This window comes from Duganella sp. P38, assembly GCF_050859475.1.
Lineage (GTDB): Bacteria > Pseudomonadota > Gammaproteobacteria > Burkholderiales > Burkholderiaceae_D > Rugamonas.
Genome location: NZ_CP193936.1, coordinates 5,268,751 through 5,319,021 on the forward strand (window position 1 = coordinate 5,268,751; position 50,271 = coordinate 5,319,021).

Annotated in this window: 49 protein-coding genes and 3 pseudogenes (1 of these 52 only partly in view); 33 read left to right on the forward strand and 19 right to left on the reverse strand. The window is 63.5% G+C overall.

The window, feature by feature from the left end; all coding sequences use genetic code 11:
• The 6 genes from ACRQ5J_RS24470 to ACRQ5J_RS24495 form a co-directional block, all read left to right on the forward strand.
• Window positions 1-253, forward strand: partial view of a Z1 domain-containing protein gene (locus ACRQ5J_RS24470; RefSeq protein ID WP_432380535.1) — the end only. 2,642 nt of this gene lie to the left of the window's left edge; the window shows 253 of its 2,895 coding nt (coding positions 2,643-2,895); its start codon lies beyond the left edge, outside the window; its stop codon occupies window positions 251-253.
• On the forward strand, window positions 237-1,247 hold the full coding sequence (locus ACRQ5J_RS24475) for a PD-(D/E)XK motif protein (RefSeq protein WP_432380536.1): 1,011 nt from the start codon (window positions 237-239) through the stop codon (window positions 1,245-1,247). The genes ACRQ5J_RS24470 and ACRQ5J_RS24475 overlap by 17 nt, the downstream gene beginning before the upstream one ends.
• Before the next feature lie 2 nt (window positions 1,248-1,249).
• On the forward strand, window positions 1,250-3,022 hold the full coding sequence (locus tag ACRQ5J_RS24480; RefSeq protein WP_432380537.1) for an AIPR family protein: 1,773 nt from the start codon (window positions 1,250-1,252) through the stop codon (window positions 3,020-3,022).
• Window positions 3,023-3,072: 50 nt separating this feature from the next.
• Window positions 3,073-3,531 carry a very short patch repair endonuclease gene (locus tag ACRQ5J_RS24485; RefSeq protein ID WP_432380538.1) on the forward strand — a complete coding sequence of 153 codons (459 nt, stop codon included), beginning with the start codon at window positions 3,073-3,075 and terminating at the stop codon, window positions 3,529-3,531.
• 308 nt (window positions 3,532-3,839) lie between these two features.
• Complete coding sequence (locus ACRQ5J_RS24490) at window positions 3,840-4,727, forward strand: DNA cytosine methyltransferase (protein ID WP_432380539.1); 888 nt, start codon at window positions 3,840-3,842, stop codon at window positions 4,725-4,727.
• A gap of 29 nt (window positions 4,728-4,756) precedes the next feature.
• The gene (locus ACRQ5J_RS24495; protein ID WP_432380540.1) at window positions 4,757-5,881 is read left to right on the forward strand and encodes a restriction endonuclease; all 1,125 of its coding nucleotides are present in this window, start codon (window positions 4,757-4,759) and stop codon (window positions 5,879-5,881) included.
• A 36-nt stretch (window positions 5,882-5,917) separates the two neighbouring features.
• Here ACRQ5J_RS24495 and ACRQ5J_RS24500 read toward each other — a convergent pair whose 3' ends face one another.
• From ACRQ5J_RS24500 to ACRQ5J_RS24520, 5 genes are all read right to left on the reverse strand, one after another.
• On the reverse strand, window positions 5,918-6,895 hold the full coding sequence (locus ACRQ5J_RS24500) for a site-specific integrase (protein ID WP_432380541.1): 978 nt from the start codon (window positions 6,893-6,895) through the stop codon (window positions 5,918-5,920).
• Between the two features lie 84 nt (window positions 6,896-6,979).
• Window positions 6,980-7,378: a hypothetical protein gene (locus ACRQ5J_RS24505; RefSeq protein ID WP_432380542.1), complete on the reverse strand. Its 399-nt coding sequence runs from the start codon at window positions 7,376-7,378 to the stop codon at window positions 6,980-6,982.
• A 2-nt stretch (window positions 7,379-7,380) separates the two neighbouring features.
• Window positions 7,381-7,704 carry a hypothetical protein gene (locus ACRQ5J_RS24510; protein WP_432380543.1) on the reverse strand — a complete coding sequence of 108 codons (324 nt, stop codon included), beginning with the start codon at window positions 7,702-7,704 and terminating at the stop codon, window positions 7,381-7,383.
• Between the two features lie 215 nt (window positions 7,705-7,919).
• Window positions 7,920-8,552, reverse strand: a complete 633-nt coding sequence (locus ACRQ5J_RS24515; RefSeq protein ID WP_432380544.1) for a hypothetical protein — start codon at window positions 8,550-8,552, stop codon at window positions 7,920-7,922.
• Window positions 8,553-8,823: 271 nt separating this feature from the next.
• Window positions 8,824-9,921: a hypothetical protein gene (locus tag ACRQ5J_RS24520; protein WP_432380545.1), complete on the reverse strand. Its 1,098-nt coding sequence runs from the start codon at window positions 9,919-9,921 to the stop codon at window positions 8,824-8,826.
• A 157-nt stretch (window positions 9,922-10,078) separates the two neighbouring features.
• Here ACRQ5J_RS24520 and ACRQ5J_RS24525 point away from each other — a divergent pair, with 157 nt between their 5' ends.
• Window positions 10,079-10,411 (forward strand): helix-turn-helix domain-containing protein, encoded by a 333-nt coding sequence (locus tag ACRQ5J_RS24525; protein WP_432380546.1) that lies wholly within the window; start codon window positions 10,079-10,081, stop codon window positions 10,409-10,411.
• Between the two features lie 86 nt (window positions 10,412-10,497).
• Here the strand turns inward: ACRQ5J_RS24525 and ACRQ5J_RS24530 are convergent, their stop codons facing one another.
• The 5 genes and pseudogenes from ACRQ5J_RS24530 to ACRQ5J_RS24550 form a co-directional block, all read right to left on the reverse strand.
• Window positions 10,498-11,010, reverse strand: a complete 513-nt coding sequence (locus tag ACRQ5J_RS24530) for a hypothetical protein (protein WP_432380547.1) — start codon at window positions 11,008-11,010, stop codon at window positions 10,498-10,500.
• Between the two features lie 420 nt (window positions 11,011-11,430).
• Window positions 11,431-12,735 (reverse strand): tyrosine-type recombinase/integrase, encoded by a 1,305-nt coding sequence (locus ACRQ5J_RS24535; RefSeq protein ID WP_432380548.1) that lies wholly within the window; start codon window positions 12,733-12,735, stop codon window positions 11,431-11,433.
• A gap of 173 nt (window positions 12,736-12,908) precedes the next feature.
• A complete protein-coding gene (locus ACRQ5J_RS24540) occupies window positions 12,909-13,313 on the reverse strand; it encodes a DUF2809 domain-containing protein (RefSeq protein ID WP_432380549.1) in 405 nt (134 codons plus the stop codon).
• Window positions 13,314-13,441: 128 nt separating this feature from the next.
• Window positions 13,442-15,028 carry an isocitrate lyase gene (locus ACRQ5J_RS24545; RefSeq protein WP_432380550.1) on the reverse strand — a complete coding sequence of 529 codons (1,587 nt, stop codon included), beginning with the start codon at window positions 15,026-15,028 and terminating at the stop codon, window positions 13,442-13,444.
• 209 nt (window positions 15,029-15,237) lie between these two features.
• Window positions 15,238-16,109: pseudogene (locus ACRQ5J_RS24550) on the reverse strand (aldo/keto reductase family oxidoreductase).
• Between the two features lie 101 nt (window positions 16,110-16,210).
• Between ACRQ5J_RS24550 and ACRQ5J_RS24555 the strand changes: the two are divergent.
• The 3 genes from ACRQ5J_RS24555 to ACRQ5J_RS24565 all read left to right on the forward strand — a co-directional run bounded on the left by ACRQ5J_RS24555 (window position 16,211) and on the right by ACRQ5J_RS24565 (window position 19,145).
• Window positions 16,211-17,110, forward strand: coding sequence for a LysR family transcriptional regulator (locus tag ACRQ5J_RS24555; protein WP_432380551.1), 900 nt, complete (start codon window positions 16,211-16,213; stop codon window positions 17,108-17,110).
• Window positions 17,111-17,187: 77 nt separating this feature from the next.
• On the forward strand, window positions 17,188-17,865 hold the full coding sequence (locus tag ACRQ5J_RS24560) for a hypothetical protein (protein ID WP_432380552.1): 678 nt from the start codon (window positions 17,188-17,190) through the stop codon (window positions 17,863-17,865).
• 269 nt (window positions 17,866-18,134) lie between these two features.
• A complete protein-coding gene (locus ACRQ5J_RS24565; protein WP_432380553.1) occupies window positions 18,135-19,145 on the forward strand; it encodes an IS110 family transposase in 1,011 nt (336 codons plus the stop codon).
• 8 nt (window positions 19,146-19,153) lie between these two features.
• On the opposite strand, the gene ACRQ5J_RS24570 is transcribed toward ACRQ5J_RS24565, so the two are convergent.
• The 3 genes from ACRQ5J_RS24570 to ACRQ5J_RS24580 are packed head-to-tail and all read right to left on the reverse strand — an operon-like array spanning window position 19,154 to window position 21,592.
• Window positions 19,154-20,506, reverse strand: coding sequence for a vWA domain-containing protein (locus ACRQ5J_RS24570; protein WP_432380554.1), 1,353 nt, complete (start codon window positions 20,504-20,506; stop codon window positions 19,154-19,156).
• Window position 20,507: 1 nt separating this feature from the next.
• A complete protein-coding gene (locus ACRQ5J_RS24575) occupies window positions 20,508-21,134 on the reverse strand; it encodes a TadE/TadG family type IV pilus assembly protein (protein ID WP_432380555.1) in 627 nt (208 codons plus the stop codon).
• Window positions 21,131-21,592 (reverse strand): TadE/TadG family type IV pilus assembly protein, encoded by a 462-nt coding sequence (locus tag ACRQ5J_RS24580; protein ID WP_432380556.1) that lies wholly within the window; start codon window positions 21,590-21,592, stop codon window positions 21,131-21,133. The genes ACRQ5J_RS24575 and ACRQ5J_RS24580 overlap by 4 nt, the downstream gene beginning before the upstream one ends.
• A 334-nt stretch (window positions 21,593-21,926) precedes the next feature.
• Between ACRQ5J_RS24580 and ACRQ5J_RS24585 the strand changes: the two genes are divergently transcribed.
• The 19 genes from ACRQ5J_RS24585 to ACRQ5J_RS24675 all read left to right on the forward strand — a co-directional run bounded on the left by ACRQ5J_RS24585 (window position 21,927) and on the right by ACRQ5J_RS24675 (window position 38,731).
• Window positions 21,927-23,186, forward strand: coding sequence for a hypothetical protein (locus ACRQ5J_RS24585; RefSeq protein WP_432380557.1), 1,260 nt, complete (start codon window positions 21,927-21,929; stop codon window positions 23,184-23,186).
• Window positions 23,114-23,620: a sensor histidine kinase gene (locus ACRQ5J_RS24590; RefSeq protein ID WP_432383722.1), complete on the forward strand. Its 507-nt coding sequence runs from the start codon at window positions 23,114-23,116 to the stop codon at window positions 23,618-23,620. The genes ACRQ5J_RS24585 and ACRQ5J_RS24590 overlap by 73 nt, the downstream gene beginning before the upstream one ends.
• 17 nt (window positions 23,621-23,637) lie before the next feature.
• Complete coding sequence (locus ACRQ5J_RS24595) at window positions 23,638-24,306, forward strand: response regulator (protein WP_432380558.1); 669 nt, start codon at window positions 23,638-23,640, stop codon at window positions 24,304-24,306.
• A gap of 106 nt (window positions 24,307-24,412) precedes the next feature.
• Window positions 24,413-24,580 carry a Flp family type IVb pilin gene (locus ACRQ5J_RS24600; protein WP_432380559.1) on the forward strand — a complete coding sequence of 56 codons (168 nt, stop codon included), beginning with the start codon at window positions 24,413-24,415 and terminating at the stop codon, window positions 24,578-24,580.
• A gap of 139 nt (window positions 24,581-24,719) precedes the next feature.
• Window positions 24,720-25,283 (forward strand): nucleotidyltransferase family protein, encoded by a 564-nt coding sequence (locus ACRQ5J_RS24605; protein WP_432380560.1) that lies wholly within the window; start codon window positions 24,720-24,722, stop codon window positions 25,281-25,283.
• Between the two features lie 334 nt (window positions 25,284-25,617).
• Window positions 25,618-25,785, forward strand: a complete 168-nt coding sequence (locus tag ACRQ5J_RS24610) for a Flp family type IVb pilin (RefSeq protein WP_432380561.1) — start codon at window positions 25,618-25,620, stop codon at window positions 25,783-25,785.
• A 253-nt stretch (window positions 25,786-26,038) separates the two neighbouring features.
• Window positions 26,039-26,206 (forward strand): Flp family type IVb pilin, encoded by a 168-nt coding sequence (locus ACRQ5J_RS24615; protein WP_432380562.1) that lies wholly within the window; start codon window positions 26,039-26,041, stop codon window positions 26,204-26,206.
• Between the two features lie 181 nt (window positions 26,207-26,387).
• Window positions 26,388-26,534: a Flp family type IVb pilin gene (locus ACRQ5J_RS24620; RefSeq protein WP_432380563.1), complete on the forward strand. Its 147-nt coding sequence runs from the start codon at window positions 26,388-26,390 to the stop codon at window positions 26,532-26,534.
• Between the two features lie 107 nt (window positions 26,535-26,641).
• Window positions 26,642-27,217, forward strand: coding sequence for an A24 family peptidase (locus ACRQ5J_RS24625; RefSeq protein WP_432380564.1), 576 nt, complete (start codon window positions 26,642-26,644; stop codon window positions 27,215-27,217).
• 112 nt (window positions 27,218-27,329) lie between these two features.
• Entirely contained in the window at window positions 27,330-28,595 is a 1,266-nt protein-coding gene (locus ACRQ5J_RS24630) for an ATP-binding protein (protein ID WP_432383723.1), read from the forward strand.
• 15 nt (window positions 28,596-28,610) lie between these two features.
• On the forward strand, window positions 28,611-29,498 hold the full coding sequence (gene cpaB / locus ACRQ5J_RS24635; RefSeq protein ID WP_432380565.1) for a Flp pilus assembly protein CpaB: 888 nt from the start codon (window positions 28,611-28,613) through the stop codon (window positions 29,496-29,498).
• Between the two features lie 16 nt (window positions 29,499-29,514).
• Entirely contained in the window at window positions 29,515-31,224 is a 1,710-nt protein-coding gene (locus tag ACRQ5J_RS24640) for a type II and III secretion system protein family protein (protein WP_432380566.1), read from the forward strand.
• Between the two features lie 8 nt (window positions 31,225-31,232).
• Window positions 31,233-31,505, forward strand: coding sequence for a hypothetical protein (locus ACRQ5J_RS24645; protein WP_432380567.1), 273 nt, complete (start codon window positions 31,233-31,235; stop codon window positions 31,503-31,505).
• Between the two features lie 19 nt (window positions 31,506-31,524).
• Complete coding sequence (locus ACRQ5J_RS24650) at window positions 31,525-32,694, forward strand: AAA family ATPase (RefSeq protein ID WP_432380568.1); 1,170 nt, start codon at window positions 31,525-31,527, stop codon at window positions 32,692-32,694.
• A 163-nt stretch (window positions 32,695-32,857) separates the two neighbouring features.
• Window positions 32,858-34,057: a CpaF family protein gene (locus ACRQ5J_RS24655; protein WP_432380569.1), complete on the forward strand. Its 1,200-nt coding sequence runs from the start codon at window positions 32,858-32,860 to the stop codon at window positions 34,055-34,057.
• Between the two features lies 1 nt (window position 34,058).
• Window positions 34,059-35,033 carry a type II secretion system F family protein gene (locus ACRQ5J_RS24660; RefSeq protein WP_432380570.1) on the forward strand — a complete coding sequence of 325 codons (975 nt, stop codon included), beginning with the start codon at window positions 34,059-34,061 and terminating at the stop codon, window positions 35,031-35,033.
• A gap of 9 nt (window positions 35,034-35,042) precedes the next feature.
• Window positions 35,043-35,981 carry a type II secretion system F family protein gene (locus tag ACRQ5J_RS24665; RefSeq protein WP_432380571.1) on the forward strand — a complete coding sequence of 313 codons (939 nt, stop codon included), beginning with the start codon at window positions 35,043-35,045 and terminating at the stop codon, window positions 35,979-35,981.
• 16 nt (window positions 35,982-35,997) lie between these two features.
• Window positions 35,998-37,941, forward strand: a complete 1,944-nt coding sequence (locus ACRQ5J_RS24670; RefSeq protein WP_432380572.1) for an Ig-like domain-containing protein — start codon at window positions 35,998-36,000, stop codon at window positions 37,939-37,941.
• Between the two features lie 7 nt (window positions 37,942-37,948).
• On the forward strand, window positions 37,949-38,731 hold the full coding sequence (locus tag ACRQ5J_RS24675; RefSeq protein WP_432380573.1) for an alpha/beta hydrolase: 783 nt from the start codon (window positions 37,949-37,951) through the stop codon (window positions 38,729-38,731).
• Window positions 38,732-38,741: 10 nt separating this feature from the next.
• Here ACRQ5J_RS24675 and ACRQ5J_RS24680 read toward each other — a convergent pair.
• The 3 genes and pseudogenes from ACRQ5J_RS24680 to ACRQ5J_RS24690 all read right to left on the reverse strand — a co-directional run bounded on the left by ACRQ5J_RS24680 (window position 38,742) and on the right by ACRQ5J_RS24690 (window position 42,587).
• Window positions 38,742-40,264, reverse strand: a pseudogene (locus tag ACRQ5J_RS24680) (sensor domain-containing diguanylate cyclase).
• 59 nt (window positions 40,265-40,323) lie between these two features.
• Window positions 40,324-41,364 carry a lipopolysaccharide heptosyltransferase II gene (gene waaF / locus ACRQ5J_RS24685; protein ID WP_432380574.1) on the reverse strand — a complete coding sequence of 347 codons (1,041 nt, stop codon included), beginning with the start codon at window positions 41,362-41,364 and terminating at the stop codon, window positions 40,324-40,326.
• Window positions 41,361-42,587, reverse strand: a complete 1,227-nt coding sequence (locus ACRQ5J_RS24690; protein ID WP_432380575.1) for an O-antigen ligase family protein — start codon at window positions 42,585-42,587, stop codon at window positions 41,361-41,363. The genes waaF and ACRQ5J_RS24690 overlap by 4 nt, the downstream gene beginning before the upstream one ends.
• A gap of 49 nt (window positions 42,588-42,636) precedes the next feature.
• On the opposite strand from ACRQ5J_RS24690, the gene ACRQ5J_RS24695 reads away from it, so the two are divergent.
• Window positions 42,637-43,521, forward strand: a complete 885-nt coding sequence (locus tag ACRQ5J_RS24695; protein WP_432380576.1) for a glycosyltransferase family 2 protein — start codon at window positions 42,637-42,639, stop codon at window positions 43,519-43,521.
• Between the two features lie 7 nt (window positions 43,522-43,528).
• Window positions 43,529-45,793, forward strand: a complete 2,265-nt coding sequence (locus ACRQ5J_RS24700) for a glycosyltransferase family 9 protein (protein WP_432380577.1) — start codon at window positions 43,529-43,531, stop codon at window positions 45,791-45,793.
• On the opposite strand, the gene ACRQ5J_RS24705 is transcribed toward ACRQ5J_RS24700, so the two are convergent.
• On the reverse strand, window positions 45,790-46,395 hold the full coding sequence (locus ACRQ5J_RS24705; protein WP_432380578.1) for a response regulator transcription factor: 606 nt from the start codon (window positions 46,393-46,395) through the stop codon (window positions 45,790-45,792). The two genes, ACRQ5J_RS24700 and ACRQ5J_RS24705, sit on opposite strands and share 4 nt — an antisense overlap.
• Window positions 46,382-47,986, reverse strand: coding sequence for an ATP-binding protein (locus tag ACRQ5J_RS24710; RefSeq protein ID WP_432380579.1), 1,605 nt, complete (start codon window positions 47,984-47,986; stop codon window positions 46,382-46,384). Before ACRQ5J_RS24710 ends, ACRQ5J_RS24705 begins: the two co-directional genes overlap by 14 nt.
• Window positions 47,987-48,218: 232 nt before the next feature.
• Here ACRQ5J_RS24710 and ACRQ5J_RS24715 point away from each other — a divergent pair.
• Together ACRQ5J_RS24715 and ACRQ5J_RS24720 are read left to right on the forward strand one after the other, a co-directional pair.
• Window positions 48,219-49,180: pseudogene (locus ACRQ5J_RS24715) on the forward strand (DUF535 family protein).
• 41 nt (window positions 49,181-49,221) lie between these two features.
• On the forward strand, window positions 49,222-49,455 hold the full coding sequence (locus tag ACRQ5J_RS24720) for a DUF6139 family protein (protein WP_432380580.1): 234 nt from the start codon (window positions 49,222-49,224) through the stop codon (window positions 49,453-49,455).
• Between the two features lie 122 nt (window positions 49,456-49,577).
• Here ACRQ5J_RS24720 and ACRQ5J_RS24725 read toward each other — a convergent pair.
• The coding region (locus ACRQ5J_RS24725) for an OB-fold nucleic acid binding domain-containing protein (protein ID WP_432380581.1) at window positions 49,578-50,271 on the reverse strand (694 nt) is incomplete at its 5' end.

Here is a 50,271-nt window from a genome sequence, read left to right on the forward strand (position 1 = left end):
CATGCCAACGGTTCCGAGTGGTAAAGGCATGCGCTTAGCTCGCGGCAAGCTTGGCGGCGCAGTGGACCGCGGTTTATTACTACTTTATCCGCTGGCCCCTTACGCGGGTAAAGCCAAGTCCCAAGTTGTGCCTGAGTGGGAAAAGCCGATAATGGCTTTTGCAATCGCATTCCCAGCCAGCGACAGTGGGATTAGTGTCGAGTATGAGGTGAATGTTCTCTATTGGAATCAGGAATATGGCGCGACAGAGTGATGAATTTCGGATGGCGTGGTCTTCGCTTTCTGGCGGTGCTTCAGATACCGGATGGCAAACCATTTCTGTGGCTCCCTCTGGGCTGCTCGAATTGAGTGCAGGCCGGCGCGCTCCGGATAACGCTGAGGCGTTGCTTGTAGGATTTCCTTGCATTCGCTTGGCGGCGGCAGACAAGCTACCGGAAGGTCAAGGCTTCGCCATGGAACGCGCTAGCCCAGAAGATAAAAATATGCTCTGGCTTGCCCTGACACGCAAAGCCCCAGGGAACGTTGATCTGTTTATGGATATGGTTTGCAATGTAACCGGCGCCCTCGACGAGGCCGTGTCAGCCGGGGCCACTGCGGAAAAACTATTACGAGTTTTCATCGGACGTGTTGGGGCTTGGCAGGAGTTTATGCGCAAAGGGATGCAAGCGTTGAGCCCTGAAGCCGAAATCGGACTCGTTGGTGAGCTGTCTGTGCTGCTTCATATTATCGCAGTAGGAGTTCCAGCCCTCGTCGCTGTCGAAGGCTGGGTTGGCCCCCTTGATGGAGTCCAGGACTTTGTGCTCGGCACCGGAGCACTAGAAGTGAAATCAACCCTATCAACGGCTGGGTTTCCCGCTCGTATTGGGTCACTCGACCAGCTCGACGACGCAGTTCGTCAACCGCTATTCGTTATTGGTCAGCGACTCCAGCAGGTGGCAACGGGAATGCGCCTGCCCGATTTAGTAGATACCGCAAGGGCAATTGTCAACGACGATTCTGGTGCCCTGAGCGCCCTTGACGACCGCTTGGTCGCTGCTTGCTATTTCGATGCCCATGCCGACCGTTATTCTCGTCGATTCTTCGCGTCCGACATAGCAGTGATTGAAGTTGACGACAATTTCCCGCGCCTGACAACTGGCCGGGTTCCAATTGGCATAGTGAAGGCAACGTATGATATCGACCTCGATAAAGTCCCGGGGCACCGCACCAGCATAGCGACAGCACTAAAAGAAATGGGAGCGATTTAAATATGGATTTACAAGATTTCCTGCGCGAGACACAAGCTGCAGTCCGTTCACAGATGCGTGATGGAGCCTTATACGAAGAACTGGTGTTCGCTGGAATTGTGATGGACCACATGTCCGAGATCGGCATGACATTCGAGCCAGTAGAGTGCCACTACGAAGGAAAAGTGGGGAACGCAAATCTGAGGCTCAGCGGATATTCAGTTTCCGAAGACACTGACCAACTCGATCTGTTCGTCAGCTTATACGATAGCGTCGATGTTCCAACCCATGTTCCCGATTCTGAAACGAAGACCGCTGTTGAACAGTGCCTACGCTTTCTGACGCTTTGTGCTGAAGGGGCAATGGCACCGAAGCTCGATCCGTCCAGCGATGTACGCTCCTTGGCAGAAACTCTGCAAACAATCTATAACGACCTTGAACAGATTCGGGTCTATGTCATAACTGACAAAATCGCCAAGTCCAAGAGCTTTAAGACTCGCGATATCGGCGGGAAAGCCGTACGTCTTGAAGTCATGGATATCGAAAGACTTCATCGCCATTGGTCAGAGGGCAAGCCTCGTGACGAGCTGGTCGTGGATTTCAATGAGGTCTCTGGAACTCCGTTACCCTGTGTCTTTGTCCCTGGAGAGAACGACGACTACGACTACGCTCTGACTGCCATACCTGGCGAGGCGTTGCGGTTGCTCTATGAGAAATTTGGAGCCCGCCTTTTGGAGGCGAATGTTCGTTCCTTCCTTAGCGTCAAGGGCAAGGGCGTGAACGCGGGTATCCAAACCACCTTACGCTCATCTCCCGAGCGATTCATGGCCTATAACAATGGAATTGTCATCGTCGCTGACGAAATGCGACTGGGTAAAAGCAATGATGGCTCAGCAGGGATAGCTTGGCTTAAAGGGCTGCAAATTGTGAACGGCGGTCAGACGACAGCTTCGCTTTACTTCACAAAGAAGAAGTACCCCGACACCGACTTGAGCCATGTTAGGGTTCCAGCCAAAGTTATAGTAATGCGCGCACAGGACTCCACGAAAGAGGAAGCCCTCGTTTCCGATATTTCCAGGTTTGCCAACAGCCAAAATGCCGTGAAGCAATCGGACCTCTCGGCAAACAAACCATTCCATGTCGAGATCGAAAAACTCTCTCGTTCGGTCTATTGTCCAGATGGTGTCGGTCAATGGTTCTACGAACGTGCGGCGGGCAGCTATAACACTCTTCTAACAAGAGAAGGAACAACACCTGCGAAACTCAAAGCACTGAAAGACGCGATACCAACCAATCGTCGCATCACAAAAACAGACTTAGCCAAATACATTACCGCTTGGGATCGCAAGCCAGACATCGTTAGTCTAGGGTCTCAAAAGAACTTCGACCGTTTTATGGCCGCGCTAATTCCCATTGAGGGACAAGAAGCACCGCTACCGACGGTTTCCGAATTCAAAGCAATGATCGCCAAAGCGAAAATATACCGAGATACTCAAAAGCTCCTGCGACCAATGTTCCAGGCATTTCAAGCCAATATAACGGCCTATACCGTTGCATTGTTATCAGAAAAGCTAGGAAGCAGAATTGACCTTGATCGCATTTGGGCCAGACAGGCTGCCTCACCAGAATTGCTCGCACAAATCGCTATTTGGGCGAAAGAGGTCAACCAAACACTTCATCTGACCGCAGGTGGCCGCATGGTCTCAGAATGGGCCAAGCGCCCCGAATGCAAAGAAGCAGTGATGAGTGCAAGCTATTCCGTAGCTGCCTCGAACATTCCTGAGGTTAAGGCTTGATCAACACGGCACGATGAGCATTGATCCTATCAACATCCATGGGCCGTTGCATGACTGACATAGTCCCGCCTGCCGTTCGAAGCAGAATGATGTCTGGAATCAAAGGCAAAAATTCAACGCCGGAAATGTTGATCAGGCGGTTGCTGTTCGCTGCGGGTTATCGATTCCGATTGCATCGCCGAGACTTGCCAGGAACACCGGATGTTGTCATGCCAAGCAGGAAGATTGCAATCTTTGTGCACGGATGCTTCTGGCATGCCCACCAGGAATGTAAATACGCCAAAGTCCCGGCCACGCGCACCGATTTCTGGGTTGAAAAGCTTCAGTCAAACGCAGCTCGCGATCAGCAAGCGGTCGAAAAACTTGGGGCCATGGGCTGGAGGGTTCTAGTGGTGTGGGAATGTGCGACGCGCGATCAGGATGTTGCCAGAACGCTGAGTGGAAAACTTCAAGACTGGATTGCTTCAGACGCCCAGTTTGGTGAAATTAGCAGCAGATTGACCAGATGAGATCTGGCACGCAAAGTTACAGCTTAGGAATGAAGGAATCAAGCTGAAGCCCGCTGCAACCCAACTATCTTGGTATGATATCGGGTTATTGATGACGTACCTGGCGTCATTGCCGATAACCTGGTAGGCTGTGAGAATCGACAAAATACCATCCTGACCAGGATAACGGTGTTCATTTTGCAAGCTAATCTCAGGAAAAATAAGTAATCAATGGCAACTTTTGTAGATCTGTTTTGTGGCGGTGGTTTTGGAGCCAGGGGGCTGTTCGTGGAGGTGGTATTCCTCTGCTGGGCCTGGACGCCTGGGCATTGGCTACACAAACCTACCAAGCAAATTTTCCAACATCAGAAATTATCACTGACAGGATAGAAAACGTCGATACTGTAGCTCTAGGCGAACGTTTCCAACCCGATGTCTTGCTTACCTCTCCTGAGTGTACCTCGCATTCCATCGCACGTGGCGCTCGGCCTGGACTGGAAACCAGCCGTGAAACGGCAATTGGTATTGTTCCTTGGGTGGAAGCGATGGCGCCGCGCTGGGTCATCGTCGAAAACGTCAATCGAATGAAACGATGGGATCGACATAACGAACTGGTGCAGACGATAGAAGATTTGGGGTACACCGTAAGCGACCTACATCTCAACTCGGCAGACTTCGGCTCAGCACAGGCGAGAAAACGCATGTTTTTGGTCTGCGATAGCCAGGGCACGACAGTAAGCCGAGAGCAATTATTGGCTCTCCAACCCATTGCCCCCCAGACCGCCAACGATATTATCGAGTGGGACGTCAATCATCCAAGCACTCCATTGCATAGGCCGGGCAGAGCTCAGGCAACGCTGGATCGGGCAGAGCGGGCAATTGAAGCGCTTGGAGAAAATGTCCCTTTTATTATTGTTTACTACAGCTCTGATTATGCAGGCGGGTGGCAACCGCTTACTGTGCCGTTAAGGACAATAACCACTGTGGATCGGTTTGGGCTGGTCACATGGCAAAATGGAGAGCCTTTCTTAAGAATGCTGCAGCCAAGTGAATTGCTAAAAGCGATGGGCGGAGGAGCTGAGCATGTCTTACCTCATGGAAGCCGTAGAGAAAAGGTGAAGCTCTGTGGAAACGGGGTCTGCGCAGACGTTATGACCGCCATTTTCTTGTGGATAGATGCCGTGCAAGCTAACGATTTAGAGGGTCAGGGCGAGTGATCGATACAGATCTCCATATTGTTGATCTAATGGTTGACGAAGTCTATGGCGGATCACGGAATGGGAATTCATCCGATGACCCACTTCCCAAGTTATTGGGTGTCGACAATGGAGCTGGATTCCGTCATCTTGGGCAGCGCCCCGCATTGAGTACACTCAAGCTTCTTGTACTAAAAACGAGCTTCTCTGACTCAAACTGGCCGGATGCTCTTGACGGAGAAAACGGAACATTTGTGTACTATGGGGATAAGCGAGGGCCTGGAGACCTGCATGATACCCCTCGGCAGGGAAACCAGATGCTTCGAAACCTTTTCGATGAAGCGCATCAGCATCAGCATAGCTCAAATTTCCCACCGATACTGTTGTTTGGGAACACAGGAACGTATCGCGATATTCGGTTCATCGGGCTCGCCGTGCCGGGAGCTGTCGGTATGGGGGCAGACGACGATTTAGTCGCTGTTTGGAGAACAACCGGCGATGGCGTCCGCTTTCAGAATTACAAAGCCACTTTCACGGTCCTCGACGTCCCCGTGGTTCACAGAGCATGGATCCATGATATCCAAAATGGGAAAACAGTACTCTCAGCGCATGCCCCGAAAGCTTGGCTAGATTGGGTTGGAGGGCGGAAATTCACACCGCTCAAATCTGTACCGGCTAACGCGATACGCTCCAAGCAGCAACAGTTACCTGGAACTACAGAGCTAGTCGCATATATCAAACTTGTGCATGAATTCTACATCAATGACCCCTACGCTTTCGAGCGTTGCGCGATAGAACTTGCCAGGCTCTTCATGCCCGCAATTCGAAGCTGGGAACTCACACGTCCTTGGCGCGATGGTGGCCGGGACGCATTAGGAACGTATCGCATTGGTCACGGTGCAGGTGCGATCGATGTGGACTTCGCGATGGAAGCAAAGTGCTATGGGATGGACAACGGAGTCGGAGTCAAAGCTCTTTCTAGATTAATCTCACGCCTTCGGCATCGACAATTTGGAATATTGGTTACTACTTCCTATCTCGATTTGCAAGCTTACCAAGAACTCGTACAAGATGCCCACCCGGTTGTAGTTATCGCGTCTGGCGACATTGCAATGAAGCTGAAGGAACGTTTCGGGAGCTTAGACAACGTGAGAGCTTGGCTGCAAAAAATCTAAGCCCGGGGGATTAAGTCATGAATTGCATTCCCAACTTCACAGCAGGCTTGGGAGTTTCCTCTTAGCGAGAGGCCGAATATATCGAGCGAGAGTAACGTCAGATGTATGGCCCGTCTGCTCTCGGATTTGATAAGGCTGTAGTCCGACGGTGGCGGCTTCGGTGCAATAGCCTGCGCGAAGCGAGTGCCCTGCCACCGATTTCGCCGCCTCCTCACCCGCCATCAGGCATACCGAAGATTTCACTACCAGGGCCACGGATTGTGGCGTCAGCGCCTTGCTTCCCACAATCTGGTCGTGACGGTTGATCGGCCTGAACAGTGGGCCATTCCTTATCCCCGCCATTTCAAGCCAGTTCAGTAGCGCCTTCACCGGACAGCGATTTCCGCGTGCGTGGGGAATGAATACGGTTCGCCCCGCCCCCTCCTGGTCAGTCTTTGACCGTCGAATCAAGAGTTCCAATCCATTGTCGTATGGGGTTATGTCTTCACACTGCAGCGCCACTAGCTCTGAACGCCGGAACGCACCAGCGAAGCCGATCAACAAAATCGCCTTGTCGCGAGCGGCCTTCATGGGCAATTGCTGGCCGATATGGAACAGCAGCTCAAGAAGATCATCCTTTACCAAAGCCCTAACGCGCCGTTGTTTAGTACCCAGCGTGCGGCGAATTCCTTGCATGGTCCGCTTGACGAGGTGGTCCATTACCGGCGATGGTAAGCCACTGTCAACATGTGTCCGATGAATTGCAATCAGGCGGTGTTGAAGGGTGGCGACTGCAAGAGTTCCAGCAAAGTTCGCAAGGTATTCGGCTACCATTGTCGCTGTCGCTGGTATCGTGCCGCCATGCTGCTTAAAGTGACGCAGGTCCGCCTCGTATGAGCGCGTGGTGGCGTTTGACTGTGCTGCTGCTGAGTAGCTAGCCACAAGCGCCGATGGCGTCCCTTGCAGCGTCTTTGATACTTTCCCCGCCTTCAACACCTTAGTAGGTTGTGGGGAGGGCTTCGTTAAGGTTTTCATGTTGTTTTCAGTAGTGATATTAAAGCGGTATCGATAGCTAGCCGCAAAAGAGAAACGGCGGCACTGGACCGCCGTATTTGGTGCCTATGTTTTGACCAAGGGAAGCGAGTTAAGGATCTCTGGCGAATAGTCATAAGTGAGCTGGCGGCAGCGACCTGAAATCTTATGTGCGACAGTTGCGAGGTCATTGAGCTCTGCCACGAGCCAGCCTAATGACTCGACAACATCAGCACGTTCCTCCTCACCAAACGGATCTGTAGCAGCTCTTGCTAAGAGCCGGCCAATTGCTGCCGTCCCGATGTGGATGATCAGAAGTGCGGCATCAGCAGCGTCTGCCAGTTGAACAAGTAATGCTGGGTCTGCTGCGCTGTAATTCAATTCTGACGTTGCGATGAGCGGGAGGTGTGGCATTAAGAGCAGAAGATTGCAGATGGCATATGCCGATGGCTCAGCATCTTTTCTTGGGGCCGATGTCGTAGCCATGATCAATACTCCGACGGCAGCAACAATGTAGTGGAGGAGCGGTCGGCTTCGGTAATTACCCAGATCACCTCCGTTTCGATGTCATAGGAAGATAGAATGCGAAGTCCGTGCTCAATGGCAAACAGATTCTCCTTAGCATCAGCAGCACAGATGGTGCCGAAGTCACCCTGCTGATGTCGAATGAGGTAGGTTGTAGCGTTGATGCCGTGGCGATCTAGCAGATCAAGTGCGCCAGGAGTTGCAACAAGCATTCCGAGTTTAAATAGCGGCCTGAACTGTGGGGTATCTGAGGTAGTAGGTTTCACTTCCGATGAGTGGTCGTTCATAATTATTCCTTGGTCGGACCGCCAAAGTACGGACGTGCAAAAGCCTGCTCTTAGAGCACGGTCTATAAATGACGGGGATAAATGAAGTGCCGGCAAGTCAGCTAGAGGGCCGACCTGTGCATGCACGGAGGAGAGCCTACGGCCGCTATACGTTGCGACCGTAGACGACGGCATGTTCAGCAGAGGGCTTGAGTAAGCCTCTCGCTAAACGCGGTTCAGCGATTGATCAGATTGCCGTACAACGTGTAGAACTGATTACCAGCTTTGACGCCTGCCAGCAGGTCAAGCAGTTTCGGCTTACCATTCGCTACGATCCAAGCGTTGACCTCGCGAGAAGCTTGACAATAAATCGCATCCCCCTTCGAGCTATCGGCCACCGCGGCCTCGAAGTCAGCAGTTCGGAAATCAACGACGTAATTAGCGGTCTGGCTGCTGCAGTCAGGATAGTTGCCGACCAAAGTTGCAATACCCTCGTTGAACCAAGACGGTACACCGCCGCCGCCATAGCGGTAGAGCGTTTCGGTATGCGTCAACTCGTGCGCGACCGTCAAGCTATGCGCCTGTCCAACGAAGCCGGTGTAGGTTATGAAGATTGTTGGCTTCCCGGCTGTATAAGTTGCGTTCGGCAGTTTGAAGCCTAGCGGCGAGTAGACACCGGCATAGCTACCCATGAAATATGCACGGCAAGCCTGCGTTTGGCAGAAGATCATTTGTGGATGCGGCGCGGTGAACTCGCCATAAAACTTTGTGACCGTCGTATAGGCTCCTGCAACACTCTGACGCAAGGCCAGTTGATCGTCTGCCGTCGCGGTGGATTCAACATACACACCGTCGCAAATCGCGAGCATCGGAGCTTTGTCAAAAAAGACCGGCGCCTGATTTGTCGTAGGGGCAGCACAAGCGGCCACTGTCGGCGGTGTTACGACTGGTGGCGTCGGATCAACCGGTGTAGTTGGGCTAGTTGGCGTCGTGGGTGACGTTGCGGCCACAGGCGAAGAAGACGAGCCTGCGCCACCACAAGCAGCCAAGACGATTGCAGCGGTGACGACGATTACTCTCTGAATTATTGACATTAGATGGACTTCCTGAAGTTGGGGTCTTTTAATTGTTCGGCTGGTGTCAGTCGGTGATGGACGTCGGTTTTACACCTTCAATGAACTGCTGCATTTCGGAGAAGTTTGGTTTCCTGCCTGGCACAACTGATGCAATTGCTTGAACCTCATACTGACCAGCGACAAAGAGCCGGACCTTCCGCACTCCCTCAGCCGATTTGCCTGTGAATTCGGCAGCATCTACAGTTCCCCATTTCACAGGCTTCATATCACTCACCTGCTCGCTATGTCGCTCAGCAATGTCTTTGACTTTCGCCTCCAAGTCGACACTGCCATTCGCATTTGCACCGGACAACTTGGCAAACCAAACATCCATATTCGTGTCAGCGGTCCCAAACGAGCATTGCCACCATCGCTGGCCTGTCTTGGGATCAGCTTCGACAAAGTTACATTGCTCAGCCGAAGGTACCTTGGCAATGAATGCCCCGTCTCGTTGCGAGAACTCGGTCCAAAGAGGAGATAGCTGCGGCATATGTACGCTGCTGTCACGACTGATCTTTTCGGCGTTGATGTCAAATCTAGGCTGCTCAGCAAAGCGCCAGCCGCTTTCCGCCTTAATCATCGAGCTGGTCCCTCGCATTACTAGGCCAACAGGAATACCGTCATCGGGCGCGTCAGCTTTGGGCATCGCTGCGGAACGGATTCGCTCAATAGCAAAGCGAGCATTGGGCAGTTCACAAGGCTGTATCTCCGCGAGTCGTTTGCGTACGGCCATGACTTCATCCGTAGCTCGGTCAACGACTGCGGCCAATGGCGCCGGGTTGCCTGAAATGGCCGCGATATTGGCTGCGCGGTCATGCTGCAAACGCCCGCGCTCAAGACGTTCATTCAACACAGCTAACTCAGGCAAGAGCTTTTGAGCTGCGCTACTGCCGCCTTTCAGCGCAACTTCAAACGTATAGCTGACCTCGTAGGTGTGATTGCCAAGTTCAGCACCGTCAGTTTTCTTGACGTCGGTGATTTCCAAGATCGGACATTGGAATTCGTTGGCAAGACTTGTTTTGACGTCCGAGTCGCCTGGTTTGGAGCTGCAACCAGTCACGCCAATGGCTATGAAAGTGAAGGCTGTGGTTACTGTGACTTTTGAGTAGCGTAGAGTTCTCATTGAAAACCTTTAAAAATGATTGGCGCGCTGGTTCGTCCAGGTGCGCGTAGTTCATCAATGACCATAGGAGACGGTCGAGAATGTCGAATATACACAACAATTAAACGTAGTGTATATCACGTCGATTAGTAGTCACATCTTTGCCATCATGGATGGTATGAGATCGACCAAAACAAACGCAGGCAGCCCCTCCAAAAACAAAGTGTGCATTGCACTTGGGAAGAGCTTGAAAGCACATCGGATCGAGAAGGATAAGTCTCAGGAGGTACTAGGATTTGAGGCTGCAGTAGATCGCACCTATATTTCTCAGATTGAGCGAGGCGTCGGGAACCCCTCTGTTTTGACATTGGCGCATCTGTGTCACGCGTTAGGTATCACCCTGGCAGACTTGTTCACGCCGGTAACGACGTCTTTAGCGCCAGATGAGAACGCTCGCCGCGCCAACCATTCAAAGGCCGCTTTAAAGCCGCCTAAATCGCGTCTGCGCTAACGTCAAACTCTTGCGAAAGCGGCCTGCCAAGACTAGATGGGATATCAAACTCTCAGCAAACCGCAGTGTTTGATTCTCAGAGTGCTCTATTTTTTAGTGGACGTGGTTGGCGTTTTCCCCATCGAATGAACGCCGATGTACCAGGCTGGTGCCAGTGCTTCCAAATCCGTACGAACCTGTTGTTCAGGTTTGGCTGCAGTTGGGTCAATCGCGTAGATGACCATCTTCGCATCATGACTTGCCTTGGCTCGATGAACTACGACGTGCCGACCAACCTCCCAATCGGCGTCGTAATCGACCAGAGCCACGCAGCAATCTGGAAGCTGCGACACCTTCGTGCATTCTTTCCAAACGGTGGCAACCAGCGAATACTTTGCAAATAACGCGGCAAGAAAGTCCCCGTCGATCACGTGGTTGTAGGGCCCCGTTTTTGGCAGACCGAGTTCTTCTGCTTTTTTCCACACCTCCTCAAGTGTGGCGCCCGCGATGATCGCCACCGACGCAAGGGCGCAGGCGTGACGGTCTCGTGTAATGACAGGCTTAAATGCAGGCTGGAATCCGGCTGCAGAAGAGGTTACGGCGGTGGGTATCGTTACCATGAAATGCTCCAATGTGAAATGAATGGGCGTGACAGTACCTGCCTGAGTCGGCTACAAAGCGATGTGGTGGGATTGGGTATTGTGAGTTACTGGTCCCGCTGCACTTCGATTTCGAGGAGCTGGGTTTGGGTAGGTAATGTCGCGATGAGCAAGCTCACTCTGCCGGTACTGTGCGGTGCCGAGTCGAACAAGCGTTGCACCAATATTATCTCATGGATAATGGGTATTTTGACAACAAAATAACTTTGTCGTAAACAGCCGTTAGAACCACAAAAACCTGTGAACCATGCCGAACGTCAGCATGCTCGGCAAACCACGATGCCAGAGAAGCGATTTAAACGGCCGGACAAGCCGCCAAAAGCAGTCAGCTGATACCGATGCATACCGTGCCGTTTTTAAACGCCGTAAAACGCGGGGAAATCAATCAGCTGTTTTTGCAGCACTGAGAGCAAGACTCTCGCGCTCAACAGCAACTAGGAAATCAGACCAAGTCATGAGCGCTTGCTTTCGCTCCTCAAAATAGTTGTGCACGTCATAGATGCCTTCGATGCCAGGTAGTTTGTGGTTCAAGCACATTTCCGTGATGTCACGCTCCACGCCAAGCGCCCGCATCTGGCTTTTCGCGGTGGACCGCAAATCATGCGGCGTGAACCGGCGTACCTTAGGCTTGTACTCGGTCAGCCAGAATTCAATCGCCGCGCCTATCGTGTTGGGATTAATCGGTCTATCGCCCGTCGAAGACGCGTTTTTGTAGTCGCCACGCATCGGCAGAACGAACGCTGAATTCCCGGCCCGCTGCTTCAGTTCGGACAACCAACCCTTGACCGGCTCAGTCAACGGTATCTGGATGCCCGGTCCCGTCTTCGATTCCGGAATGGTCCATATATCACGCTTGAAATCGAAGTGCGACCACTTAGCGGTTCTCAATTCGCAGGTACGTACAGCTGTAGCCAGCAGCAGGCGAACGGCAAGCGCATTCTCTTGGTTCATGTCAGCCCGCATCAGGAGTAGTAGTTCATCCCTGCTCAACATCAAGCGCCGCTTAGTTGCCGGACGCTTGCCCAGTAAAGCTGTCAGGTCGATGCCGATGCATGGATTGGACGCTACTAGCTTGCGGCCAGCGGCATGCCTGAACAGCATCCGTGCCGTGGTCAGCAACGTGCGCGACTCGACCCAGGGCGCACCAATGTATTCGATCATCTCCACGATATCTAATGAGGATACTTGGGTCACCATATACGCGCCGAGGCGAGACTCTATGCGAATCAGATTGCGGCCATAGCCCTTTTGCGTACTCACTCCTAGGCCAACCATGATCTTGTCGCGGTAGTCATCAATCAGCTCCCGCATTGTCCAGTCCTTCACCGCTAAGGCTTTCGCGCGCCGCTTGTCAATGGCAGGATCGCCTGCCTTGTCGACGTGCGCTCGCTTTTCGCGGGCAATCTTGCGGGCATCAGACAAGCCGATGTCGGGGAAGTTGCCGATGGTGAGTTCCTTCGCCCTGCCGGCACTCCGATAGCGTAAAATCCAACTCGCAGTTCCAGCAGTGGACAGCGTGAACGTTAGTCCGCCACCATCCGACCGCGCCAGGGGCAACGGTAGCTCCCTTACCTCGCCCGTTTCAGGGTCTTTGGTGGTTGGCTTGCCACCGCCCTTCACTGCCCGTATCCAGTGTTGCAGCTGGAGGGTTTGCAGACCCTCCGCCGGGTTAGTTTTTCCTGTCATTGCCGATCCTTTTTGTCGCTAGCTACACACATGGCTACGCATATTAGCGGCGACTTTACGGGGCGTCAATGTACGGCAATAGACGATAAATACCTATTAAATCAAACACTTATATCAAATCGTAGACGCCAATAGATTGCATTAGAGCATCGAATTACGCTACGACGTGATCCTCATGTAAGGCCACGTGAGCGCAAGGCCTGCGCGCCCAGCATGGCCAGCACGGCGCCGATGGTGTAAGCGGCCAGGTCCGGCCAGTTGAAGGTGGAGCCGAGCGCCAGATGTCCTATCGGGTGGGCGCGCACGGCTTTGATCCATGGCGCCTGATATAGCTGGCTGAATTCGACCGCATAGGAAATCGCCAGCGCGGCCAGCGCCAGGCGCCTGGCGCCAAGCCGCGGCATGGCTGTGGCGAGGCCGAAGAACACCATCATCGTCCACAGCGCATCGCCCGGATATTTTCCCCATGCCGCCGGCAACATGCCGGGCCAGCGCCGCGAGGCCAGGCCGATGGCGATGACCGCCAGGGTGATGCCGCAATACAGCAGCCGGTTCCGATCCAGATTGAGTTTGTTCATGCGCGCCAATGTAGCAGATGTTGGCGCAAACGTCGTTCCCGCGCAGGCGGGAACCCATGGAGCGCGCGATAGGCAGACGCTGCATGGATTCCCGCCTGCGCGGGAACGACGTGGTCAAGCGAACCCGCTCAGTGGAACTGATTCATCGTGTTGTCCTTACCGGCGGCCTTCAGCGCGGCGTCGCCGCTGAAATAATCCTTGTGGTCGTCGCCGATATCCGAGCCAGACATATTCTGATGCTTGACGCAGGCGATGCCCTGGCGGATTTCCTTGCGCTGCACGCCGGCCACATAGCCCAGCATGCCCTGTTCGCCGAAATACTCCCTGGCCAGATTATCGGTCGACAGCGCGGCCGTGTGGTAGGTCGGCAGCGTGATCAGGTGGTGGAAGATGCCCGCCTCGCGCGCGGCGTCGGCCTGGAAGGTGCGGATCTTCTCGTCCGCTTGTTGCGCCAGGTCGGTGGCGTCGTACTCGGCGCTCATCAGCTGCGCGCGCTCGTAGGCCGACACGTCCTTGCCTTCCGCTTTCCAGGCGTCGTACACCTGCTGGCGGAAGTTCAGGGTCCAATTGAACGACGGGCTGTTGTTGTACACCAGCTTGGCGTTCGGAATCACCTTGCGGATTTCACTGACCATGCCGCCGATCTGGCCGATATGCGGTTTTTCAGTTTCGATCCACAACAGGTCTGCGCCGTTTTGCAGCGAGGTGATGCAGTCCAGCACGCAGCGCGCTTCGCCGGTGCCCGGACGGAACTGGAACAGATTGCTCGGCAGGCGCTTCGGCCGCAGCAGCTTGCCGTCGCGCTTGATGATGACGTCGCCGTTGCCGAGCGCGTCGGCCGAGACTTCGTCGCAATCGAGGAAAGCATTGTACTGGTCGCCGAGGTCGCCCGGCTCCTTGGTGACGGCGATCTGCTTGGTCAGGCCGGCGCCCAGCGAATCGGTGCGGGCGACGATGATGCCGTCGTCCACGCCCAGCTCCAGGAAGGCGTAGCGGATGGCGCGTATCTTGGCCAGGAAGTCCTCGTGCGGCACGGTGACCTTGCCGTCCTGGTGGCCGCATTGTTTTTCGTCCGACACCTGGTTTTCGATCTGGATGCAGCAGGCGCCCGCCTCGATGAATTGCTTGGCCAGCAGGTAGGTCGCCTCGGCGTTGCCGAAGCCGGCATCGATGTCGGCGATGATCGGCACCACGTGGGTGACGTGGTTGTCGATCTTGTCCTGGATGGCGGCCTTGTCGGCGGCGCTGCCGGCCGCGTCGAGCTGGCGGAACAGGCCGCCCAGCTCGCGGGCGTCAGCCTGGCGCAGGAAGGTGTACAGCTCGCGGATCAGCGCCGAGACGGCGGTTTTTTCATGCATCGACTGGTCCGGCAGCGGGCCGAACTCGGAGCGCAGCGCGGCCACCATCCAGCCCGACAGGTAGAGGTAGCGGCGGTCGGTGCTGTTGAAATGCTTCTTGATCGAGATCAGCTTCTGCTGGCCGATGAAGCCGTGCCAGCAGCCCAGCGACTGCGTGTACTTGGACGGGTCCTGGTCATACGCCGCCATGTCGGCGCGCATGATTTTGGCGGTGTACTTGGCAATGTCCAGGCCGGTTTTAAACTTGTTCTGGGCCCGCATGCGGGCAGCCGACTCGGGGTTGATGGCGTTCCAGCTGGAACCCTGTTGCGCTTTCAACGCGCCGACTGCCTTGATGTCATCTTGATACTGGGACATTTTTTATCTCCTGAAGAAAAACACGAATAAGCAAAATCGCATGACTAAATAGTAGGCCATTCTGATGCGTTGCACAAAGTCTTATATAAGACATATAAGTTAAATTTCTTCGTTATTTTTCAAGGAGATAGATTGCATTTTTCTTGATATGAAACGCTCTTTCAAAAAATGAGAAAAAACATGCGGCAGCCCGTCATGCTGTTTTCATATTATGGAAGGGCATTTTTCATGGCGAAGAATTGCTCGCCGTCGAGCCGCGCCAGCGCGTCCGGCGGCAGCACCAGCGTGGCGGCGGCGGCGTTCTGCCGCAGGTGCGCCAGCGATGAGGTGCCCGGAATCAGCAGGATGTTGGGCGCGCGTTGCAGCAGCCACGCCAGCGCCACTTGCATCGGCGTAGCGTCCAGCGCGGCCGCCACCTCGTCCAGCGCGGCCGATTGCAGCGGCGAGAAGCCGCCCAGCGGGAAGAACGGCACGTAGGCGATGCCCTGCCCCGCCAGCTCGTCGATCAGCGCGTCGTCGTGGCGGTGCACCAGGTTGTACTGGTTCTGCACGCAGACAATCGGCGTCAGCGCGCGCGCTGGCGCACCTGCGCGGCGGTAGCGTTGCTCAGGCCGATGTGGCGTATCAGGCCGCGCTGCCGCAACGCCGCCAGCGCGCTGACCTGCGCCTCGATGTCGCCCTCGGCCGGCCCCATGACGTCGAACATCAGCCGCAGGTTGACCACGTCCAGCACGTCGCGGCCGAGATGACGCAGGTTGTCGTGCACCGCCGCTTCCAGCTCGGCCGGCGAAAATGCCGGCAGCCAGCTGGCGTCCTCGCCGCGGCGCGCGCCGACCTTGGTGACGATGGTCAGGTCATCGGCATACGGATGCAGCGCTTCGCGGATCAACTGGTTGGTGATGTGCGGACCGTAGAAGTCGCTGGTGTCGATATGGTTGACGCCCAGCGCCGGCAATGCACGCAGCACGGCCAGCGCCTGCGCGCGGTCGCGCGGCGGGCCGAACACGTGCGGGCCGGCCAGTTGCATGGCGCCGTAGCCGAGGCGGTTGACGTTGCGGTCGCCGAGTTGATAAGTGCGCATGGTGATCTCCTTGGTGGTTGATGCAGCCAGTCTAGGCGCGGCGGCGCTGTGCGACAATGCCGCACAATCGCACAAGTTGTGCCGGATTCAGGACAATCACCATGAACAATCTGCAGGATATCGGCGCCTTCGTGGCGGTGGCCAGGCACGGCGGCTTTCGCGAGGCGGCGCGGCAAAGCGGCGGCAGCGCGTCGCAACTGAGCGAGGCGGTGCGGCGGCTGGAAGCCGGGCTGGGCGTGCGGCTGCTGAACCGCACCACGCGCAGCGTGGCGGCCACCGACGCCGGCCTGCGCCTGCTGGAGCAGCTGGAGCCGGCACTGGGGGCGGTGGCGTCTGCGCTGGACGTGGTCAACGGCTTCCGCGCGCGCCCGGCCGGACGGCTGCGGCTGAACGTGCCGCTGAGCGCGGCCAAGCTGGTGCTGCCGCGCGTGCTGCCGCCGTTCCTGGCGGCCTATCCGGAGATCTGCGTCGAGGTCACGGTCGAGGACAGCTTCGTCGACCTGCTGCGCAGCGGCTGCGACGCCGGCATCCGCTACGAGGAAGCGATGGAGCAGGACATGGTGGCGGTGCCGATCGGCCCGCGCCGACAGCGTTTCGCGCTGGCGGCGGCGCCGGCCTATCTGGAGCGCAACGGCGTGCCAAAACGGCCGCAGGACTTGGCGCGGCACGTCTGCCTGCGCGGGCGCTTCGCCAGCGGCGCCATGCCGCCGTGGGAATTCGAGCGCAAGGGCAGGAAGGTGGTGATCGCGCCGGAAGGGCCGCTGATCGTCAGCCTCGGCGGCGGCGCCCAGCTGGCGGTTGACGCGGCGCTGGCCGGCAGCGGCCTGGTCTACCTGTTCGAGGACTGGCTGGCGCCCCACTTCGCGCGCGGCGAGCTGACGCCGGTGCTGGAACCATGGTGGCCGTCGTTCAGCGGACCATCGCTGTACTATCCGGGCCGGCGCTACCTGCCGGCGCCGCTGCGCGCCTTCGTCGAGCACGTGCAAACAACACGCTGGTAGCAAATGCTGCACTGCGGCTAGCTCTGTTGACATGTTGGCGATATAGTCAATGCACAATTCACAACAAAGGAGACAGCATGACTATCAAACGTTGGTTTGCAGTGCTCTGTTTCATCCTGCCATGCGCGGTGGCGCGGGCGGGCAGTCCCGATCCGGTGCCGGCCCCGGCGCTGGCGGTCGGCGACGCGTGGACTTACCAATATACCGATGTGTGGAAAGGCGCCAAGGGCAACATCAACCGCATGGAAGTGGCGGCGATCGACGCCGCCGGCGTGCACATGGCGATCAAGCGCGCCGCCAGCGGCGCCCTGATCAGCACACAGCTATTCAGCCCCGACATGAATCCGATCGACCGTGGCGGCATGCACTTCGCGCCGTCGTTCGCGCGCTACGCCTTCCCGCTGGCGCCGGGCAAGGAATGGACGAGCGAAGTCATCGGCGAAAACGCCAAGGCTGGCAAGCAATGGCGCTACCAGATCAAGGGCAAGGTCCTGGACTGGGAAAAAGTACGCGTTCCGGCCGGCGAATTTGAGGCGCTGAAAATCGTGGTCGAGGCGCGCTACGGCGCGGCCGACAGCGGCGCGCCTGGCGGCCAGCTGACCGAAACCGTCTGGTTCGTGCCCGCGCTCAAGCACTACGTCAAACTGGAATACCAGGACAGCGATGCCCAGGGCCGCCTCTACAGCCGCGACAGCTGGGAGCTGACCGCCTACGCGCAGCACGGCCAAAGCGCGCACGTCGCCGGCCTCCGCTAACCCAATCCGGGGTCAGGTCTGACATTCGCACACGGGCTCAACTGCGAAGCAGTTGAGCCCGTGTGCGAATGTCAGACCTCGTATATTGAGCATACCGCCCCATCATCGGATAAAGTGACGGAGGTGGTCAGGCAGGGTGATGCCGATCAGAATTTGGGCCATTGAGCCCGTGGGTCAGATTGGTGCCCCTGCCTGTTTCATTTTAAAAGTCCGAACGGTATCTTGGGTCATCGCCTCGCGCGTAAGCCCGCATACGAGAGAGGTCAAAAATGGATAGCTCAACAGCAATCGTGGGGATTGATGTCGGCAAGAAAAAGCTCGACGTGGCCCTGCTAGTGAACGGCAAGATCAAGAGCAAGGTCATAGATAACTCTGCCGCAGGCCATCAGGTGCTCTTGGAATGGCTGGACAAGACCAAGTTACCCAAGGCGGCATTACGGGTCTGCATGGAAGCGACCGGCGTGTATTTCGAGGAGGTGGCAACCACGCTTCATGATGCCGGGCTTGCCGTGAGCGTAGTCAATCCGGGCTGTATCAAGGGCTTTGGCCAGAGCGAGAACCTGCGCAATAAAACCGACAAGGCGGACGCAGCATTGATCGCACGTTACTGCGCGGCGATGGCGCCGGCAACGTGGGCGCCCGCTCCGCTGGAGCAACGTCAGTTGCGTGCGTGGTCGCAGCGGATACTGGCTCTGAAGGATATGCGCCAGCAGGAACGCAACCGGCTGGAAAGCTATGAGGCCAGCGGCATGGGCGAGGTGGCTGAGCACGCGCGCTTGCTCATTGCCTGGTTTGACACCGAGATCAAGCAACTGGAAGACGACGTGGATGACCACATCGACCGCCATCCCGGCCTCAAGCACGACGCGCAGCTCATCACCAGTATTCCAGGCATTGGCAACACCACCGCAGCTCGCATCTTAGGCCAGTTGGGCGACATTCGGCGCTTCGGCAACGCGAAGGCCTTGGCGGCATTTCTCGGCGTGACGCCACGCCAGCGCAGCTCAGGAACCTCGCTTCGGGGGCGCACCATCATCAGCCGCAAGGGCAGCACCTCAATGCGCGCCGCGCTTTATATGCCCGGCATGGTGGCAAGCCGCCACAACCCGCTACTACACCAGTTTGCCCAGCGCCTGGCGAATAATGGCATGGCGAAAAAAGCCGTGATCGGCGCCGTGATGCATAAGCTCGTGCATCTCATCTACGGTGTCATTCGTACCGGCAAGCCCTTTGACGCCAATTACCTTTCAAAAGGGCTTGCCATTCAAGACGGTATCTGACCCCGGTTTTATTTGGAGATGCGCAGGATGGCGGACGCTAGCTTCGAGAAGCATGGCGTGAGGTCGCTTTGGGTGGCGGCGAAGCAGTACATGCCGACCGGCTTGGCCGGGTTGTAGCAGCGCGATGGCGCGTCCACCGTGTTGGCCATGCACTTCAGCGTGTCCTCGCCACGCTCGCCATCGTAGCCGGTGTTGGCTTTCAGGCTGGACCCCAGCCCCAGCGTGAAGATGTAGATGCCTTCGTCGCGCGACTTCGAGGCCATCGCTTCGACCAGGTTGCGCGCGGCGCGGTTGACGTTCTGGTAGGTGAGCGCGTTGGTGACGACGCGCGGCGAGTTGGTGACGATCGGGAATTCGCGCTTGCTCGGGTCGTTGGCCAGCGCGAACGAGCCGTTGTGCGCGTTGTACCAGTCCGGCAACGACGCGACCTTGCCCGGCAGGTCGGCCGGGGTGCAGACGCCGCCGATGTCGTCGTACTGCTCGGTTGTTTTGTATAGCCCGGCCGGCGCGCCCGAGCCGTCGTCGTCGGTGTAGACCACGCCCGGCTCGGTGCAGTTGTTACCGGGTTTCCAGTTCAGGTAGGCGCCGATGGAGTTCGGCGTGCCGTCCGAGAAGAAGACGATGACACGCAGGTTGGAACGGTTCAGGTTGGCCGTCGGCACGCTGTTGATCTGTTGCCGCGCCCAGTACATGCCCTCGGCCGAGGCGGTGGCGCCGCTGAACTGGTAGGCCTTGATGTGATTGATCATGCTGGCGCGGTCGAAGCCGCGCGCGATCGGCCGGATCTGGTCGTCGACGATGCCGCCGAAGGCGAAGCGCACCAGGCCGACACGGTCGCGCGCGACATTGAACTGGTTGAGGAAGGTGACCGCCGAGCTGCGCACATTGGCGGCCGACGGCGCCAGCGAACCCGATACGTCCATCACCAGGATCATGTCCAGATCCTTGCGCTTGGTTTCGGTCAGCACCGACGGCGCCAGCGTGCCCGAGGCGAAGCCGCCGAACAGCGCGGTCGGCAAGGTGGCCGAGGCGCTGACCGTGACCGTCACCTCGCTGGTGCTGAACGATACGCCGACGTCGTTGAGCGTGGCGGTCGACATCATGTAGTTGGCGGGGAAGTTGGCGTAGAAGAAGCGCTGCGCCGCCGCCTTGGCGTTGGCGATCTGCTCGGTCTGGTTATTGCCGTTGCTGATGGCGCGCGCGGCCGCCAGGCCGGCGGCGTCGGTGGCGGCGTTGAGCTTGGAACGGACCAGGTAGCTGAGGCCGGCGCTGAAGGCCAGGCCGACCACCGCTAGCAGGGCCACCAGCGAGATGATCACCATGACCAGCACGCCGCCGCGTTGTTTGTCGTGTGTGCGCATATCAGAATACCGTCATCGAGTAGAAATCGGTGGCCAGCGCCGGCGTGCTGAAGCTGCCGACGCTGAAGCTCTGGAACAGCATATTGAATTTGTAGTAGACCTCGACCACGTAGATCACCTCGCCGTCGATCAACTGGCCGCTCATCATCGACACCACCGGCGCCGTGCTGCCCGTCGGCACCACGCAGGTGCCGGCCGTGCCGCTGCCCCAGTTGCTGCAGTTCCAGACCTTGCTGAGCGGCGCGTAGCCGCTGGCGCGGAAGCCCTGGTTCTTGGCGGCGTCGTCCCAGCGGTACTGCTCGACCACGATGCTCTTGGTGGTGCCGCCGCTGGTCGAGCCCATGATGCGGGTGATGTAAATCATGCCCAGCTTGTTCATGTCGAGCGGCGGCGCCGACGCCGCCACCTGGCCGATGATGGTCTGCGCGCTCTCGGCCAGCTGCAGCTTGCCGCGCGCCGACAGGTTGGCCGCCTCGCGGCTGAGGTTCACCAGAATCATCTGCGCCTGCAGCGCGCGCGCCACGTCGACCAGCGCGATCATCAGCAGCAGCAACAGCGGCAGCAGCAGCGCGAACTCCACCGCGGCCAGGCCGCGCGCGCGCCGTTGCGGAAGGCGGGCGGCGCTCATGGCGACGGGTACCATTCGTTTTGCATCGTGGCCGCCACGGCGAACTTGTATTCGCCGTTGGGGAACACCGCCGCCACGATCGGCGTGGCCAGCTTCCAGGTGCAGTCGAGCCGCAGCACGATCACGTCGCCCGGCCCGCCCAGCAGCGTGCCGCTGTTGCTCGACGTGCGCGCGGTGCCGTTCACCGACAGCACCGGGCACACGCTGTCGAGGTAGCCGGCCGAGTTGCTGCGGATGACGTTCATCACCGACACCAGCTGCGTGTTGGTGCCGTCGTTGCGGCCGGTGGTGGCGTAGCGCGCGCCCTCGCGCACCGCGTACTGCATGGTCAGCGTGGTGAAAAACACCAGGCTGAATTCGATTACGCCGATCACCAGCAGGAAGGCCAGCGGCGCGATGATGGCCATCTCGACGACGGCGGAGCCGCGCGCGCGGCGCGGCGGTGCATGCGGTGTCATGGTGTTGCGTCCGTGATACGGTCAGCTAGGGTGACGGTGGAAAAATACAGGCGGGAGCGCGGCTGGCGCGGGACTGCTGACTGGCTGGCCGGCGCGGTGGCGTCCGGGCGCAGCGCCACAGGAATGGGGTGACGTGGAGCGATTGTAGCGCGATTCATTTTCTTTCGCCTGGTTATTTAATGTTTTGGGAAATCATCAAACACGCGGCGTCCGCACAGCGCCTGACGCCGCCGGACGTGAATCATGCTTGCAGCGTATCACGCTCCGGCTAGACATTGCAGCCCGGCGTGCGTAGACTCGTTTGCGTTGGCAACAACTAGCGAATCGCTCCCAAGTGATACCCCACAGCCCACCTGCCGCAGCGCTGCAGACCGGCGGCGACGCCGTCGGCGCCTCGATGGTGTTCATCATGCGCCTGGTGCTGGCGCTGACCGCGATCCTGACGCTGTGGGTGGCGCCGGGCGACCTGGGCAACCGGCACGGCGCGCGCACGCTGCTGAGTACGCTGATCTTCGGCGGCTATTTCCTGCACAGCCTGGCGCTGCTGCTGGCGGCGCGGCGCTACCGCAATCCCTTCTGGCACGGCAAGCTGGTCTACTGGATCGACCTCGGCTGGTTCGCGCTGATGGTCTACTGCACCGGCGGCGGCAACAGCTTCTTCTTCCCGTTCTTTTTCTTCGTCATCCTGACCTCCTCGTTCCAGTGGGGCTTCGACGAGGGCGCGCGCATCACGCTGGGCGCCACCTTCGCGCTGACGCTGGCCACCTGGCTGACCGACAGCAGCATCAACCATGGCCATCTGCTGCTGCGCACCGCCTTCGTGCTGGCGCTCGGCTACATGATCGCCTACTGGGGCGGGCTCGGCGTGGCGCAGCGCCGCCGCCTGAGCTTGCTGCGCGATGTCAGCCAGCTGTCCAATCCGCGCTTCGGCGTCGACCAGACCATCGCCACCATGCTGCGCCAGACGCGCGACTTCTACCATGCGAGCAACTGCGTGCTGCTGTTGCGCGACAGCGGCGACGAGCTGTGGCAGCTGCACTCGTCCGGCGCGCCGGACGGCCGCGCGTCGTTGGCGCGCCTGCCCGACGGCGCCGCTGCGCCGCTGCTGGTGTTCGCGCCGCAGGCCTTGGTGCAGTATGCGGCAGCGCTGCATCCGCGCCTGCCGCGCACGCTGGAGGCGCGCTGGCGCCTGCCCGGCGCGGCGCGCTGGCAGCCGTTGCCGGAGCAGACGCTGGCGCGGCTGGCGCCGCTGACCGACTTGCTGGACGCCAGTTCCTTCGTCAGCGCGCCGCTGCCGCTGCGCAAGGGCGAGGGCCGTATCTATGTGGTGTCGCACCAGCAGCGCTTCAGCCGCAACGATGCAGTGTTTTTGCAACAGTTGGCCGCGCAGGTGTTCCCGGTGATCGAGAACATCGTGCTGCTCGACCGGCTGGCGTCCGACGCCGCCTTCCGCGAGCGGCAAAGATCGCCCGCGACCTGCACGACACCACCATCCAGCCTTACATCGGCCTGCGCCATGGCATCAGCGCCGTGCGGCAAAGCCTGCAGGCGGAACACCCGGTCGCGGCCGAACTCGATAAACTGCTGGACATGACCAGCCAGGTCATCGGCGACATGCGCCAGTTCGCGCGCAATGTGCGCCAGGGCGCGGCGCAGACCGAGGCCGAGCTGCTGGTGGCGCTGCGCCGGCAGGCGCAGCAGGTGCAGCAGTTCTACGACATCGATATCGCCCTGCATGCCGAGGAAGGCCTGGCGATCAGCGACCGGCTGGCGGCGGAAGTGTTCCAGATCGTCAATGAAGGCATGCATAATATACGCAAGCACACGCGTGCGCGCACCGGGTCGATCAGCCTGAGCAACGCTGACGGCCAGCTGCGCATACGCATCGAAAACGAAACTCCGGAAGGTCCCACGGCGCCATTCCTGCCGGGATCGCTGGCTGAGCGCACCGCCGCCCTGGGCGGCACCATCGCGGTCGACCGCGACACGCCGGGCGCCACCACAGTCAGCATCGCCATTCCGGTCTAACCTAGCGAGGCAAGCCCATGAGCACAGCCATCCGCATCATGCTGGTCGACGACCACAAGACCATGTTGTGGGGATTGGAAAAACTGATCGAGGGCGGCGGTGCCGACCTGCAGCTGGTCGGCACCGCCCACAACAACGACAGCGCCTTGCAACAGGCGCGCGCGCTGCAACCGCAGGTGATCGTGCTCGACCTCGACCTCGAGGGCCGCAGCTCGATCGAGATCCTGCCGCAGCTATTGCAGGACAATCCCGGCGTGCGCGTGATGATACTCAGCGGCAACCGCGACCAGGGCTTGCTGACGCAGGCGGTCAAGCTGGGCGCGCGCGGCGTGGTCAGCAAGGAGGCGCCTGCCGATGTCGTGCTCAACAGCATACGCGCGGTGGCGCGCGGCGAGACGGCGCTCGACCCGGCGCTGATGAACGCGCTGCTGGGCCAGCTGTCGGCGCCGGCCAGGGCCGATCCGGAGGCGGCCCGCATCGCCTCGTTGACGCCGAAGGAGCGCAAGATCGTCGCCCTGGTGGTCGAGGGCAACGGCGCGCCGAACAAGGAGCTGGCGGCCAAGCTGTTCATCGCCGAGCCGACCCTGCGCAACAATCTCACCACCATCTACCAGAAGCTCGGCGTGGCCAACCGGCTGGAGCTGTACGTGTACGCCACCAGGCACGGCCTGCAGACGGCGGCGTGACAATTGGTGACAAATGTCATCAAAAATAGTGACGTTTGTCCACTGCGGCTGCGCGCCGGGCTGCGTAGAATCGGTCTCACTAGCCCATCAACCGAAGGAGACCATCATGCAAGCCATCCACAGCTTCCTGCGCGACGAAGACGGTATCACGGCCATTGAATACGCCCTGATGGCCGCTGCCATCGCCGCCGCGATCACCGCCGGCCTGGCCATCCTCGGCCCGAAAATCACCGCCTCGCTGACTTATATCTCCGGCCTGATCAAGTCCTCCTGACCGCCGCCCTCCCCCGTCATTCCCGCGCAGGCGGGAATCCATACTGAGTTTGCGTGCGGTCTATGGATTCCCGCCTCCGCGGGAATGACGGCATGAATAGCTGCTACCATCGCATCCTGATCCGCATAAAAAGAAGGCAATGGAAGAACGTCTACGCCAGCTAACGCTGGCTTCGCCATGGATGATGGCCGCCCTGCGCGCGGCGCGCGGGCTGGAACTGACCTCGTGGTGCATCGGCGCTGGCGCGGTGCGCAACCTGGTATGGGACGCGCTGCATCAGCACAGCACGCCGTCGGCGCTGGCCGACATCGACCTGGCATACTTCAACGCCGCCGACCTGTCGCCAGCGCGCGACGCGCAACTGCAAGCGCGGGTCACGGCCGCGCTGCCGCAACTGTCATGGGAAGTGACCAACCAGGCGGCGGTGCATCACTGGTTCGAAGACTACTTCGGCCACGCGGTGACGCCGTTGCTCTCGCTGGAGGCGGCGGTGGCGTCGTGGCCGGAATACGCCACCGCGGTCGGGCTATGCCTGCGCGCCGATGACACGATCGACGTCATCGCGCCGTACGGACTGGATGATCTGTTCAATTGCGTGGTGCGGCGCAATCCGGCGCGCGTCAGCCTGCACACCTATCGCCAACGCGTCGCGCAGAAGAACTACCCGGCCCGCTGGCCGCGCGTGACGATTCTTCACGAGTAACCAGGAGACGCGAACCTCCCGTCATTCCCGCGCAGGCGGGAATCCATAGAACCTCACCAATGCAAGCCAAGTATGGATTCCCGCCTTCGCGGGAATGACGGCGGGGGTTCATAGACGATATAGGCCCAACGCGCCGGAATGAATGTCGGCAGCCGCCACAAGGTCAATGCTTCCAGTACAAATGTCATCGAAAATCGTGACGTTTGTCGGATGTGCGGCGGTGTAACGGTGCGTAGAATGTCTTTCATCGGCACACAACACGCAGTACCTAAAACCTGAACCCCGTTTTAGTTGATTTAGCCCCCTATCTAACCAACTTAACGAGGATTCAATCATGAACGCAATCAAAAACTTCATCCGCAACGAAGACGGCATCACCGCCATCGAATACGCCCTGATGGCCGCTGCCATCGCCGCCGCGATCACCGCCGGCCTGGCCATCCTCGGCCCGAAAATCACCGCTTCGCTGACCTACATCTCGGGCCTGATCAAATCGTCGTAATCCGTATCAGCCCCGCACAAATCCGGCCGCGCGCCGGATTTTTTTGCCCCTCCCCGACCGGGCGGATCACCGGTTTCGGTACAAATGTCATCGCAGATCGTGACGTTTGTCGGATGTGCGGCGCCCAGGCAGTGCGTAGAATGTCTTTCATCGGCACCACACAAGCAAGCCGCAGCAACGCAGTACCTAAAACCTGAACCCCGTTTTAGTTGAAGTGAACCCACTTACTCAACCAACTTTTACGAGGCTCATCATGAACGCAATCACCAACTTCATCCGCAACGAAGACGGCATCACCGCCATCGAATACGCCCTGATGGCCGCCGCCATCGCCGCCGCCATCACCGCCGGCCTGGCCATCCTCGGCCCGAAAATCACCGCTTCGCTGACCTATATCTCCGGCCTGATCAAGTCCGCTTAATTTCAGTCTCCTCGTTGTAAGCTCCTAGTAGTTAGCTTTTTTCCGGGACCTCGGTCCCGGATTTTTTTGCCTATCAACCATGACAAATGTCACTACAGATCAGGACGTTTGTCCGCTGTGAAAACGATCTCATCTGTATAGACTGGCTCTCGTCTTCACCATCCCCCCAGGAGTAGCAGCAATGCGCCTTACTACAATCCAACGCGGCCTCGCCCGCTTCGTCGGCGACGACGACGGCGCCACGCTGCTGGAATACGCGCTGATTGCCGCCCTGGCCTCAGTGATCGTCATCATCGCCATACTGGCGGTGCTCGGCTCCAGGACCTGAGCCGCGCCTCCTCAATTGCAAGTTAAAAAAATTTCCGGAACGGTGTACGCCGTTGCGGAAATTTTCTATACACTAAATCGTCGGCTCCCTTTTGATAAAGGCGATTCATGACTTTCTTGCCGTTGATCATACTGTGCTGCTTGCTGGCACTGGCTGTCTGGAACGATCTGCGCACGCGCCGCATCCCCAATTCCCTGGTGTTCGGCGGCGCCGTGCTGGGCTTGCTGTTCAACGCCGCGCTGCCTGCCGGCGACGGCCTGTTCATCCAGCCCTTCGGCGGCATCGGCCTGCTGATGGCGCTGGCCGGCCTCGGCGTCGGCCTGCTGCTATTGCTACCGATGTACGCGATGCGCGCGCTCGGCGCCGGCGACGTCAAGCTGATGGCCATGATCGGCGCCTTCACCGGTCCCGGCGCGGTGGCCGGCATCACCCTGCTGACCTTGCTGGCGGGCGGCGTGCTGGCATTGGTCGTGGCCGGCTTCAACGGCCGCCTCAAGCCGATGCTGTACAACACCTGGCACCTGGTCAAATACAGCATGCTGCGCTCGCTCGCGGGCGAGGTGCCGAAGATGGACGCGCCGGCCACGCCGAGCGGCCGGCTGCCCTACGCCGTCGCCATCGCCGCCGGCGCCGCCCCCTACCTGATCTACGGCGCCCGCAGCGGCCGCAGCCTGTTCTTCTAAGGGGAAGCATGCCCATCCAGCAGACGATAGAATCCCCGCCGATGCGCGCGCGCCGCGCACCACGGACGAAACGGGCCTGCCGTTTCTGTTCCTGGTCGAGCTGTTGTCCAAGGTGCTGTTCCAGCGCGGCCAGGTGCGCCTGCCTGAACTGGCTAGCCATTTGAAACTCAGTATCAGCGTCATCACGCCGCTGGTGACGCATTTACGCAACGAAAAATTATGCGAGGTCACGCGCAGCGGCGGCAGCGGCACCGACGCCGACCTGACCTATCACCTGACCGAGGCCGGCATGGTGCGCGCCACCGCCTGCCTCAACCGCAACGCCTACGCCGGCCCGGCGCCGGTGACGCTGGCCGCGTACGTGGCGCAGATGGAGGCGCAAAGCGTGCGCCACCTGCACGTGACGCGCGCGGACGTGCAGGCCGCGTTCCACGACGTGGTGGCCAGCGCGCAGGTGCTGGACCAGCTGGGAGCGGCGATGAACTCGGGGCGCGCCATCTTCATCTACGGCCTGGCCGGCAGCGGCAAGACCTATCTGGCCGAGCGCCTGTGCAACCTGCTCAAGGGCGCCATCGCCGTGCCCTACGCCATCATGATCGACAACGAGGTGGTGCCGTTCTACGATCCGGTGCAGCACCGGCCGCTGCCCGGTGCGGCGCCGGCCGACGACGGCATCGACCTGCTGCGCACGCGTGACGCGCGCTGGGTGCGCGGCCTGCAGCGCCCGACCGCGCTGACCGGCGGTGAGCTGACGCTGGAGATGCTCGATCTGCGCTTCGATCCCAACACCCGCTTGTACCAGGCGCCGCCGCATCTGAAAGCCAACAATGGCATCTTCATCATCGACGACCTCGGCCGGCAACGCTGCTCGCCGCTGGAGCTGATGAACCGCTGGATCGTGCCGATGGACCGCGGCGTCGATTATCTGTCGCTGCACACCGGCCTGGTGTTCCAGGTGCCGTTCGATGTGGTGGTGGTGTTTTCCTCGAACTTCCTGCCGGAGCGCCTGTCCGATGGCGCCTTCCTGCGCCGGCTCGGTTACAAGATCGAAGTGCCGCCGCAATCGCCGGCCGAATACCAGCAGCTGTTCCGCCAGGCCTGCGCGCAGTACGGCATCGGCTACGACGCTGCCGGCTTCGACTATCTGCTGAGCGGACTGCATGCGCGCGACGAGACGCCGCTGCTGGCCTGCTATCCGCGCGACCTGATCCGCCAGGTGCGCGACCTGGCGCGCTACGAGAGCGCGCCGCCCGAACTGAGCCAGCGCGCGCTGGACTGGGCCTGGCATAACTATTTTGCCGGCGCCGGCGCCCGCCGCGTCGCCGCCGAACAGCAAAAGGGACCGCGAACGCCGCGAACCACAACCGACTGCGCATAACCTGGGAAGACTGGGATGAGAAATACTCGTGCTCTGACAATGATAGGGGTGGCGCTGTTCCTGGCGCTGGCGGCCGTGGTGGTGGCGGCGCAGTGGATCGCCGGCCAGTCGGCCAGCAACAGCAACAAGGTGGCGGTGGCCATGCTCGACATCAGCATGGGCGCGCGCATTGCGCCGGAACTGGTGCACATGGTCGACTGGCCGGCCAGCTCGGTGCCGCCGGGCGCGCTGACCGACGCCAAGGCGCTGGAGGGGCGCATCACGCGCGCCAACATCCAGCGCGGCGAACCGATCACCGAGGGCAAGCTGGCGCCGGCCGGCACCCAGGGCGGCCTGTCGTCGGTGGTGGCCGAGGGCAAGCGGGCGATGACGGTGCGCGTCAACGACGTGGTGGGCGTGGCCGGCTTCGCGCTGCCGGGCAACTATGTCGACATCCTGGTCAACACGCAGAGCGACAGCAACGGCGATCACCTGGCGCGCGAACAGGCCATTTCCAAGATCGTGCTGGAGCGCATCCTGGTGCTGGCCATCGCGCAGGAGTCCAGCCGCGACGATACCAAGCCGAAGGTGGTCAACGCGGTGACGCTGGAGCTGACGCCGGAGCAGGTGGAAAAGCTGGACCTGGCGCGCAGCGTCGGCACCCTGTCGCTGGTGCTGCGCAACCAGATCGATCCGAACGCCGCCAATACCGAGGGCGCCACCAAGACCAGCCTGCTCGGCGAGAGCGCGATCGCCACCGCGCCGGCGCGCGCGCCCGGTTTTGCGGCGTCTGCGGCGGCCGAGGCGGCGGCAACGGCGCGCGCGGCCGCGCCGGCGCCGCCGCCGCGCGCGCCACGGCCGGAACGGCAGGGCGACAAGGTGGAAGTCATCAAGGGGCTGGAGCGTAGTTCACAACAATTTTAAGCGGGGAGGACGTGACTTGAGCAAGGTAACTACGCGATTCCGCAACGTGCCGCTGCGCACGCTTGCCCTGACCGCGCTGCTGTGCGCCGCCGCGCCCGCCAGCCTCGCCGCCCAGCCGGCCAAAGCGCAACCGGCCAGCGCTGTCACCAACGCCGCCAACGGCGGTGCGGCACGGGCCGCCGTTGGCGCAGGCGCCGCGTCCGGCGCATCTGGCGCCGCAGCATCCGCCGCAGCGGCGCCGGGGCTGGAAGTGGCGCGCGAGATCACGCTGTCGGCTGGCAAGTCGACGCTGATGCGCCTGCCCTTCCCGGCCGCCCGCGTGGCCGTCGGCGACGCCAAAATCGCCGACGTCATCCTGCTCAATCCGAGCGAGATCTATATGCTCGGCAAGTCCACCGGCTCGACCAACCTGATCGTCTGGAACCGCGGCAACCAGGCCAGCGTCATCGACATCACCGTCGGGCTGGACACGGCCGGCCTGCGCCAGCAGTTCAGCGAACTGTTCCCCAACGAGCGCGACATCCGCATCACCGTCTCCGGCAATGCGCTGATTTTGTCCGGCAGCGTGGCCGACGCGGTGCGCGCGGCGCAGGTGGTGGCGGTGGCCAGCGCCTATCTGCAACGCACTTCGCGCAGCGGCAACACCGGCACCGCCGCCGCGCCGGACGCCGCCGCCCAGGCCGCGCAAGCGGCGGCCGGCAGCGGCGCGCCAACTGCCGCCTCCGGCGCCGCCGCCGGCGCCGCGTTCCAGGCCGCGATGGACCCGATGTCGGGCCTGTCGCAAGGCGGCAACGGCGGCAGCCGCGTGGTGAATATGCTGGGCGTGGCCGCGCCTCAACAGGTGATGCTGGAAGTGAAAATCGCCGAGGTGTCGAAAACCCTGGTCGACCAGCTTGGCGCCAGCGTCGGCCTGAACGGCACGCGCGGCAGCTGGACCTACACCATGCTGTCCAATCTGCTCAGCGGCAACCCGAGCAAGATCGACGCCTTCAACAACGGCAGCGGCAAGTTCGTCACGCTGGACGCGCAAAAGAACGACGGCCTGGTCAAGGTGCTGGCCGAGCCGACCGTGATGGCCATCAGCGGCCAGGAGGCCAGCTTCCTGGCCGGCGGCAAGATCTTCATCCCGGTGGCGCAGGACAGCACCGCCGGTTCCAACCGCGTGACGCTGGAGGAAAAGGAATACGGCATCGCCGTGCGCTTCACGCCGACCGTGCTCGACAACGGCCGCATCAACCTGCGCGTGTCGCCCGAGGTGTCCGAGCTGAACCGCGAAGGCATCGGCATCAGCGCCACCGGCGCCACCGCCACCGCCGTGCTGCCGTCGTTCACCACGCGGCGCGCCAGCACCACGGTGCAGCTGTTCGACGGCCAGAGCTTCGCCATTGGCGGGCTGATCAAGAACAACGTCACCAGCAGCATCAAGGCCTTCCCCGGCCTCGGCGAGATTCCGATCCTCGGCGCGCTGTTCCGTTCGAGCGACTTCCAGAACGACCGCACCGAACTGGTGTTCATTGTCACGCCGCACCCGGCGCAGCCGCTGCCGCCGAACCCCAAACTGCCGACCGACGATTACGTGCAGCCGAGCCGCTTCGACTTCTTCCTCAACGGTAAGATGGAAGGCCGTGCGGGCGGCGCCGGCGCCACGCCTGCCCCGCCTGCCCCGGCCGCGCCCGGGCCGGACGCCCGCCGAGCGCCGCCCGGCCTGCCCGGCGACATTCAATAGGAGACGCCATGCGACCCATCCCCGCCCCCGTCCTCGCCGTGATTGCCTCACTGCTGCTCGGCGCCTGCGGCACCTCGCCGCAGCTGGACCGGCAGTTCGGCGACAGCGTGCGCCAGGCGCGCGCGCAGCAGACGATCGACCCGCAGGCCGGACAGCAGCGCCGCCCGGTCAACGGCCTCGACGCGCAAGCGGCCGCCGCGGCCTACCAGAGCTACCAGCAGTCTTTCAGCACCAGAGAAGACAGCGGCAACGCCTTCAGCATCGGCGTCGGCAAACGCTAACCAGCCCAGGAGCGGCCCCTTGAAGATCACCGTCATCTCCCGCGACGAACGCCAACTGGCCGACCTGGTGCGGCTGCTGCGCGCGCGCGCCGCCGCCGACGAAGTCGACCAGCTGATCGGCAGCGTCGCCCGCGGCGTCACCCTGTTCACCGACGACACCCTGCCGGACGTGCTGATCATCGACCGCCCGCAGGGCGCCGACGACGACCTGCAACATCTGGAGCGCTTCTCGTCGCAACACCCGAACATCGCCTGCGTGGTGCTGTGCGCCGAACAGGACCCGCAATTCCTGCTGCAGGCGATGCGCGCCGGCGTGCGCGAAGTGCTGCCGGCGCCGGCCGCCAGCGGCGCGCTGTACCCGGCCATGGAGCGCATCGCCGACAAGCTCGAGCGGCGCGGCCACACCAGCGGCAAGGTGCTGGCCTTCATCTCCTGCAAGGGCGGCAGCGGCGCCACCTTCCTCGCCACCAACCTGGCCTACGCGCTGGCCGCCAGCGGCAAGCACAAGGTGGCGCTGATCGACATCAACCTGCAGTTCGGCGACGCCTCGCTGTTCGTCTCCGACCACAAGCCGCTGGCCACGCTGAGCGACGTCGCCCAGCAGATCCACCGGCTCGACCCGTCGTTCCTGACCTCGTCGATGCTGAACATCACGCCCAACTACGGCGTGCTGGCGGCGCCGTCCGACCCGGCGCACGCCAACGACGTCAAGCCCGACCACGTCGACGCCATCCTCAAGCTGGCGCGCCGCCAGTACGACTTCGTGGTGCTGGACGTCGGCCGCAGCCTGGACGCGGTCAGCATCCGCGCGCTCGACCACGCCGACCTGATCTTCCCGATTCTGCAGACCACGCTGCCGTATATCCGCGACAGCAAGCGCCTGCTCAACGTCTTCCGTTCGCTCGAATACGGCAAGGAGAAAATCCAGCTGATCGTCAACCGCCACGACCGCAACAGCGAAATCCGCCTGAAGGACCTGGAAAGCGCGTTCGACGCCGAGATCGCCTTCACCATTCCCAACAACTACGACGCCGCCGCCGCCTCGGTCAACCAGGGCGTGCCGGTGTTGCAGCTGTCGCCCAACGCGCCGATCAGCCAGTCGCTGGCCGAGCTGGCGCGCAAGCTCAGCGGCGAAGCGGCGCCGCAGCAGCAAGGCGGCTGGCTGGCCCGCCTGCGGGCACGTAAATAAAGGAGCGCCCCATGAGCAGCCCCCCGTCTCCCTGCGCGAACGGCTGGAAAACACCGACATCCGCGGCTCCGGCCAGCGCGCCCAAGGCATCGACAACCGCGCCTACCAGAAGCTCAAGCAGCGCCTGCACGCGGCGCTGCTCGACCGCGTCGACCTGGAAAGCATGCAGCGGCTCAACCCCGACCAGATCCGCGCCGAGCTGCGCAACCTGGTCGAGAAGCTGCTGGAAGAGGACGCGGTGGTCATCAACGACGCCGAGCGCAAGACGCTGACGCGCGACATCCAGAACGAGATGCTCGGCTTCGGCCCGCTGGAACCGCTGCTGGAAGATCCGACCGTGTCGGACATCCTGGTCAACACCTACCGCCAGATCTACGTCGAGCGACGCGGCAAGCTGGAGCTGACCGACGTCACCTTCAGCGACGACGCCCACCTGATGAAGATCATCGACAAGATCGTCTCGCGGGTCGGCCGCCGCATCGACGAATCGAGCCCGATGGTCGACGCCCGCCTGCCGGACGGCTCGCGCGTCAACGCCATCATCCCGCCGCTGGCCATCGACGGCCCGATCATGTCGATCCGGCGCTTCTCGGCCGACCCGCTGCGCCTGGCCGACCTGGTGGCCTACGGCTCGATGACGGCCGACATGGCCGAGGTGCTGCAGGGGCTGGGCAAGGCCAAGGTCAACATCGTCATCTCCGGCGGCACCGGCTCCGGCAAGACCACCATGCTCAACGTCATATCCGGCTTCATCAACCCGAGCGAGCGCGTGGTCACCATCGAGGACGCGGCCGAGCTGCAACTGCAGCAGCCGCACGTGGTGCGGCTGGAAACCCGGCCGCCCAACATCGAGGGCAAGGGCGAGGTCACGCAGCGGGCGCTGGTGCGCAACGCGCTGCGCATGCGGCCCGACCGCATCATCCTCGGCGAGGTGCGCGGCGCCGAGGCGCTCGACATGCTGGGCGCGATGAACACCGGCCACGAGGGTTCGATGGCGACGATCCACGCCAACACCCCGCGCGACGGCCTGACGCGGCTGGAAAACATGGTGTCGATGGCGGCCGCCAATCTGCCGACCAAGGCCATGCGCCAGCAGATCAGCAGCGCGGTCGGCGTGGTGATCCAGGTTTCGCGCCTGACCGACGGCAAGCGCAAGGTGATGTCGATCCAGGAGGTGACCGGCATGGAGGGCGAGATCATCACGATGCAGGAAATCTTCTTCTTCAAGCAGACCGGCCTGGCCGAAGACGGCAAGGTGCTCGGCCACCACACCGCCACCGGCATCCGTCCGCGCTTCATCGAGCGGCTGCGCAACTTCGGCGTCAACATCGGCGGCGCGGTGTTCGATCCGGCGGGGCACTGAGATGGACTGGCGGCTGCTGCTGTTCATCGTGCTGATCTTCGCCGCCGTGGCGCTGCTGGTGTGGGGCGCCTACACCGGCTGGAACAACGCGCGCGGCCCCGAGGCCGAACGCATCGCGCGGCGCCTGCGCAACGCCATCGGCGATAGCGGCAGCGAGCTGGCGGTGTCGATCACCAAGCAGCGCACGCTGGCGCAGGACCCGGCAGTGCAGCGCTGGCTGGCGGCGCTGCCCGGCATCGAGCGACTCGACCGGCTGCTGCTGCAGACCGGGCGCCGCATGAACGCCGCCCAGCTGTGCGCGCTGATGGCCGGCTGCCTGCTGATCGGCTTCATTGTCGCCAGCGCGCTGCAGCTGCCGTGGCCGGGCCGGCTGGCGCTGGCCGCGCTGGCGGCCGCGCTGCCGGTGCTGGAGGCGCTGCGCGCCAAGCACCGGCGCATCCTGCGCATCGAGGCGCTGCTGCCGGACGCGCTGGACATGATGGGGCGCGCGATGCGCGCCGGCCACGCCTTCCCGACCGCGCTGAAAATGGTCGGCGAGGAAATCCCCGACCCGCTGGGCGCCGAGTTCCGCATCGTCTTCGACGAGGTCAACTTCGGCGTCGCGATGCCGGACGCGCTGATGAACCTGGCCGTGCGCGTGCCCAGCACCGACCTGCGCTACTTCGTCATCGCCGTGCTGATCCAGCGCGAAACCGGCGGCAACCTGACCGACCTGCTGGCCTCGATCAGCGCCATCATCCGCGACCGTCTCAAGCTGCTCGGCCAGGTCAAGGTGATGTCGGCCGAGGGGCGCATGTCGGCCTGGGTGCTGGGACTGATGCCGTTTGCCGTCGGTGGGCTGGTGTCGGTGGTCAATCCGGGCTCGCTGGAAATCCTGTTTACCGATCCCGGCGGGCGCAAGATGCTGGGCGTGGCGGCGGCGCTGATGGTGATCGGCATGCTGGCGATCCGCAAGATCACCACCATCCGCATTTAGGGGCGCGCCATGACTTGGGTCCAGATCATGTTCCTGCTGGTGGTCTTCATCGCCGTGTTCGGCGGCGTGGTGCTGGCGGTGCGCCTGCTCAGCGCCAACCCGGTCAAGGACCGGCTGGAGGCGCTGCACGAGCGCAGCCAGGTCACGCGCAAGAGCGCGCTCTGGATCGAGGCGGTGGTCAACCTGGCGGCGCCGCTGGCGCGGCTGTCGCTGCCGACCGAGGGCTGGGAAAACTCGCCGGTGCGGATGCGCTTCATCAACGCCGGCTGGCGCACGCCGTCGACGCCGGCGCTGTTCTTCGCCGGCAAGACCGGGCTGGCGCTGCTGCTGCCGCTGATCGTGTTCCTCTACCTGAGCAGCAAGGCCATCGCCACCGACCGCAACGTCGCGCTGCTGTGGATGGTGGTCGCCGGCGGCCTCGGCTACTACCTGCCGAACCTGCTGCTGAACCATGTGGTCAAGACGCGCCAGCGCGACATCTTCGAATCGTTTCCGGACGCGCTCGACCTGATGACCGTGTGCGTCGAGGCCGGGCTGGCGATGGACGCCGCGCTGGCGCGCGTGGCCAACGAGATCGGCCTGAAAAGCGTGGTGCTGGCCGAGGAAATGCAGCTGGTGACGCTGGAGCTGCGCGCCGGCAGCGCCAAGGACAAGGCGCTGCGCAACCTGGCGCTGCGCACCGGCGTCGAGGACGTCGACGCGCTGGTCACCATGCTGATCCAGGCCGACCGCTTCGGCACCAGCATCGCCGACTCGCTGCGCGTGCAATCGGAGCAGCTGCGCATCAAGCGCCGCCAGCGCGCCGAGGAGCACGCTGCCAAGATCTCGCTCAAGCTGCTGTTCCCGCTGATCTTTTTCATCTTCCCCAGCCTGCTGGTGGTGCTGCTCGGTCCGGCGATACTGAATTTGTACCGCAACCTGCTGCCCGCCATGGCCGGCATGAACTGACCACCCAGGAGTGACCATGACCCGACGCCCCGCCTGCCTCCCCCGCGCCCTGCTGGCGCTGTGCTGCGCGCTGCTGTGCGCCTGCCTGCTGGCCGCCTGCGGCGGCGGCGGCGGTGGCGGCGGCTGCACCACCATCGATCCCAACCGCGATCCCAACCTGCCCGGCTGCGGCACCGCCGGCGGCGGCAACACCGGCAAGGCCGCCGTCACCCTGACCATGACCGACGCCAGCGGCGCCGCCGTCACCAGCCTGGCACCCGGCGCCAGCGCCACGCTGACCGCCGAGCTCAAGGACGCCAACAACGCGCCCGTGCCCAACACGGTGGTGGTGTTCAGCAGCACCGACGCGCGCGCCGTGTTCTCGGCTGCCGCCGGCAGCGTGGTCAGCGACGGCAACGGCAAGGCCACGCTGCAACTGAGCCCGGGCGTGGCCAGCGCGGCCGGCAACTATGTGGTGACCGCCAGCGCCACCATCGGCGGCACGCCGCTGACGGCCAGCGCCAACTACAGCGTCGGCGCCGCGCCCGGCACCATCGGCACGCAGCTGAACTTCGTCTCGGCCGCGCCGCAAAACATCGCGCTGCGCGGCACCGGCGGCGCCGGGCGGCAGGAGAGCGCGGCCGTCACCTTCCGCGTGCTCGACAGCGGCGGCAACCCGGTGGCCGGCCAGAGCGTCAGCTTCGCGCTAAACACCACGGTCGGCGGCATCACGCTCAACCCGTCGGGCGCGGTCAGCAACGGCAGCGGCCTGGTCAGCACCACCGTGTCGTCGGGCACGATCAACACGCCGGTGCGCGTGACGGCCACGCTCAACGCCAGCGTCAGCACCTTGTCGGACCAACTGGTGGTGTCGACCGGCGTACCGGAGCAGAACAGCTTCTCGCTCAGCGCTGTCATCAAGAACATCGAGGGCGGCCAGTTCAACGGCTGCACCGCGCCCACCGGCACGCTGGTCACCGCGCGCCTGGCCGACCACTTCCACAACCCGGCGCCGGACGGCACGGCGGTCAGCTTCACCGCCGAGGGCGGCAGCATCGACGCCTCCTGCGTGACCGGCCTGGTGCAGACCACCCAGCCGGACGGCAGCGTCGTCACCAGCAAGGGCACGCCCGGCGAATGCTCGGTGCGCTTTTGCGCCGGCAACCCGCGTCCGGCCGACGGCCGCGTGACGGTGCTGGCCTATGCGCTGGGCGAGGAAAGCTTTACCGACAGCAATGGCAACAACCGCTACGATCCGGGCGAGCCGTATACCGACCTCGGCGAAGCGTTCCGCAACGACCGCGCGGTCACCGACGCCAATGCCAACGGTCGCGACGACGTCTTTAACAGCGGCAACGCGCTGCGCGCCAGCGGCGAGCAGTACATCGACGCCAACGCCAACAACGGCTGGGACCAGGGCGGCAACGGCGTCTACAACGGCGTGTTGCAGACCACGCCCAATGTCAACACCGGCAACGCCAACACCGTGCACGTGCGGCAATCGCTGGTGATGGTGCTGTCCAGCAGCACACCGAACGTGCAGCTGCTTAGCAGCCCCACCGGCAGCGGCACGCTGGCGCTGGCGCACTGCGACAGCAACACCGCCTTTGTCAACGACACGCGCACCTTCAGCTTCGCCATCCGCGACAGCAATCCGACCGTGTTTGCCACCAACCGCCGCAGCGCCCATGCCGGCGATCCGGACTGGCTGTTCGACCGGCCCGGCAATCCGCTGCCGGCCGGCACGCGGATCGCGTTCACCACCTCCAACGGCACGTTGCTGAGTTCGCCGGCGGTGACCGTGCAGAACACCAGCGAGGCCGATTCCAGCGCCTGGGTCCACACCGTGGCGCTGATCAGCGACGCCGCCCAGGACGGCGCGCTGAACTGCACCAACACAATCGCCACCGGCATGCTGACCATCAGCGTGACCACCCCCAACGGCGTTGTCACGCAGACCAGCTTCCCTGTCACCGACTGAGGACGCCATGGACAGCCGCCCCGCCCCGCCGAAGCCGCCCGCCACGCCGCAGCCGGACACGCACGACGCAGCGCCGCCCGCCCCGCCCGCCCCGTATGCCGACGGCCGCCTGCATGCGCGGCCGGACCTGCTGCGGCAGATCGCCCACCAGCGCCAGCCGGCGCTGGACTGCGGCACGCACCAGCTATCGTTTGCCGACGGCCGCAAGGCCGTGCTGCACGTGCCGCCGCACCTCGACTCGGGCGCCGGCGCGCTTGGCAAGCGGCTGCACCTGCTGTTGCTGCTGCACGGCGCCGCCGGCCAGCATGGCGGCGGCGACCATATCGCGCTGGCGCACGCCATGCGCCACGGCGCGCTGCTGCTGATGCCGGAAGCGCTGTCAAGCAGCTGGGACTTGCTGCGCGGCGGCTTCGGCCCGGACCTGGCCTTCCTCGACCGCGCGCTGCTGTGGGTGATGCAGCGCTATGACGTCGACGAGCACGCGATGGCGATCGCCGGCTTTTCCGACGGCGCCTCGTACGCGCTGTCGGTGGGACTGATGAATGGCACGCTGTTCAGCGATATCCTGGCGTTCTCGCCCGGCTTCATGGCGCCGCTGCGGCGCGAGGGCCAGCCGCGCGTGTTTGTCGCGCACGGCAAGGACGACCCGGTGCTGTCGGTGCGGCGCGGCCACGACATCGCGCAGCAACTGGCGCGGCAAGGCTATGCCGTGCGGTACGAGGAATTCGACGGCGCCCACATCGTTGCGCCGCCGGTGGCGCGCGCCGCGCTGCAACGGCTGGCAGGCTGAGCGCCGCCGGTCAGGCCGGGCAGACGCGGTTGCGCCCGGCCGACTTGGCCGCGTACAGCGCCTGGTCGGCCGCCGCCACCAGCATGCTGGCCAGATGCACGCCGCGCTGCGGCGTCAGCGTCGCCACGCCGGCGCTCAGCGTCACCGCCCCGAACGGACTGCCCTCGTGGCGCAGGCGCAGCTGCGCCACCGCCTCGCGGATGCGCTCGGCCACGCGCGCGCGCCGGCCAGCTCGGTATTGGGCAGCAGGATCGCCACCTCCTCGCCGCCGTAGCGCGCCGTCAGGTCGCCCGGCCGCTTCGGCGTCAGCGCGCGTATCAGCTGGCTGACCGCGCGCAGCACCTCGTCGCCGGCGCCGTGGCCGTAGCGGTCGTTGTACTGCTTGAAGTAATCGACGTCGAGCATGATGAACGCCAGCGGCGCGCCGTGGCGCATCGCCCGGCTGAACTCGTTGCCCAGCGTGACATCGAGCTGGCGCCGGTTGGCCAGCCCGGTCAGGCCGTCCGACATCGCCTGCCGCGCCAGCGTGCGGTTGGCGCTTTCCAGCGCGTCGCGGGCGTCGCGCAGCTCGGCCTCGGCCTGCGCGCGCAGCCTGATCTGATCGACCAGCCGCTTGCCGAAAAAGCCGATGAACGCGGCCAGCACCACCACCGCCACCGAGCGCGTGAAGGTGTCGCGCCGCCAGCGCTCCAGCATCTCCTCGCGCGACAGCGCGGCTGTCACAAACAGCGGATAGTGTGCCAGCGGCCGGAAGCTGTTGAGCCGCAACTCGCCATCATGGAAGGAGCGCAGCAGCGCGTTGCCGGCGCGCGCGGGCCCGCGCAGCTGCGCGTAGTGGCGGAACACTTCGCTGTCGCGCATGCTGCCGCCGACGCGCTGGCTGTCGAACGGCTGGCGCAGCATCAGCATGCCGTCGTTGGACATCAGCGCCACCGCGCCGCGCCGGCCGAGGTCGAAGCTCTGGTAGTAGCGGCGGAAGTAATCGATGTCCAGCGTGCCCAGCACAACGCCGCCGAAGCTGCCGTCCGGCCGGTTCAGGCGGCGCGACACCGGCAGCACCCACTTGCCGCTCGACCGGCTGAGCACCGGCTGGCCGACGTGCGGGCCGCGCCCGGCATGGTCGCGGTGGTGGGCGAAGTATTCGCGGTCGGCGTTGTTGTAGCTCTGGTGGCGGAGGCCGCGCGAATTGACGGTCCAGCCGCCGTGCTCGTCGTAGACGAACAGCCCGACCAGCTGCGGCAGGTTGGCCACCTGCGCCTGCATCTGCTGTTCCAGCCGCGCCCGCACCGGCGCGCCGCGGCCGTCGGTTTCCAGCCGCTCGACGATATCGGCCAGCGCGATATCGACCGCCTTGATGGTGTCGTCGGCCTGCTGCGCCATGGCGCGCGCCAGGTTGGCGCCCTGCCGCTCCATCTCCTGCAGCTGCTCGGCGCGCGCATGCAGGCTGCGCCAGACATCGACGCCGACCAGCGACAGGCACACCACGCCGACAAACACGGTGGCCCAGAAGGTGAAGGAAAATCGCTTGAACATGGGTGCGTACAGGGCATTGCTGCCCTGCTGTTATACAACAAAACCGCCGCGCGCGACGCTCAGCCGGCGTCCAGCAGCGGCTGCAGATGGCGCCACGCCAGTTCCGGCGTCAGCTTGACCATGCAGTCCTGGTGGCCCAGCGGGCACTCGCGCTGCTTGCACGGCGCGCAGTCGAGCCGCAGCGACACCGACGCCGCCAGGTCGGAAAACGGCGGCGCGTGGTCCGGATCGGTCGGGCCGTACAAGGCCAGCACCGGCCGGTTCAGCGCCGAGGCGATGTGCAGCAGGCCGGAATCGTTGGCCACCACGGCCGCCGCCCGGGCCAGCAGCGCGATCGCCTCGGCCAGGCTGGTGACGCCGGCCAGGTTGAACGCCGCCGCGGCCGGCAGGCCGGCCGCCACCTCGGCGCAGGCCTGCTCGTCCTTGGGCGAGCCGAGCAGCGCGATCTGCGTGGCCGGGTCGCGCGCCAGCAGCGCCTGCGCCAGGGCGGCGAAATGGCGCGCCGGCCAGCGCTTGGCGCCGCCGAACTCGGCGCCCGGCGCCATCGCCACCAGCGGCCGCGCCGGGTCGAGGCCGCAGCGGGCGAAGGCGGCGGCGACTTGCGCGCCGCCCACGGTCAGCCGCGGGCGCGGCAAGGCGGCCCGCAGCGCCGGCCCCTGCACCGTCACCGGCGGCCGCGCCAGCGCCGCGTAAAACGCCACCATCGGCCGCGGCGGCGCCTCGTCGTGGTGCATCACGTTGATCAGGCCGTAGCGGCTCTCGCCCTGGTAGCCGACCCGCCGGCGGATCCCGGCCAGCCACGGGATCAGCGCATACTTGATGGTGTTGGGCAGGATATAGGCGTCGGCATAGCCGCGCCGGCGCAGCAGGCGGGCGAACTGCCAGCGTTGCCGGAGTTGCAGGGCGCCGTGGCGGAACGGCGTCTCCAGCACCTCGTCGACCTCGGCCGCCTGGCGCCACACCGGCGACACCGCCGGCGGCGCCAGCACATCGATCGGCCGTTCCGGATGGGCCGCGCGCAGCAGCTGCAGCAGCGGCTGCGCCATGACGGCGTCGCCGATCCAGTTGGGCGAAATAATCAGGGTGCGCAAGGGCTTCACCGGGCCGCCTCCTGCGCGTGCAGGCACAATCCAACCAGCAGGAACAGCATCAGCGCGTAAAAGATATTGCTGAGCATGGACCAGAAGATCACTTCCGTCAGGCCGAAGCTGAAATAGCACAGCACCAGCAGCATGCCGGCCAGCGCCGGCGCGCGCGCGCCAGCATGGCGCTGCAGCTGGCGGCGGAAGAACAGGAACGGCGCCGCCAGGAGCGCGCCGTAGGCCAGCAGGCCGAACACGCCGCCATACACCAGCACCTGCAGGATATCGTTATGGAAATGCTCGTACTCGAGCACGAACGGCGGCGCGCGGCGCGCGGCCACCAGCTGCTCCAGCTCGGCACGCACGGCCGGGATGCTGGCGCCGGCCAGCGGATGGCGCTCGATCAGTTGCAGCGCGCTGCGCCACAGCTCCAGCCGGATGCCGATGCTGGTGTAGCTCGAGCCGCCGGCATAATACTGCTCGACATCGCTGATGCCCTGGTCGAGCCGCGCGCGGACCCCGGTCTGCGGAATAAAGTAGGTGCTCACTATCAACGCCAGCGCCAGCAGCGCCAGCGCCTTGCGCCAGCGCCCGCGCAGCAGCTGGCCCTCGCGCAGCAGCAGCAGCGCCGCCAGGCCGAGCGCGATCCAGCCGCCGCGGCTGCCGGTGGCCACCGAGCCGGCCAGGCCGGCCACGGCGCCCAGCGCCGGCCAGACGGCGGTGCGGCCGGCGAAATCCAGGCTGGCGGCCAGGCACATCAGGCCGATGCACAGCATGATGTCGCCAAAGGTGATGGCATTGATCAGGCCGCCTGGACGATCGACGCCCAGCCCCCAGCGCTGGTAGGCGATGAAGGCGCAGCCGGCGGCGGCGCCGGCGATCAGCCCCCACCACAGGGCCTTGCGGCTGGGCCGGCAGGCCAGCACGGTCAGCGTGACGCTGACGGCGGCCAGCATGCGCACCGGCTTTTCGATGTCGCGCAGGCGGAAGGCGCCAAACGCCAGTCCCTGCAGCACGGCCAGCAACAACACCGCGGCAAAGGCTACCAATACCCAGCGAATATCAGTAAGATGGCGCACCAGTTCCGGCCACCCTTGCCGGCGATAAACAATCGCCGTGACCAGAAAGGCAAAACTGCACAAGCCGACGCCAAAATTGGTAATCAGCAGCAGGAAGGGAAACAGGAAGATCAGGCTGTGGATCAGGACGGTGCTGGTCGGGGACTGGGTGGTATTATTCATTCATATAATCGTTCATTGCAAAAAAGCAATCCGCCACAGTTCGTACACCATGCCAGCCGCCCTTATCTCTGTTGTCATTACCACCTATAACCGGCCGGATGCGCTCACCGCCGTCGTCGAAGCCTGCTTTGCCCAGGACGATCTCGGATTCGAGGTCATTATCGCTGATGACGGCTCGGGCCACAACACGGCCCAGGCGGTGGCCGCGCTGCAGGCGCGCGCGCCGGTGCCGCTGCGCCATGTATGGCAGGAGGACCTGGGCTTTCGCGCCGCCCGCGTGCGCAACCTCGGCACGCTGGACGCGCGCGGCGACTACATCATCTTCCTCGACGGCGATTGTGTGCCGCAGCGTAATTTTATCAGCCAGCACCGCAAGCTGGCGCAGCGCGGCTATCTGGTGCAGGGCAGCCGCATCCTGCTCAGCGAACAGGCCACCGCGCGCGTGCTGGCCCAGCAGGCCGACCTCCATGCACTGGACACGCGGACCAAGCTGGCGTGGCGCCGTAGCGGCGCGCTCAACAAGGTATTGCCGCTGCTGATGCGCTTGCCGGATGTGGGGCGCGCGCGCCACCGCTTCAGCTGGCGCCGCATCAAGAGTTGCAACCTGGCCGTCTGGCGCACCGACCTCGAGCAGGTAAACGGCTTCGACGAAAGCTTCCTCGGCTGGGGCCACGAGGACGCCGACCTGGTGCTGCGCCTGTTCCATGCCGGCGTGATGCGCAAGGACGGCGCCTTTGCCACCGAGGTCTTCCACCTGTGGCACCGCCAGAATCCGCGCGACCAGGCCAGCAGCAACCGCGCGGCCGTGCTGCAGCGCGCGGTCGACCGCACCATCGTCGCGGTCAGGGGCTGCGCGGCAGCTGCCAGGCCAGCGCCTAGCCGCCATGGCATCGCCATCACCACCAAATTCAACCTGTTCCACTGCACCGACTGACTTGCCCATGACCACCGCCAGCACCTCCCTCCTCGTTCCCGAGCGCGGCAGCCCCCTGTCCTCGACCCTGCTGTTTGCCCTGCCGGCGCTGGCGCTGACCAGCAAGGACGGGCTGGGCCTGGTGCAATTCATCATCCTGCTGATCTTCCTGCGCCACCTGCCCAAGGTGGTGCGCGGCTACCTCCAGCACTGGGGCGAGCTGGGCGGGGTGACGCTGGCCTTCTTCTGCTACTTCCTGGTGTCGCTGCTGCGGCTGATCATCGACGAGCAGCCGCTGCGCACGCTCGACGGGCCGGCGCGGCTGCTGATCGGCCTGAGCTGCATCGGCGTCATGTTCTATCTGCGCCCGCGCATCCGCTACTTCTGGCTCGGCCTGTGCGTGACCAGCATCGTCGCGGCCGCGGTAGCGAGCTGGCAGGTGTTTAGCGGCGAGATGACGCGCGCGGTCGGCTTCACCCACCACGCCATCACCTTCGGCGACCTGGCGCTGGCCTCGGGCCTGATGGCGGCCTGCGGCCTGGCGGCGTTCCGCGACCCGCGCCTGGCGCGGCTGCAATGGCTGCCGGGACTGGCGCTGCTGGCCGGCATGCTGGCCTCGGTGCTGTCGGGCGCGCGCGGCAGCTGGCTGGCGCTGCCGCTGGTGCTGGTGCCGCTGCTGACCTATGGCCGCCGGCTGTACGGCCGCCGCGTCTACACCATGGTGGCGCTGGCGCTGGGCCTGATGGTGCTGGCCTGCCTGATTCCGGCCAGCGGCGTGGCCGCCCGCGCCGCGCTGGCGCTGGGCGACGTGCGCGCCTACCTCGACGGCGGCGTCGCCAGCACCTCGGTCGGCATCCGGCTGGAACTGTGGCGCGCCTCGCTGATGATGTTCGCCGAACACCCGTGGCTCGGCGTCGGCCGCGACAACTTCGACGCCGCGCTGCACGCGCTGGCGGCGGCCGGCCGGCTGCAGCAGTCGCCGGCGCTGGCCTACAGCAGCGCCCACAACGATCTGCTGCACTGCCCGGCCACCGGCGGCGTGCTGGACGCCTCGCTGCTGCTGCTGATGTACATCGCGCCGCTGCGCTACTTCACCGCCGAGCTGCGCCGCCCGGACCTCGGCCAGCACAGCCTGGCGCTGGCCGGCGTGGTGCTGGTGGCCGCCTTCATCGGCTTCGGCCTGACCGACGTGATGTTCTGGCTGATGATGCCGAAAGTGTTCTACGTCATGATGGTGTGCAGCCTGATCGGCATGTGCCTGGCGGTGCGCCACCGGGCGCCGACGCCGCGCCGCATCCTCATCACGCGCACCGACAACATCGGCGACGTGGTGCTGACGCTGCCGCTGGCCGGCTACCTGAAGCAGCTGTACCCGCAGGCCGAAATCGTCTTCCTGTGCCGGCTGTACGCGGCGGCCGTGGTGGCGCAATGCCGCCATGTCGACCGGGTGCTGACGGTGGAGGAGCTTGGCAAGGACGTCGCCGCCAGCCTGCGCCAGACCGGCTGCGACACGGTGCTGTTCGCGTTCCCGCGGCGCGAATGGGCCTACGCCGCGCGCCGCGCCGGCATCGACCGCCGGGTCGGCAGCGCGCGCCGCCTCTACCACTGGCTGACGTGCAACCGCCTGGTCAACTTCAGCAGCCCGCTGCAGCGCCTGCACGAGGCGCAGCTCAGCTTCAAGCTGCTGCTGCCGCTGGGCGTGGACTACGAGCCGCCGCTGGACGAAATCTGGCCGCTGTACGGCCTCGACACGCCGCGCCACCCGGCCGCCGACGCCGTGCTGGCCGGCCCGCAATTCAAGCTGATCCTGCATCCGAAGTCGAACGGTAACGGCCGCGAATGGCCGCTGGAGCACTACACCGCGCTGGCGCGCATGCTCGGCGACGACGCCAGCGTGCGGGTGCTGGTGACGGGCAGCCCGTCGGAAGGCGAACTGCTGGCGCAGCAGGCGCCGGCGCTGCTGGCCTTGCCGAACGTGGAAAACCTCTGCGGCAAGCTCGACCTGGCCGGCTTCACCGCGCTGATCGGCGGCTGCGACGGCCTGGTGGCCAGCGGCACCGGCCCGCTGCACCTGGCGGCGGCGCTGGGGCGGCCGGTGGCCGGGCTGTTCCCGCCGATCAAGCCGATCGACCCGGTGCGCTGGGCCGCGCTGGGACCGCGCGCCACCAACCTGGTGCAGCCGAACGGTTGCGGCCACTGCGCCGACCCGGCCAAATGCAGCTGCATGCACGCCATCACGCCGCAGCAAGTCTACGACGTCATCCAAAGCTGGCGTTCTGCCGCGCCGCGCTAGTCGAGCAGGCTGATGCGGACCAGGTCGGCGACGTTGTCGACGCCCAGCTTGCTCATCAGCCGCGCCTTGTGCACCTCCACCGTGCGCACGCTGATGCCCAGCGCCGGGCCGATCTCGCGGTTGTGCCGCCCCTCCACCACCAGCGCCATCACTTCGCGCTCGCGCGGCGTCAGCTCGCTGAGCAGGGTGGCGCTGCGCGAACGGCGCTGCTGCGCGCTCTGCGTGGCGCGCGCGCGCGACAGCGCTTCGTCGATCGCGGCGATCAGCTTGCCGTCGTCGAGCGGCTTTTCCAGGAAGTCGACGGCGTCGGCCTTGAACGCCGCGCGCGCCGTGCCGACGTCGCCATGGCCGCTCATGATGATGACCGGGATCGTGCAGCCACGCTGCAACAGCTCCTGCTGCAAGGCCAGCCCGTCCATGCCGGACATGCGGATATCGATCAGCAGGCAGCCGCTCCACGCCGGCTGCCAGCCCTGCAGGAAAGCCTCGGCGCCGCCGAACACCGCCGTACGGTAGCCGCGTATCCCCAGCAGCAGTCCCAGCGCGTCGCGCACGGCCGGGTCGTCATCGACAATGAATACGGTTAAATCATGCTGCAACATAGTGGTCCTGTCCCTCGACTGCGGGGCGCGCCAGCGGCAGCGCCAGTTTGAAGATGCCGTGATCGCCCACTTCGGCCCAGAGCGAGCCGCCGTGCGCTTCCATGATGGCCCGGCTCAGCACCAGGCCCAGTCCCAGGCCCGAGGCCTTGGACGATACAAAAGGTTCGAACAGCCGCGCCAGCGTTTCTTCCGAGACGCCGCGGCCGCTGTCCTCGACCGTCAGCTGCAGGCAGCTGCCCTTGCCGTGCTGCTTGCTGTCGAGCACCTGTGCCGACAGCGTGACGCGGCGCCGCCCCTCGGGCAGCTCCTGCACCGCGTCCAGCGCGTTGGCCAGCAGGTTGCGCAGCACCAGCTCGATCTGCAGGCGATCGGCCAGCATTGCCAGCGGCGGCATCGGCTCGACCTGCAGCTGCACGCCGTGCTGGCGCAGCTGGGTGAAGAATTGCTGGCTGACCGAGGCCACCAGCTGCCCCGCCTCGACCGGCTCCAGCTGCATCGCGCCGGTGCGGAAGAAGTCGCGCAGCCGGCGCACCACCTCGGCCGCGCGGCCCGACTCGGCGATCATGCGCTGCACCGCGTTCTTCAGCATCTCGCCGTTTTCATTGCGCTCGATGAGGAACTGGCAGGCCTTGCCGTAGGCGCTGAGCGCGGTCAGCGGCTGGTTCAGCTCATGCGCCAGCGCGGCCGCCATCTCGCCGGCCGCCGCCAGCCGCAGCGATTGCTTGAGGTCGTTCGACACCTGGCGCAGCTCGTCGACCACGATGCCCAGCGAGAAGCCGACCAGCGCCAGCATCGCGTCCAGCAGCTGCAGCTGCGCCACCTCGATGTTGACCGCATTGTTCCACTTGACCAGGCCGCCGATGCCCAGCTGCAGCACGAACACCATCAGCGCGGTGCCGTACAGGCCCTGGCGCGAGGCCGCCCAGATCACCGGCAGGAACAGGAAGTAGAAGTGCTTGAACTCGGAGGTGGCGATGGTGCTGAACACAAACACCAGCACGCAGATCGCCAGCGCCAGGTAGCCCAACGTTTCATAGCGCCACACGGTTGACTTCAGGCGCTGGCGCCCGGCCGCCGACGACAGCATCCACACCAGCGGCATCGACACCAGCACCCCGACCAGGTCGCCGATGCCGAAGCGCAGCACCACGGCCGCCCATTCGCCCGGCGGGATCAGCCCGGCCAGCGACAGCAGCGACATATACACCACGTCGTTGAGCAGCGTGCCGGCCAGCACGATCAAGACCCACTGGAACAGCTTGCCGCGATTGTCGAACAGGCCGGCGCTGCCGAACACGCGCCGCAGCACTTCGCCCAGCGCGCCGTAGCCGGCAACCAGCCACAGCGACAGCAGCAGCGTCAGCGGCAGCCCGGCCGGCATGCCGCGCACCAGCCACTCGCCCAGCACCAGCGCCGCATACCACGGCAGCGCCGCGCGCCAGCCGTGCAGCAACCACATCACCAGGCCCAGCGCGGGGTCGGGATTCCACGGCGTGATGTTCAAGCCGTACAGCGGATCGATATAGGTGGCCCAGTCGAACAGCACGTACAGCACGATGAACAGCGGGGCAGACAGGTAACGCGAGTTCATACCGGCGGTTTTGTATCGCAATGTATCATTATGCATTGCCGCCATTCATTCTGCCTTGCTTTTTTCCCATTAGGGCAACCCTTATCCGTACTGCATCTCATCTATACAACACCCGGCTTCGCCGAGCACAGAATATTAAGGGTTATCCATAGATCTTTACACTAATTTACATTGCGTTACATGCAACGTACCATCGCGGCTCGCCTGCCAAGGCCCTTTTGGAAGAGTTCCGATGTCGCAGTCCGTCACCATCTGTTCCGGCGCAGCCAGATTCACCGGGTTGAAGTTCCTGCGCGAACGCCTCAAGCTGGCGCTACGCGCGCGGCTGCACCGCAGCGCCACCGCCGGCTGGCTGGCCCTGCTGAACTCGCATCCGATGTTCGCCGAGCTGGTCAAGGCGCAGCCGCGCCTGATCTACAAGATTTACCGCCCCTACCTGAGCAACACCGTCGACGCCGGCGGCCGCCTGGCCATGCTGGGCGCGCACTACCGCCACATCTTCCGCCACGGCCTCGGGCCGCTGACGCTGCAGGCGGCGCGCACGCCGGTGCCGCTGGCGCGGGTTGACGGCAAGAGCGGCCTGCCCTACCACGTGCAGCTGCGCGCCATCGACCCGATGGAGCGCGAAGGCGAACTGGTGCTGCAACTGCTGCAGGGCGAGGCGCTGGTGACCAGCTGCGCCTTCGCCTTCTTCGACGGCGAGCGCGGCATGGTGCTGGGCGTCGGCTGCCTGCAGGGGCCGAAGGCGAGCGCGGGCTGCAACTGATCAAGGACGCCACCCGCGAACTGCACGGCCTGCGGCCGAAGAACCTGATGCTCAAGCTGCTGGGCCAGATCGCCCACGACTACGGCTGCGTCGAACTGCGCCTGGTCGGCAACGCCAACCGCGCGGTGTGCGGCGCCACCCGCCAGGGCAAGGTGCACGCCGACTATGACGCGCTGTGGCTGGAGCTGGGCGCATCGCGGCGCGCCGACGGCGACTTCCAGCTGGCGAGCGAGCCGATCTGCGAGCCGGACCTGGCGGCGGTCGCCTCGAAAAAACGCTCGGAGGCGCGCAAGCGCCATGAGACGCTGTGCGAGCTGGCGCAGGCGATCGGCGTCAGCTTGCGGGCGCCGCGCATCGGCGCCGTGCCGGCGGAGGCGCCGCAGCTGGCGCCGCAGGAAGAGGACGCTGAGAAGTACGCCCTGGCATAAAAAATCTAGTACCATGGGCTTTTCGTCACAGGAGAAATACCATGCGTGTGGATATTTATTGCCGAGATGAAGCGCAAGGCAAGCATACCTATCTGGCCGTGCCTGAAGGCAAGCCGATTCCTGAAGAAGCCACCAATACCGACTGGCACGCCGAAGCCCAGCGTGTTGAAGTCGACGACGAGCGCGACGAGCTCCCCGCCTATCACATCGAACAGCCGCTGGCGCAGATTGGCGCCAAGGGATACGCCATTACCGGCGTTGGCGCGCAGTTCTGAGCGAGCCTGTCACCTGCGCAAGCCCTCCCGCGTCACTCCCGCGCAGGCGGGAGTCCATGGAACGCTGACGCGGCATGGCCTCCCGCCTGCGCGGGAGTGACGGCGATCTGCGCGAGCGGCGCTTAGTACTCCACCATTACCTCTTGCGCGCCCAGCACCTGCCGCAGCGCCAGCTGCAACTCGTCCGACGGCGCCACGCGCCACGCCTCGCCCAGCTGTAGCACGCAGCTGACGCCCTGCGGCTGAATCCGCGCCGATATCGGCAGGCCGTCGGCCTGGCGGAACGGCGCCAGCACCTCGGCCACCTTCTTCGCATCCACCGTGGTCGGCAGCGCCATGCCCAGCTGCTTGCCGTGCTTGACGCGCGAGCTGACGATGTCGAACACCTTCTCGGCCGAAATCCGCAGCCCGCCCGAGAAACGGTCCTCCGACACCTTGCCGATCACCGCCAGGAACTCATCCTCCTTGAACATGTGCTTGTGCTCCTCGAACACCTCGGCATACACGGTGACCTCGACCACCGCGCTCTTGTCGTCCAGCGTGACAATCAGCAGCTTGCCGCGCTGGGTCATCTGCGGCCGGATGCCGGTGATCACGCCGCACAGGATGCGCGGATCGCGCGACGGCTCCAGGTCCGCCAGCTTGGTGCGGGCGAAGCGCCGCGCTTCCGGCGCGAACGAGTCGAACATGTGGCCGGACAGGTAGAAGCCCAGCGCGATCTTTTCTTCGGCCAGCTTCTGGCGGTCGGTGAACGGCGCCGCCTTGACGTAATCCGGCGGCGGCTCGAGGTCGGAATCGTCGCCGCCGAACAGGCTG

Bases quoted from the DNA above. Each gene is read 5' to 3' on its own strand.
- ACRQ5J_RS24660 (WP_432380570.1), top strand. From the start codon at position 34,059: ATGGACTGGCGGCTGCTGCTGTTCATCGTGCTGATCTTCGCCGCCGTG.
- ACRQ5J_RS24580 (WP_432380556.1), bottom strand. From the start codon at position 21,592: ATGACACCGCATGCACCGCCGCGCCGCGCGCGCGGCTCCGCCGTCGTC.
- ACRQ5J_RS24615 (WP_432380562.1), top strand. From the start codon at position 26,039: ATGAACGCAATCACCAACTTCATCCGCAACGAAGACGGCATCACCGCC.
- ACRQ5J_RS24475 (WP_432380536.1), top strand. From the start codon at position 237: ATGGCGCGACAGAGTGATGAATTTCGGATGGCGTGGTCTTCGCTTTCT.
- ACRQ5J_RS24565 (WP_432380553.1), top strand. From the start codon at position 18,135: ATGGATAGCTCAACAGCAATCGTGGGGATTGATGTCGGCAAGAAAAAG.
- ACRQ5J_RS24610 (WP_432380561.1), top strand. From the start codon at position 25,618: ATGAACGCAATCAAAAACTTCATCCGCAACGAAGACGGCATCACCGCC.
- ACRQ5J_RS24670 (WP_432380572.1), top strand. From the start codon at position 35,998: ATGACCCGACGCCCCGCCTGCCTCCCCCGCGCCCTGCTGGCGCTGTGC.
- ACRQ5J_RS24560 (WP_432380552.1), top strand. From the start codon at position 17,188: ATGACTATCAAACGTTGGTTTGCAGTGCTCTGTTTCATCCTGCCATGC.
- ACRQ5J_RS24520 (WP_432380545.1), bottom strand. From the start codon at position 9,921: ATGAGAACTCTACGCTACTCAAAAGTCACAGTAACCACAGCCTTCACT.
- ACRQ5J_RS24620 (WP_432380563.1), top strand. From the start codon at position 26,388: ATGCGCCTTACTACAATCCAACGCGGCCTCGCCCGCTTCGTCGGCGAC.
- ACRQ5J_RS24495 (WP_432380540.1), top strand. From the start codon at position 4,757: ATGGTTGACGAAGTCTATGGCGGATCACGGAATGGGAATTCATCCGAT.
- cpaB (WP_432380565.1), top strand. From the start codon at position 28,611: ATGAGAAATACTCGTGCTCTGACAATGATAGGGGTGGCGCTGTTCCTG.
- ACRQ5J_RS24720 (WP_432380580.1), top strand. From the start codon at position 49,222: ATGCGTGTGGATATTTATTGCCGAGATGAAGCGCAAGGCAAGCATACC.
- ACRQ5J_RS24690 (WP_432380575.1), bottom strand. From the start codon at position 42,587: ATGAATAATACCACCCAGTCCCCGACCAGCACCGTCCTGATCCACAGC.
- ACRQ5J_RS24710 (WP_432380579.1), bottom strand. From the start codon at position 47,986: ATGAACTCGCGTTACCTGTCTGCCCCGCTGTTCATCGTGCTGTACGTG.
- ACRQ5J_RS24500 (WP_432380541.1), bottom strand. From the start codon at position 6,895: ATGAAAACCTTAACGAAGCCCTCCCCACAACCTACTAAGGTGTTGAAG.
- ACRQ5J_RS24485 (WP_432380538.1), top strand. From the start codon at position 3,073: ATGACTGACATAGTCCCGCCTGCCGTTCGAAGCAGAATGATGTCTGGA.
- ACRQ5J_RS24595 (WP_432380558.1), top strand. From the start codon at position 23,638: ATGAGCACAGCCATCCGCATCATGCTGGTCGACGACCACAAGACCATG.
- ACRQ5J_RS24605 (WP_432380560.1), top strand. From the start codon at position 24,720: ATGGAAGAACGTCTACGCCAGCTAACGCTGGCTTCGCCATGGATGATG.
- ACRQ5J_RS24530 (WP_432380547.1), bottom strand. From the start codon at position 11,010: ATGGTAACGATACCCACCGCCGTAACCTCTTCTGCAGCCGGATTCCAG.
- ACRQ5J_RS24480 (WP_432380537.1), top strand. From the start codon at position 1,250: ATGGATTTACAAGATTTCCTGCGCGAGACACAAGCTGCAGTCCGTTCA.
- ACRQ5J_RS24555 (WP_432380551.1), top strand. From the start codon at position 16,211: ATGAACAATCTGCAGGATATCGGCGCCTTCGTGGCGGTGGCCAGGCAC.
- ACRQ5J_RS24525 (WP_432380546.1), top strand. From the start codon at position 10,079: ATGAGATCGACCAAAACAAACGCAGGCAGCCCCTCCAAAAACAAAGTG.
- ACRQ5J_RS24575 (WP_432380555.1), bottom strand. From the start codon at position 21,134: ATGAGCGCCGCCCGCCTTCCGCAACGGCGCGCGCGCGGCCTGGCCGCG.
- ACRQ5J_RS24515 (WP_432380544.1), bottom strand. From the start codon at position 8,552: ATGCTCGCGATTTGCGACGGTGTGTATGTTGAATCCACCGCGACGGCA.
- ACRQ5J_RS24645 (WP_432380567.1), top strand. From the start codon at position 31,233: ATGCGACCCATCCCCGCCCCCGTCCTCGCCGTGATTGCCTCACTGCTG.
- ACRQ5J_RS24655 (WP_432380569.1), top strand. From the start codon at position 32,858: ATGCAGCGGCTCAACCCCGACCAGATCCGCGCCGAGCTGCGCAACCTG.
- ACRQ5J_RS24510 (WP_432380543.1), bottom strand. From the start codon at position 7,704: ATGAACGACCACTCATCGGAAGTGAAACCTACTACCTCAGATACCCCA.
- ACRQ5J_RS24540 (WP_432380549.1), bottom strand. From the start codon at position 13,313: ATGAACAAACTCAATCTGGATCGGAACCGGCTGCTGTATTGCGGCATC.
- ACRQ5J_RS24545 (WP_432380550.1), bottom strand. From the start codon at position 15,028: ATGTCCCAGTATCAAGATGACATCAAGGCAGTCGGCGCGTTGAAAGCG.
- ACRQ5J_RS24705 (WP_432380578.1), bottom strand. From the start codon at position 46,395: ATGTTGCAGCATGATTTAACCGTATTCATTGTCGATGACGACCCGGCC.
- ACRQ5J_RS24675 (WP_432380573.1), top strand. From the start codon at position 37,949: ATGGACAGCCGCCCCGCCCCGCCGAAGCCGCCCGCCACGCCGCAGCCG.
- ACRQ5J_RS24700 (WP_432380577.1), top strand. From the start codon at position 43,529: ATGACCACCGCCAGCACCTCCCTCCTCGTTCCCGAGCGCGGCAGCCCC.
- ACRQ5J_RS24665 (WP_432380571.1), top strand. From the start codon at position 35,043: ATGACTTGGGTCCAGATCATGTTCCTGCTGGTGGTCTTCATCGCCGTG.
- ACRQ5J_RS24625 (WP_432380564.1), top strand. From the start codon at position 26,642: ATGACTTTCTTGCCGTTGATCATACTGTGCTGCTTGCTGGCACTGGCT.
- ACRQ5J_RS24695 (WP_432380576.1), top strand. From the start codon at position 42,637: ATGCCAGCCGCCCTTATCTCTGTTGTCATTACCACCTATAACCGGCCG.
- ACRQ5J_RS24505 (WP_432380542.1), bottom strand. From the start codon at position 7,378: ATGGCTACGACATCGGCCCCAAGAAAAGATGCTGAGCCATCGGCATAT.
- ACRQ5J_RS24600 (WP_432380559.1), top strand. From the start codon at position 24,413: ATGCAAGCCATCCACAGCTTCCTGCGCGACGAAGACGGTATCACGGCC.
- ACRQ5J_RS24535 (WP_432380548.1), bottom strand. From the start codon at position 12,735: ATGACAGGAAAAACTAACCCGGCGGAGGGTCTGCAAACCCTCCAGCTG.
- ACRQ5J_RS24570 (WP_432380554.1), bottom strand. From the start codon at position 20,506: ATGCGCACACACGACAAACAACGCGGCGGCGTGCTGGTCATGGTGATC.